Source organism: Geodermatophilus poikilotrophus (assembly GCF_900111455.1).
GTDB classification, from domain to species: Bacteria; Actinomycetota; Actinomycetes; order Mycobacteriales; family Geodermatophilaceae; genus Geodermatophilus; species Geodermatophilus poikilotrophus.
Map to the genome: position 1 here is coordinate 1 of NZ_FOIE01000009.1, position 57,176 is coordinate 57,176.

A 57,176-nucleotide genomic window follows, 5' to 3' on the forward strand; every position below is an offset into this window, starting at 1 on the left:
GACTTGACCGCCCCGCCGCGGCCGAAGACCTCGATCAGCGGCAGGGTGATGGTCATGTCCGGGGTCGGGACGCCGACCAGGACGACGCGGCCGGCCAGGTCGCGGGCGTAGAAGGCCTGCTCGAACACCGCCGGGTGGCCGACCGCGTCGATCGCGACGTCCACCCCGAAGCCGCCGGTGGCGGCCTTGATCGCCTCGACCGCGTCGGTGCCCTTGCTGTTGACGGTGTGGGTGGCGCCGAACGTCCGCGCCCACTCCAGCTTCCGGTCGTCGATGTCCACGGCGATGATCGTGGTCGCGCCGGCCAGCTTCGCGCCGGCGATCGCGGCGTCCCCGACACCGCCGCAGCCGAACACCGCCACCGACTCGCCCCGCTTCACCGCGCCGGTGTTGATCGCCGCACCCACGCCGGCCATCACGCCGCAGCCGAGCAGGCCGGCGGCGGTGGCCGGGGCGGCGGGGTCGACCTTGGTGCACTGCCCGGAGTGCACCAGCGTCTTCTCCACGAACGCGCCGATGCCCAGCGCCGGGGACAGCGGAGTGCCGTCGGCCAGGGTCATCTGCTGCGCGGCGTTGTGCGTGGCGAAGCAGTACTGCAGCTCGCCCTTCAGGCACGCCCGGCACTGCCCGCACACCGCCCGCCAGTTCAGGACCACGAAGTCCCCGACCTCGACGTTGGTGACGCCCGCACCGACCGCGGCGACCGTGCCAGCGGCCTCGTGGCCGAGCAGGAACGGGTAGTCGTCGTTGATCCCGCCCTCGCGGTAGTGCAGGTCGGTGTGGCACACCCCGCACGCCTGGATGTCCACCACCGCCTCCCCGGGACCGGGGTCGGGGACGACCACCGTCTCCACCGTGACCGGGGCACCCTTGCTGCGGGCGACGACGCCCTTCACCTCGTAGGCCATGGCGGGAGCCTATTCCGGTGGGTGCAGCCGCGGTCCGGCGTCCCCCACGCGCGCGGTCCGGTCGTTCCGTTGACAACGATCAGGTTGCGAACCGCGATGACTCGGTTCCTCGGTTTCGCGGTACGTACAGGGGCGACGTAGCGTTCCCGCGGGTCCGTGACGTCTGGCACAGACCCGTTCCGGCGGGGGATCCCCCGACCGATGTCCTCCGGAGGTCCGTCCCGTGGCAGTACCGAGTTTCCTGGCCCGAGAACGCATCGTGGCCCGTCCCGGCTTCAACCGCTGGTTGATCCCGCCGGCAGCGCTCGCCGTGCACCTGTGCATCGGTCAGGCGTACGCGACCAGTGTCTACAAGACCGCACTGGTCGAGCACTTCGACACGAGCCTGACCGCGATCGGGATCATCTTCTCGATCGCGATCGTCATGCTCGGCGTCTCCGCCGCACTGTTCGGCACCTGGGTGGACCGCAACGGTCCCCGGGCGGCGATGTTCACCTCCGCCGTCTTCTGGGTGACCGGCTTCCTCGTCGGCGGCCTGGGCATCGAGACCGGCCAGCTGTGGCTGCTGTACCTCGGGTACGGCGTCCTCGGCGGCATCGGCCTGGGCATCGGCTACATCTCCCCGGTCTCCACGCTGATCAAGTGGTTCCCGGACCGCCCCGGCCTGGCCACCGGCATGGCGATCATGGGCTTCGGTGGCGGCGCGCTGATCGCCTCGCCGCTGTCGCGCCAGCTGATGAACTACTACGACCCGGCCTACGACGGCACCGCGGGCACGGTGCCCAACGGCGAGGCCGTCGCGGCGCTGTTCTTCACGCTGGCCGCGGTCTACCTGGTCTTCATGATGTTCGGCGCCTTCATCGTGCGGGTGCCGGCCAACGACTGGCGCCCCGCCGGCTTCGACCCGGCGTCGGTCAAGAAGAAGGCCCTGGTCACCACGGAGAGCGTCTCGGCCAACAACGCCATCAAGACGCCGCAGTTCTGGCTGCTGTGGACGGTGCTCTTCTGCAACGTCACCGCGGGCATCGGCATCCTCGAGCAGGCCGCGCCGATGATCCAGGACTTCTTCCGCAACGGGGAGACCTCCACGGTCGCCGCCGCGACGGCCGCCGGCTTCGTCGGCCTGCTGTCGCTGTTCAACATGGGCGGCCGGTTCGTGTGGTCCTCGACCTCGGACTACATCGGCCGCAAGCCGATCTACATGGTCTACCTGGGCGTCGGCATCGTCCTGTACGTCGTCCTGGCCACCCTCGGCAGCACCGCGACCTGGATCTTCGTGTTGACCGCCGCGATCATCATCAGCTTCTACGGCGGCGGCTTCGCCACGATCCCGGCCTACCTGCGCGACCTGTTCGGCACCTACCAGGTGGGCGCCATCCACGGCCGGTTGCTGACCGCCTGGTCGGCCGCCGGTGTCGCCGGGCCGCTGATCATCAACGGCGTCCTGGACACCCAGGGCACCCCCGGCCAGCTGGTCGCGGCGAACTACCGCCCGGCGCTGTTCATCATGGTCGGCCTGCTCGCCATCGGCTTCATCGCCAACCTGCTGGTCCGTCCCGTCGCCAGCAAGTGGTACGAGCCGCAGGCCACCACCCCCGCCACCGCCCGCGCCAACCCGGAGAGGAGCGCCGCCCGATGAGCCACCCCGTTCGCGACGACCGGCAGTCCACCCACACCCCGGGGGCCCTGATCGCCTTCGCCTGGACCCTGGTCGGCGTCCCGCTGGCCTACGGGCTCTACAACACGGTCAAGGCGGCCAGCCAGCTGTTCGGCGGCTGAGCCCCCGCACCACCCCTGCAGCGCCCCCGTCCGGGTCCCCGGGCGGGGGCGCTGCGCTTTCCCGCCGTGATCACCGGCAGCTGGCTGTTCCCACCGGCGGGTGGGGCAGCCACCCGCCGGTGGTCACGGTGCGATCACCGCAGCGGGGACAGCGGGAGGTGGGCGGAGAGGTCCGCGCGGTTGCCGCTGGCGGTGACCCGGCCCTCCGCCACCGCGTCGCCCCAGGCCAGCTCGCCGGTCGCCAGCCGCAGCCAGGTGGCGGCGTCGGTCTCCACGACGTTGGGCGGCGTCCCGCGGGTGTGCCGCGGCCCGGGCACCAGCTGGACGGCGACGTGCGGGGGCACCCGCAGCTCGACCGAGCGGCCGGGCACCTGCTGGGCCAGCCAGCGCGCCGTCGTCTTCACCGCGGCCCCGAGCACCGCCCGCGGGGGCTGCTCGGCCTCCCCCGCCAGCCAGGCCCGCACCGGGCCGACGGCGGCGCGCAGCTCCTCGGCGGGGATCGGCTGGGCCGGCATCAGCTGGTCGGGACGGTCCCCGCCGGAACGCTGCCCACGGTCGCCTCCGGGGTGCCGAACAGGGCCGGCAGCGTCGCGCTCCAGGCGGCCCGCAACTCGGCCAGCGGCAGCTCGGTCACGCCCTCGACGGCCAGCACGTCACCGCCCGTCGTCCCCAGCTCGGTGACCAGGACGCCGGCCCACTCGGCGGTGGCGCGCACCGCCTCCGGGTCGGTCGTGGTGACGACGGCGCGTGCGGTCGACTCGCTGAACAGCGCGGTGAAGGGGTCCTCGCCGAGAGCCAGCCGGGCGCCGGTGCCGTAGCGCAGCGCCGACTCGGCCAGCGCCTGCGCCAGCCCGCCGTCGGCCAGGTCGTGCGCGGAGCTGACCAGGCCCTCGCGCCCCATCGCCGCCAGCACCTCACCCAGCGACCGCTCGGCCTCGAGGTCGACCGCCGGCGGACGGCCGCCGAGGTGACCGTGCGCGACCGACGCCCACGCGGAGCCGCCGAACTCGGCCCGGGTGACGCCGAGCAGCAGCACCGTCTCCCCCGCCGTCCGCCAACCGGTCGGCACGCGGGTGCGGACGTCCTCGTGCACGCCCAGGACGCCGATGACCGGCGTCGGGTTGATCGCCACGTCACCGGTCTGGTTGTAGAGGCTGACGTTGCCGCCGGTGACCGGCAGGCCGAGGTCGCGGCAGGCGTCCGCCAGGCCGCGCACCGCCTCGGCGAACTGCCACATGACCTCGGGCTCCTCGGGAGAGCCGAAGTTCAGGCAGTTGGTCACGGCGAGCGGCCGCGCGCCGCTCACTGCCACGTTGCGGTAGGCCTCGGCGAGGTTGAGCTGCGCGCCGGTGTAGGGGTCCAGCCGCGCGTAGCGCCCGTTGCCGTCGAGGGAGAGCGCGATGCCGCGGGAGGTTTCCTCGTCGATGCGCACGACACCGGCGTCGTCGGGCTGGGCGAGCACCGTGTTGCCGCGGACGTAGCGGTCGTACTGCTCGGTGACCCAGGTCTTGTCCGCGCCGTCCGGGCTGCTGAGGACCGCCAGCCAGTGCGCGGCCAGCTCCTCCGGCGTCGCCGGGCGGGGCAGGGCGGCCGGGTCGTCGGCCTGCAGGTCGTCGAGGTCGGCGGGGCGCCGCATCGGCCGGTCGTAGACCGGGCCCTCGTGGGCGACCGTGCGCGGCGGGACGTCGACGATGCGCTCGCCGTGCCAGTCGACGGTCAGCCGGTCGCCGCCGGTCACCTCACCGATGACGGTGGCCAGCACGTCCCACTTCCGGCAGACCGCGAGGAAGGCGTCGACCTTGGCCGGCTCGACGATCGCGCACATGCGCTCCTGCGACTCGCTCATCAGGATCTCGGCGGGCGTCAAGGTGCTGTCGCGCAGCGGGACGGTGTCCAGGTCGATGTGCATGCCGCCGGTGCCTGCGCTCGCCAGCTCGGACGTCGCGCAAGACAGCCCCGCGCCGCCGAGGTCCTGGATGCCGGTGACGAGGTCCTCGCGGAAGATCTCCAGGCAGGCCTCGATGAGCAGCTTCTCGGTGAACGGGTCGCCGACCTGCACGCTGGGCCGCTTGGCCGGGCCCTCCGCGTCGAAGGTCTCGCTGGCCAGCACGCTCACGCCGCCGATGCCGTCACCGCCGGTGCGGGCGCCGAACAGGACCACCTTGTTGCCGGCGCCCTCGGCCTTGGCCAGCCGCACGTCCTCGTGCTTCATGACCCCGACGCACAGCGCGTTGACCAGCGGGTTGCCCGCGTAGCAGTCGTCGAAGAGCAGCTCGCCGCCGATGTTGGGCAGACCCAGGCAGTTGCCGTAGCCGCCGACCCCGGCGACCACGCCGGGCAGCACGCGGGCGGTGTCGGGGGCGTCGGCCCGGCCGAAGCGCAGGGAGTCCATGACGGCGACCGGGCGGGCGCCCATGGTGAGGATGTCGCGCACGATGCCGCCGACGCCGGTGGCCGCGCCCTGGTAGGGCTCGACGTAGCTGGGGTGGTTGTGCGACTCGACCTTGAAGGTGACCGCGTAACCGTCGCCCACGTCGACCACGCCGGCGTTCTCGCCGATGCCGACCAGGAGCGCCTCGCTGCGCGGCAGGTCGCCGAAGCGGCGCAGGTGCACCTTCGAGCTCTTGTAGGAGCAGTGCTCGCTCCACATGACCGAGTACATCGCCAGCTCGGCGGTGGTGGGGCGGCGGCCGAGGATGTCGGTGATGCGGGCGTACTCGTCGGACTTCAGGCCCAGCTCGCCGTAGGGCTGCTCGACGTCGGGCGTGCGGGCCGCGAGCTCGACGGTGTCGAGTCGGTGCTGGAGCGGGCCGGGCCCGGTGTCGAGGTCGCTGAGGCCGGCGGTGGCGGACTCGCTCATGCGCTGACGACCGCCTTCAGCACCGAGGTGAAGAAGCCGAGCCCATCGGTCGACGGCCCGGTGAGGTCCTCGACGGCGTGCTCCGGGTGCGGCATGAGGCCGACGACCCGGCCGTCCTCACTGGTCACCCCGGCGATGTCGCGCATCGACCCGTTGGGGTTGCCCTCGACGTAGCGGACGACGACCCGCCCCCCGCCCTCGATGCGGTCGAGGTCTACCGGCGCGGCCACGTAGCGGCCCTCGCCGTTCTTCACCGGGACGACGATCCGCTGGCCGGCCTCGTAGTCCTGCGTCCAGGCGGTGTCGGCGCGCTCGATGCGCAGCGCCTGGTCGCGGTTGCGGAAGTGCAGGTGGCCGTTGCGGGTGAGCGCGCCGGGCAGCAGGCCGGCCTCGCAGAGCACCTGGAAGCCGTTGCAGATGCCGAGCACCGGCATGCCCTGGCGGGCGCGGTCGACGACGTCCCGCACCAGTGGCGCGCGGGCGGCGATGGCGCCGGCCCGCAGGTAGTCGCCGTAGGAGAAGCCGCCGGGCAGGACGACGGCGTCGACGTCCTTGAGGTCGTGCTCGGCGTGCCAGAGGGCGACGGGCTCGGCGCCGGCCAGCCGCACCGCACGCGCGGCGTCGACGTCGTCCAGGGAGCCCGGGAAGGTGATGACACCGATGCGCACGGGGGTCTCTCTCAGTCGGTCGGGAGGTGGAGCTCGACGTCCTCGATGACCGGGTTGGCCAGCAGCGTCTCGGCGATCTCGCGCAGCTCCGCCTCGTCGGGCGTGCCCTCGACGTCGAGGACGAAGTGCTTGCCCTGGCGCACGCTGCGGACGCCGTCGTGGCCCAGCCGGCCCAGCGCTCCCAGCACCGCCTGACCCTGCGGGTCGGAGATCTCCGGCTTCAGCACGACGTCGACGACCACCCGAGGCACGCGGACGAGGGTACCGGGGTGGCGCGGGCCACCACCCGGAGCGCGGGTGACCCTGCTCTCGCCTCGCCCGTTCCCTGCTCCGTGCCCCACCCGCGAGTGCGACGAACTCGTGGCCATCCGGCTGCGATGACCACGCCGCCGTCGCACTCGGGTGTCAGGTGGGGACGAGGGCGCCGCGGGTGACCCGCGCGACCGCCTCAGGGCGGCCGAGCACGTCAGCCGAGGTGAAGCGCAGCACCGTCCAGCCGGCGAGGACCAGACCGTTCTGACGTCGCAGGTCGTCCACGAAGACCCGGCGGTCGCGGTGCACCTCGCCGTCGAAGTCGACGGCGACCCGCTGCTCCGGCCACGCCAGGTCGACGCGCCCGAGGAAGCGACCTCCGGCATCGCGCACCACGTGCTGCAGCACCGGCCGCGGCAGACCGGCCTGGAGCAGCAGCCAGCGCAGCACCGACTCCATGGGGGAACCGGCCAGCGGGTCGGCCCACGGCAGGACGCGCCGTGCCGTGACGACGCCGCGACGGCCCACCGCGCGACCGAGGACGACCGGGAACTCGTCCTCGGGGAACCGCCGGGCGAGCATCTGGTCGGTCACCGCGAGCAGCGCGGGAGGTGGCACGACGGCCGCCAGGTCCAGCCACGTCCGGCTGGGTGAGGTCACCGTCACGCCTCCCAGCTGCCGCACCTCCGGAGTGGGCACCCGCGAGCAGTGGACGACCCGGTCTGCGCGGCTCCGCACCCGCCCGCGGCGAGGGACGGTGAGGTGCACGCGCCCGTCGTCCGGTACGAGCGGCACCTCGAAGCCCCAGAGCGCGGCTGCGGACAGGTGACTGACGACCGCGGAGGACGGCGCGCCCAGCAGGACGGCGTCGAGCCGGCCACGGAGCTCTCCGGCGTGCGCGCGGAGCAGGTACGTGTCCCGCGACGTCCGCACCACCTCGCGGTGCCGCAGCTGCCAGTCGCTGATCCCCTCCGCGTGGGCACGGGTGCGGTCCGTGGGCCGGTGTACGCGAGGTGGGACGGGCGGTGTCGGCACCGGCGGAGCCTGCCGCGGATCGGCGTCCACCCGCTGGCGCCGTCCACAGGCGGCCGCGAGTGCGACGAACTCGTGGTGATCGCGGCGGGATGACCACGAGTTCGTCACACTCGAACAGCGGCGGGTCAGGCGGGACCGCGCAGCAGGGACCACACCGCCTCGGGGGCCTCCCAGTGGGCGTTGTGGCCGGCGCCCTCGATGAGCACCGCCTGCGGGTCCACGCGCCGCATCGCGTCGAGGCCCACCATCGGGTCCCTCGCGCCGGCCGCCAGCCGCAGTGGCGCCGCCGCACGCGACAGCACCTCCTCGACCGGCGGGCCGACGGCACCGAACGCCCGCGGGTCGAGCGCGGCGACGAAGCCGCCGTCCACCTCGCGGACGCCCGCGGCGGCCACCGCGGAGGACGGGTCCACGAGCCCGGTCAGCCCGGCCAGCCGCAGGTGCCGGTCCGCGGCCTCCGCGGCGGTCGCGAACACCTGCGGCGGGCGGGCCGCCAGCGACCGGGCCCGGGCCACCTCGTCGTCGGTCCAGTCGATCTTGACCCCGACGGCGACGACCCGCTCCACCTGCACCCCGTACCAGCCGCCGGCGAGCACGGCACCGACCACGCCGCCGAACGAGTGGCCGAGCACGGTGACCCGCGCCGCTCCAGCACCGGTCACCAGCGAGGCCGCGTCGGCCGCGTGCACCGCGTACCCGTACGGCGGCTCGGCGACCGACCGGCCGTGGCCCCGCAGGTCCGGTACCGCCCACGGACCGGGCCACGAGCGCTCGACCAGCGGCAGCAGCCGGTCCCACACCGCGCCGGTGGCCCCCAGGCCGTGCAGCAGGAGCAGCAGGTGGTCTCCCGAGCCGCCGGAGCGGTGGACGATGCCGGCCACGTCAGCGGAACGCAGTACCGGTCAGGCGCTCGTAGGCGGTCACGTAGCGCTCGCGGGTCGCTGCCACCACGTCGGCGGGCAGCTCCGGCGGCGGGGAGACGCGGTCCCACCCGGACGACGTCAGCCAGTCGCGGACGTACTGCTTGTCGTACGAGGGCTGCGCGGCACCGGGCGACCAGAGCGTGGCCGGCCAGAAGCGCGAGGAGTCCGGCGTGAGCACCTCGTCGCCCAGCACCAGCCCGCCGTCCGGATCGAGGCCGAACTCGAACTTGGTGTCGGCCAGCACGATCCCGGCGTCCGACGCGATCTCGGCACCGCGCCGGTACAGCGCCAGGGTCAGCTCGCGCAGCTCCTCGGCCCGCTCGGACCCGACCGCGGCGACCACCGCCGCGAAGTCGATCGCCTCGTCGTGCTCGCCCTGCTCGGCCTTGGTGGACGGCGTGAACACCGGCTCGGGCAGCCGCGAGCCCTCGACCAGCCCGGCGGGCAGCGGGACGTCGCGGATGGACCCGGTCCGCTGGTACTCGACCGTGCCCGAGCCGGACAGGTAGCCCCGGGCCACACACTCGACGGGCAGCATCTCCAGCCGGCGCACCAGCATCGCCCGCCCGCCGACCTCCGCCGGGACGTCCGTGGCCGAGAGCAGGTGGTGGGTCGCGCCGGAGGACGCCAGCACCGGCGCGAGCTGGTCGAACCACCACACCGACAGCTGGGTGAGCACCCGCCCCTTGTCGGGGATCGGCGTGGGCAGCACGTGGTCGTAGGCCGAGATCCGGTCGGAGGCGACGAGCAGCAGGCGGTCCTCGCCGGCGTCGTAGACCTCGCGGACCTTGCCCCGGGCGACGAGCGGGAGGGCGAGGCTCACGACAGCGCGGCCAGCCGGTCGAACAGCGGGCCCAGGTTGGCCACGTACCGCTCGGGCCGGCAGATCTCGTCCAGCCGCGCCTCGTCGAGCGGCACGCCCGCGTCGGCAGCGCGCTTGCGCAGCGTCTCGCGGAACGGCGTCCCGCTGTTCCAGGTCTCCATCGCCGCGGACTGGACGAGCGCGTAGGCGTCCTCCCGCGAGGCGCCGCCCTCGACCAGCTCCAGCAGCACCGACGAGGTGTAGATGAGGCCGCCGGTGGACTCCAGGTTGGCCCGCATCCGGTCGGCGTCCACGACCAGGTTCTCCACGAGACCGGCGGTCAGGTGCAGCAGGTAGTCGGTGGTGACCGCGGCGTCGGGCAGGAACACCCGCTCGGTGGAGGAGTGCGAGATGTCGCGCTCGTGCCAGAGCGGGATGCCCTCCATCACTGGGACGACGGCGGCCCGGACGACGCGGGCCAGCCCGGCGATGCGCTCGGAGCGGATCGGGTTCTTCTTGTGCGGCATCGCGCTGGAGCCCTTCTGGCCCGAGCCGAACGCCTCCGACAGCTCGCGCACCTCGGTGCGCTGGCCGTGCCGCACCTCCAGCGCCACCGTCTCGCAGACGGTCGCGATGATCGCCAGGGCGGCGACCCACTCGCTGATCGAGTCCCGCAGCACCACCTGGGTGGAGGCGTCGGCAGGCCGCAGGTCAAGCGCCTCGGCGACGGTGACCTCGACCGACGGGTCGATCAGCGAGTACGTGCCGACCGCGCCGGAGATGGCGACGACGCCGACCCGCTCGCGCGCGGCCCGCAGCCGGTCCCGCGACCGGGCGGCGGCGAAGGCGAGGTCGGCGACCCGGTGGCCCCACACGTCGGGCTCGGCGTGCACGCCGTGCGTGCGGCCGACCCTGATCGTGTCGCGATGGGCCAGCCCGTGGTCGCGCAGCGCCGCCACCAGCCGGTCGAGACGGGCCAGCAGCAGGTCGGTGGCCTCGGTCAGCTGCAGGGCCAGCGCGGTGTCGAGCAGGTCCGACGACGTCATGCCGTGGTGCACGTACGCGGCGGCCGACCGGGGTTCGGTGTTGTCGGCCCACGCGGTGAGGAAGGCGATGACGTCGTGCTGCGTCGTCTCCTCGATCTCGGCGACCCGCTCGGGAGTGGGCGGCGGCGCGTCGCGCACGGGTTGCACCACCTCGGCGGGCACCCGCCCGGCCGCGGCGTGCGTCTCGAGGACGAGCGTCTCCACCCGGCACCATAGCTCGTACTTGTGCTGGTCGCTCCAGACCCGGCCCATCTCGGCCAGGGTGTACCGCTCGATCATCCGGGTACCGCCCGCCACTCGTCCGCTCGTCGCACCACGTCGCCAGTCTCCCGCAGGCGAGATGCTGTCGGTCACGGCCCCTACTGCTCGCCGGAGGACACCATGCTGCGACGAGCCACCCACCTCGCGCACCGGGCCCGCGAGCGGATCCGCGCCGCCCGCGAGCACGACCCGCACGCCTGGCAGCACCAGCACCCCGACGACGAGCACGACGACTGGGACGACCCGGCCGACGGCGCCGACGTGGAGGACCGGCCTCCCCTCGGCAGCCCCGAGCCGGGCGCGCCCGACCTCGACGGCCCGCTCGGGCCCGGCGGCGTCAGCGGACCGCCGGCCGGTGGACAGCGGCGCCGGGCGCCGGCCGACCGCCGTCGTCCCGCACGCGGACCGGGCGCCCCCGACGACGAGGTGCCCCGGGGGCTGCGGGTGGCCGCGGCTTGGTCGTGGCGGCTCATCGTCGTCCTCGCCGGGCTGTACCTGCTGCTCTGGGCGTCCGCCTACGTGGCCGTCGTCGTCGTCCCGGTCATCGTCGCGCTGCTGCTGGCCGCGCTGCTGCAACCCGGTGCCGCGGCGCTGGTCCGGCACGGCTGGCCCCCGGTCCTCGCCGCGCTCACGATGCTCGTGGTCGGGCTCGGCACCGTCTCGGGGATCATCACGCTGGTCGTCCAGCAGGTCGTCACCGGCTTCGGCGACCTCGCCGAGCAGGCCGGTCAGGGCATCGAGCAGGTGCGCGACCTGGTCGTGCGCACCTTCCCCGTCACCCGGACGCAGCTGGAGAACGCGGTCGCCCAGCTGCAGCAGACGCTGGTCGACAACGAGGACGTGCTGGCCTCCGGCGCGCTCACCACCGCCGTGACGGTCGGCGAGGTCGCCACCGGCATCCTGCTCGCGCTGTTCACCTTGTTCTTCTTCCTCAAGGACGGCCGCTCGATCTGGCTGTGGCTGGTCGGCCTCTTCCCGCGCGACTCGCGGGCGTTCGTCGACGAGGCCGCCCGCCGCTCGTGGCGCACGCTGATCTCCTACGTGCGCGCCACGGCCGCCGTGGCCATGGTCGACGCGATCGGCATCGGCATCGGGCTGGCGGTGCTCGGCGTCCCGCTGGTCATCCCGCTGGCCGCACTGGTGTTCCTGGGCGCGTTCATCCCGATCATCGGGTCGTTCCTGGCCGGCACCGTGGCCGTGCTCGTCGCGCTGGTCTCCCAGGGCCCGGTCACCGCGCTGGTCGCGCTGGCCATCGTGGTCGCGGTCATGCAGCTGGAGGGGCACGTCCTGCAGCCGCTGCTGCTCGGCCGGGCGGTGCGCGTGCACCCGCTCGCCGTCGTCCTGGCGATCGCCGCGGGCCTGCTGGTCGCCGGCATCTTCGGCGCGCTCATCGCCGTCCCCACGGTGGCCTGCGCGAACGTGGCGGGCACCTACCTGTCGCGGCGGTACGACGGGCCGCGCCCGCCCGAGCCGCGCCGGGACCGCGCCCGGCCGGCGGTCACCGCGCAGTAGGGACGGCGCTCAGCCGCCAAGGGGCGCGTAGGCCTCCGGGGAACGGCGGAGGTGGTCGCGGAACGCCCGGTCGACCGTCTCGTCCCACTCCGGCAGCGCGGCGTCGTAGCGCCGGTTCGCCTGCTCCTCCAGCCGCTCGGCGGCCGGGGGGTCGTCCGGGTCCAGCGCGGCGGCCTGCCGGGCGACGTCCTCGACGGCATCGGCGGCCGCGTCGAGCCCGAGGAGGCGGTAGCCGGCCACCGCGCGCTCCCGCTGCGCGGGGTCGAGCGTCTCGCAGGCGTGCAGCAGGCCGCCGTTCATCGCCGTCCCGTGGCAGAGCAGCACCGCGGCGAGGGCGGCGTCGCCGGGGTGGGTGACCGGGGCGTCCGGGTCGCACGCGCGGTTCCAGATGTCGTCGGCGTCCGTGCTCACGGGGTGATCCTCCCCTCCACCGCGGCCAGCGCGATGTCGGTGCGCCAGTGGGCGTCGGCCAGCCGGACCCCGGCGACCCGTTCGTAGGCCAGCTGCCGGGCCGCGGCGAGGTCCTCCCCCACCGCGGTCACGGCCAGCACCCGCCCGCCGGAGGAGCGGACCGTCCCGTCCGCGTCGACGGTGGTGCCGGCGTGCAGCACGCCCTCGCCGTCGGCGCCGGTCACCGGGTCCCCGGTCCGCGGCCGCTCCGGGTAGCCGGGAGCGGCGACGACGACGGTCACCGCGGCGCCCTCCCGCCAGCGCAGCGGCGGGTGCTCGGCCAGCGTGCCGGTCGCGGCGGCGTGCAGCAGGCCGGCCAGCGGGGTCGCCAGCAGCGGCAGCACCACCTCCGTCTCCGGGTCGCCGAAGCGGGCGTTGAACTCCACCACCCGCACGCCGCGGGAGGTCAGCGCCAGCCCGGCGTAGAGCAGCCCGGCGAACGGCTCGCCGCGGCGGCGCATCTCGTCGACCGTGGGTTGCAGCACGGTGGCCAGCACCTCGTCGACCAGGCCGGGTGGCGCCCAGGGCAGCGGCGCGTAGGCGCCCATCCCCCCGGTGTTGGGCCCGCCGTCGCCGTCGTCGCGCCGCTTGAAGTCCTGCGCCGGCACCAGCGGGAACACGGTCGTCCCGTCGGTGACGGCGAACAGCGACACCTCCGGGCCGTCGAGGTACTCCTCGACGAGGACGGCGCCACCGGCGTCGAGCACGCTGCGGCCGTGTGCCACGGCGGCGTCCCGGTCGGTCGTGACGACGACGCCCTTGCCGGCGGCCAGCCCGTCGTCCTTGACCACGTACGGTCCCCCGCCCAGCCCGCCCGCCTCATCCAGCGCGGTCTCCAGCTCGGCGGGCCCGCCCACCGGCCAGGACCGGGCGGTCGGGACGCCGGCGGCGGCCATGACGTGCTTGGCGAAGGACTTGCTGCCCTCGATCTGCGCGGCCTGCTCCGACGGCCCGAAGCAGGCGATGCCGGCGTCGCGGACGGCGTCGGCGGCCCCGGCGACCAGCGGCACCTCCGGGCCGATGACGACCAGGTCGGCACGCCAGGACGTCGCCAGCGCGGCGACCGCGACCGGGTCGGTGGCGGCCACCGCGGCCGGCTCGGCGATCGCGCGGGTGCCGGCGTTGCCCGGCGCGCAGGCCAGCGCGGTGACGGCGGGGTCGGAGGACAGAGCGACGCACAGGGCGTGCTCCCGGGCACCGGAGCCGATCACGAGCACGCGCACGGACGGCGACGCTACCGAGCGCGCGACCCACGGGGACGGCCGCCCTCCAGGGCCCGCGCCGAGCCCCGACCGGCCTCCCTGCAGGGGCCCGCCGCGGGGGCCCTCACGGGGAGAGGGTGGTCCTCCCACGGTTCGGCTGCGACCGGTAGGCCCGGTGCAGCGCCCGGACGCGGGCGTGCTCGGCGGCCCGGGCGCGGGCGTCGGAGCGCAGCGCCTGCCGGTGGGCCTCGGCCTGCAGCTTGCGCCAGGCGGTGTACCGGGCCGGGTCCAGGCGCCCCTCGTCGATCGCCGCGGCCACGGCGCAGCCGGGCTCGGTGCGGTGCGCGCAGTCCCGGAACCGGCACGCGGCGGCGAGCTCGGTGACGTCGGCGTAGGCGGTGTCGATGCCCGCGTCGTCGACCAGCCCCAGCTCCCGCATGCCCGGGGTGTCGACGAGCAGGCCGCCGCCGGGCAGCAGGTGCAGCTCCCGCGCCGTGGTGGTGTGCCGGCCGCGGCCGTCGGCGTCGCGGATCCCGCGGGTGGCCGCCACCTCCGTCCCCGCCAGCGCGTTGGCCAGGCTGGACTTGCCGACGCCCGACGGGCCGACCATCGCGGCCGTGCGCCCGGGACCGAGCAGCGCCCGGACCGCGTCGAGCCCCTCCCCCGTCACCGAGCTGACCGGGAGGACGTCGACGCCCACGGCGTCCTCCTGCACGGCGAGCACGGCGGCGGGGACGTCGTCGCACAGGTCGGCCTTGGTGAGGACGACGACCGGCGTCGCCCCGCTGCCCCAGGCGACGGCCAGGTACCGCTCCACCCGGCGCAGGCGCGGCGCCGTGGTGAGGGCGTCGACGACGAGCACCAGGTCGGCGTTGGCCGCGACCACCTGCTCGGCCGACGTCCGCCCGGCGACGACACGGGTGAACGCCGTCCGGCGGGGCAGCACCGCCACCGCCAGCTCGCCGCGCAGCGCCACCCAGTCGCCCACCGCGGGCCCGGTGTCCTCGAGCAGCGCCGCCGCCGGGTGCGCGCGCACCTCGCCGTCGGCGGTGAGCACGGTCAGCCGGCCGCGGTCCACCCGGGCGACGCGGCCGGGTGCGCAGCCGGCGGGGATCCCGGCGTCCCGGTCCGGCGACCACCCCAGGAGTGAGAGATCGGTCACGTCGGCATGGTCGCGCGCAGGTCAGCGCGGTGTCCTCCGAATTGTGGGCGACCGGTCGGCGCGCGTTCGCCGTCCCGACACCTGGCTGGGGTGTTGTGGGTGGCATGCGCGCGATCGCGTCGCCGGCACCGGTCCCGGCGACCCGCCCTGCCCGTCCCGTCATCGTCGGTCACCGCGGTGCACCGTCGTACCGCCCCGAGCACACCGCTGCCAGCTTCGAGCTGGCCATCGACCTCGGTGCCGACCTCATCGAGCCCGACGTCGTGGTCAGCCGCGACGGCGCGCTCGTCGTCCGGCACGAGAACGAGCTCTCCCACTCCACCGACGTCGCCGACCGGCCGGAGTTCGCCGGCCGGCGCACCACCCGCCTCGTCGACGGCCGCGAGCGCACCGGCTGGTTCAGCGAGGACTTCACCCTCGCCGAGCTGCGCACGCTGCGCGCCGTCGAGCGGATGCCGGCGCTGCGCCCGCTGAACACCACCTACGACGGGCAGGCCGGGATCCTCACCCTCGCCGAGGTCGTGGCCATCGCCCGCCGCCGCTCGACCGCCGACCGCCAGGTCCGCGTGCTGGCCGAGCTGAAGAAGCCCAGCTGGTTCGACGCGGAGGCCGGCGTGCCGATGAGCGAGCTCGTCGCCGCCGAGCTGCGCCGCCTCGGCGCGACGGACCCCGACGGCACCGTCGTCGTGCAGTCCTTCGACGCCGCCGCGCTGCGCAGGCTGCGGGCCGACCTCGGTCACCGCGGCCCGACGATGCTGCAGCTGGTGGACGACGCCGGCGAGGACGACCACCTGGTCACCCCCGCGGGCCTGCGCGAGGTCAGCACCTACGCCCAGGGCATCGCCCCGAGCCGGCACCGCATCCTGCAGCGCGACGCCGACCAGGCGATGACCGGCGTCTCGGACCTCATCGCCCAGGCCCACCGCGCCGGGCTCGCCGTCGTCCCGTGGACGCTGCGGCCGGAGAACGCGTTCCTGCCGCAGCACCTGCGCCGCGGCGAGGCCGTGAGCGGGACCGGGGACATGCAGACCGAGGCCCGGCTGCTGCTGGCCCTCGGTGTCGACGGGCTGATCACCGACGCCCCCGACGTGGCCGCCCGCGCCCGCGCGGAGCTCTACACCTCGCGCCCCTCCCGCACCGCACCGCGGCCGGCAGCCGTCCTCGGCCTGCTCTGACGGCGTCCCGGTGACCAGCTGACCTGGTCACCACCGGTCCCGGCTCTGCACCGGTGGTGAGCCAGGACCGGGTTCGACCAGCTCAGCCGGTCGTCGCGGCTCAGCCGATCAGGTCGTGGAGGACGACGTTCTCGTCGCGGCCGGGGCCGACGCCGATGACGCTGATCCGCGCACCGGAGAGCTCCTCCAGGCGCCGGACGTAGGCCTGCGCGGTGGCCGGCAGCTCGTCGAAGATGCGGCAGGTCCGGATGTCCTCGGACCAGCCCGGCATCTCCTCGTACACCGGTGTGGCGTGGTGGAAGTCGGTCTGCGTCATCGGCATCTCGTCGTGCCGGACGCCGTCGACGTCGTAGGCGACGCAGATCGGCACCGTCTCCAGGCCCGAGAGCACGTCGAGCTTGGTGAGGAAGTAGTCGGTGATGCCGTTGACCCGGCTGGCGTAGCGGGCGACGACGGCGTCGAACCAGCCGCAGCGGCGGTCGCGGCCGGTGGTCACGCCGACCTCGCCGCCCTGCGTGCGCAGGTACTCGCCGTCGGCGTCGAACAGCTCGGTCGGGAACGGGCCGGAGCCGACGCGGGTCGTGTACGCCTTCAGGATCCCGACCACCCGGTCGATGCGGGTGGGTCCGATGCCCGACCCGGCGGCCGCTCCACCCGCTGTCGGGTTGGACGACGTCACGAACGGATACGTGCCGTGGTCGACGTCCAGGAGGGTGCCCTGGGAGCCCTCCAGCAGCACCCACTCGCCGGCGTCGAGCGCGTTGCCCAGCAGGAGGCGGGTGTCGGCGATCCGGTGCTTGAGCACCTCGGCGTAGCCGGCGTACTCCTCCACGACCTCGTCGACGTCGATCGCCTTGCGGTTGTAGACCTTGACCAGGATCTGGTTCTTCTCCTGCAGCGTGCCCTCGAGCTTCTGCCGGAGGATCGACAGGTCCAGCAGGTCCTGCACCCGGATGCCGGTGCGGGCCACCTTGTCGCCGTAGGCGGGGCCGATCCCGCGGCCCGTGGTGCCGATCTTGCGCTTGCCCAGGAAGCGCTCGGTGACCCGGTCCAGCGCCCGGTGGTGCGGCATGATCAGGTGCGCGTCGGCCGAGATGACCAGCCGTGAGGTGTCCACGCCGCGCTCCTCGAGGCCCGCGAGCTCGCCGATGAGCACCTGGGGGTCGATGACCACACCGTTGCCGATCACCGGCGTGCACCCGGGCGTGAGGATGCCCGACGGGATCAGGTGCAGCGCGTACTTCTCGCCGTCCGGCGTGATCACCGTGTGCCCGGCGTTGTTGCCACCCTGGTAGCGGACGACGTACGGCACGCGTCCCCCGAGCAGGTCGGTGGCCTTCCCCTTGCCCTCGTCGCCCCACTGGGCGCCGATCAGCACGACTGCCGGCATCTCGCTGTGGTCCCCCTCGGACTCGTCACCGGCGGTCGACCGGCTGGCAGGTGGCAGGGTATCGGCATGCCCCTCGTCGAGTTCGACCTGCGCGGTCTCGGGCCGGGTCAGGCGCCGGACCGAGGGGTGGTCGCACCCGCCGCCGAGGCCGACGCGCTGCTGGTCAGGGGGCCGGTGCCCGCGCTCGCCGGGGTGCTGACGGCGCTGTGGAAGGCCGGGCGGACGGCCGGGGTCCCCGTCTCCTGGGAGCCCGCCGGCGACGGCGACTCGGCCGCCCTGGCCCGCGCGCTCGGCATCGGCACCGGGCCGGTGCGGGAGCTCGGCCTGGTCCGCGACGACCACGGCGGCGTGCTGCTGCACCACGGCCGCGTCGAGGCGGCCGGGGACGAACGGCGCCGTCCGCTGGCACGGCGGCTGGGTGCGCAGGCGCACCACGACGCGGTCAAGGTCGCCGACGGGCAGATCACCCGCATCGACGTCCGGCCCGACTGGCGGGCCGTGGACACCCTCGACGTGACCGTCATGACGCTGCCGTTGCGCCCTGGCCGACGCACCAGCGGACGAGCCGTGCAGATCGCCTGCGACCCGGCCCGGATCACCCGGGACGGCGTCCCTCACCCGCGGCCGGTCACCCGCTGGACGTGGTACGCCGACGACCGGGTGCGCTGGCGACTGCAGCCCTGAGGGAGGACCCCGTCCTCCCCGCCCTCCGCACGCTCGGGACGGGGCCGCGGCGAGCTCCTGGACGGGGCCCACCCCAGGGCAGGGAGGCCCTTCCTCAGGTGAAGATGCTGACCCCGCCGGGGCCCACCAGCAGGCCCACGATGATCAGCACGATCCCCCACAGCAGCTGCCTGCGGACGATCGCGACGATGCCGGCGACGACGAGGACGACGGCGAGGATCCAGAGAAGCGTGGCCATGGAGGCACCTCCGGGAACGGGCGTCCGGTCCGGACGCTGGGGACGGAGAGTAACCGACCACGGGTCGCTCCCGCTGGTTCTCCGTCACCGCATCACCCAGAGTGACCTCAGGCAGCGGGATGACCCAGCCGCTCGCGCAGGTCGACGTGCCAGTCGACCTGCACCCGCCGGCCCACGTGCCCGCACGGCCGGACCAGGTCGAAGCGGGTGAGGACGCCGCCTGAGTCGGCCCACAGCAGCGCCAGGTGCCCGGCCGCGGCGCGCGGCCCAGCGGGGTCCAGGGCGAGCTGCAGCTGGCGGCTCGGGTCCTGGCGGTAGAAGGCGCGCAGGCCGTCGGTGGCGGCGGCGGGCAGCTCGCCGTCGTCGGAGCGCCAGACCCGCAGCACGTCGGTGGGGGTGCGCAGGATCAGCCCGCTCATCGGCAGGCCCAGGTTGTCGGTGCCGGCGTCGAGGTCCAGCTGGCGGGCCTGCAGCGGATCGGAGAGCTCCTCGGGGCCGGCACCCCACGGCCGGAGCCGCTCCATCGCTTCCCGGCGGACCAGCTGGTGGTCCAGGTGCCGGTCAGCGGTCGGGTTCCACCCGTGCCGGGCGTGGATGGCCGCGCTGACCGCGACGCCGGCCGACAGCGCCTCGTGGACGGCGATCAGCAGGGGACGCAGCCGGCGGGTGACGGTGCCCGGGGAGTGGTCCACGGCCCGAGTGTGCCGGTCGGCCCCGACGGATCCCGCTGTGCGGGCGTTCCTCGCGGGTCGGCGGTGCTGCAGCGCCGGCAGTGCGCGAGGAACGCCCGCACCGGCCGCCTAGGGCGCCAGGGACGGGTCGCAGTCGCGCAGCAGCTGGGTGCAGCGCTCCTGCTCGTCGGTCTCGCCGATCGCCTCCGCCGCGCGGGCCAGCACCGTCACGCAGCGCAGGAAACCGCGGTTGGGCTCGTGCGACCACGGGACCGGGCCGTAGCCCTTCCAGCCGTTGCGGCGCAGCGCGTCCAGCCCGCGGTGGTAGCCGGTGCGGGCGTAGGCGTAGGCCTCGATGACGTCGCCCAGCGTCCGCTCGGTGCGGCCCAGGGCCTCCTCGGCCAGCGCCGCCCACGCCGCGCTCACCGTCGGGTGGTGCGCCGCGACCTCGGCCGGCGGGTCGCCCGCGGCGAGCTCCGCGTCGGCCTCGGGGTTGCCGGGCAGCAGCGTCGCGGGCGGCTCGCCGAGGAGGTTGTGCTGCGGGTGCCCCATCAGACCTCCTCGCCGGCGCTCGTCGGCCTGCTGGGCAGCCCCGCTGTGTCCACTCGTGACCTCGCGAGCTCGGTCACGTCAGGCGCTCTGCGACTGGCCGGCCGACAGCAGGTCCTCGCACGCCTCGACGATGCGGGCGGCCATGCCGGTCTCGGCGAGCTTCATGTAGGTGCGCGGGTCGTAGGTCTTCTTGTTGCCGACCTCGCCGTCGACCTTCAGCACGCCGTCGTAGTTGGTGAACATGTGCCCGACGATCGGCCGGGTGAAGGCGTACTGGGTGTCGGTGTCGACGTTCATCTTCACGACGCCGTAGGAGAGCGCCTCGCGGATCTCCTCCTGCGCCGAGCCCGACCCGCCATGGAAGACCAGGTTGAAGGGCTTGCTGCCGTCCCCGAGGCCGAACTCCTGGGAGACGACGTCCTGGCCCTCCTTGAGGATCTCCGGGCGCAGCTTGACGTTGCCGGGCTTGTAGACGCCGTGCACGTTGCCGAAGGTCGCGGCGAGCAGGTAGATGCCCTTCTCGCCGAGGCCGAGGCTCTTGGCGGTGGCCACGAAGTCGCCGGGCGCGGTGTAGAGCTTGTCGTTGATGTCGTGCGAGACGCCGTCCTCCTCGCCGCCGACGACGCCGATCTCCACCTCGAGCACGATCTTGGCGGCGGCGCACTTCTCGATGAGCTCCGCGGCGATCTGCAGGTTCTCGTCGAGGTCGATGGCCGAGCCGTCCCACATGTGCGACTGGAACAGCGGCTCCTGGCCGGCGTCCACCCGGTCCTTGGACACCGCGATCAGCGGGCGCACGTAGGCGTCCAGCTTGTCCTTGGGGCAGTGGTCGGTGTGCAGCGCGATGTTGACCGGGTACTTCTCGGCGACGACGTGCGCGAACTCGGCCAACGCGACGGCGCCGGTGACCATCTCCTTGACCCGGGTGCCCGAGCCGAACTCGGCACCACCGGTGGAGAACTGGATGATGCCGTCGCTGCCGGCGTCGGCGAAGCCGCGCAGCGCGGCGTTGATCGTCTCCGACGAGGTGCAGTTGATCGCCGGGTAGGCGAAGCCGCCCTCCTTGGCCCGGTTGATCATGTCGGCGTAGACCTCGGGGGTCGCGATGGGCATGCGGGGCACTCCTTGCGTCGGTGGCGGCGCTGGTCCGGCGGCCAGTATCGCGCCCGGCTCCACCGCGGCGACACCCGCTACTCGGCGGCCTCCGGTCCGACCCGCAGGCCCAGGGCGGTCACCAGCACCACGGCCTGCGCCACGTCGACCTGCGCGCCGGCCAGCTCGACCTCGCGCGGGTCGAGGGCGGACAGGTCGCTGCCGCGCAGGTCGGCGCCGGAGAGGTCGGCGCCGGCGAACTGCGCGCCGGAGAGGTCCAGGTGCCGCAGCGCGGCCCCGGCCGCCCGCACCTGCGTGAGGTCGGCCTCGCGCATCCGCGCGCCGGTGAACGCCGCCCGGGACAGGTCCGCGCGGCGGAGGGCGACGAAGGACCAGTCGCCGCCCTCGACGGTGGCCAGGTCGAAGGTGCAGCGGTCGAAGGTGCTGCCGACCAGCTTGCAGTCGGTGAACACCGACTGGGCGAACGAGCAGCCGGTGAAGGTGCAGTTCAGGAACGCGGCGTCGGTGTGCCGGCTGAGGGTGAACCGGCAGTCCCGGAAGACGCAGTCGGTGAAGACGGCGCCGTCGTCCGTGGTCTCGGACAGGTCGACCCGGCTGAAGGTGACCCCGGTGTGCTCCTCGCCGGAGAGGTCGTCGCCGTACCGGTCCTCGTCCCGGACCTCGCGCCCGCTCAGCCCTGGTCCACCCGGCTGGCCACCCGCGCCGCGACCACGACGGGGTCGTACACCGGCGAGAACGGCGGCGCGTAGGAGAGGTCCGAGCCGGCGAACTCCTCGGCGGTCAGCCCGGCCCAGACCGCGGTGGCCAGGACGTCGATCCGCTTGCCGGCCCCCGGCCCGCCGACGACCTGCGCACCGAGCAGCTGTCCGGAGCCGCTGTCGCTGACCAGCTTCACCGTGACCGGCTCCGCACCCGGGTAGTAGCCGGCCCGCGTCGTCCCCTCGATGGTCTCGGTCCGGAAGTCGTGGCCGGCGGCCTCGGCCTGCCCGCTGCACAGCCCGGTGCGCCCGATCTCCAGGTCGCCCACCTTGGTCACCGCGGTGCCGAGGACGCCGGCGAAGCGGGCCGCCCGGCCGCCGATCACCGAGCCGGCCACGCGGCCCTGCTTGTTGGCGTGCGTGCCGAGGGCCACGTGCACCGCCTCGCCGGTCAGCCGGTGGAAGGTCTGGCTGCAGTCCCCGGCGGCGTAGACGGAGTCGTGCGACCGGCTGCGCTGGGTGCGGTCGACGTCGATCGCGCCGGTCTCGCCGATGCGCAGACCGGCGGCGCGCGCCAGCTCCACCTCCGGGCCCATGCCCAGCCCGAGGACGACGAGGTCGCAGTCGTAGCTGCCGACGTCGGTGGTGACCGCCCGCGCCGCGCCGTCGGCACCGGTCTCGACCGCGCGCACCGGCTGGTCGGGCTGCACGCCGATGCCCATGTCACCGAGCGCCTTGCAGATCCGCTCGCCCATGTCCGCGTCGAGCAGGGACATCGGCAGCGAGTCGGCGAGCACGATGGTCACCTCGAGCCCGCGGGCCTGCAGCACCTCGGCCATCTCCAGGCCGATGTAGCCGCCGCCGAGGACCACCGCCCGGCGGGCGCCGGCGGCGACCGCGGCGCGGATGCCGGCGCCGTCGGCCAGCCGGTGCACCCCGTGGACTCCCGGCGCGTCCAGGCCGGGGACGTCCGGGCGCAGCGGTCGTCCGCCGGTGGCCACGACCAGCCGGTCGAAGCCGAGCGTCTCGCCACCGTCGGTGCGCACGGTGCCGGCGTCCAGGTCGAGTTCCTCGGCGCGGGTGCCGGTGCGGACCTCGATGTCCTGGGCGGCGAACTCCCGCGGCGTGCGGGCGATGAGCCGGTCGCGGTCCTCGACCAGGTCGCCCACCCAGTAGGGGATGCCGCAGGCGGAGTAGGAGACGTCCGGGCCCTGCTCGAGGACGGTGATCGCGAGGTCCTCCGCCGGGCGCAGCCGCCGGGCCGCGGTGGCCGCGGACATCCCGGCGGCATCGCCCCCGACGACGACCAGGCGGTCCGCGCTCATGCGGTCGCGGACGGCCGCCGGCGCAGCACCTTGCCGGGGTTGAGCAGGCCGGACGGGTCGAGCGCGTCCTTGATCGACCGGTGCACGTCGGCCGAGACCGGGCCGATCTCGCGCTCGAGCCAGTCGGCCTTGAGCGTGCCGACGCCGTGCTCGCCGGTGATGGTGCCGCCGAGCGAGAGCCCCAGCTCCAGGATCGCGTCGAACGCGGCCACGGCCCGCGCCCGCTGGTCGGCGTCGGAGCCGTCGAACACGATCGTGGGGTGCATGTTGCCGTCACCGGCGTGCCCCATGACGCCGATGACCAGGTCGTACTGCGCGGAGATCGCGTCGCAGCCGTCGATGAAGGTGGCCACCCGCGATCGGGGCACGGCGACGTCGTCGAGCAGCACGTCGCCCAGTCGCTCCAGCGCCGGCAGCGCCGCCCGGCGGGCGGCGAGCAGCAGATCGCCCTCGGCCGGGTCGGCCGTGGAGTGCACGAGGTCGGCGCCGGCGGCCTCGCACAGCCGGGTGAGCTCGGCGATCTCGTCGAGGGCGGCCGCTCCCCCGGCGTCGGACCGGGCCACCAGCAGCGCCTGGGCGTCACGGTCGAGGTCGGCCCGCAGCATGTCGTCGACGGCGCGGATGCAGGTGCGGTCCATCACCTCGAGCATGCTGGGCACCACGCCGCTGGTGACCACCGACTCGACGACCTGCCCGGTCTGCGCGCTGGTGGCGAAGGTGGCCACCAGGGTCACCGGGTCGGCGGCCGGTGCGGGACGCAGCGCCAGGGTGGCCTCGGTGATGACCCCGAGGGTGCCCTCCGAGCCGACGAACAGCCGGGTGAGGTCGTAGCCGGCCACGCCCTTGACCGTGCGCCGCCCGGTGCGCAGCACCCGGCCGTCGGCGAGCACGACCTCCAGGCCCAGCACGTAGTCGGTGGTGACGCCGTACTTCACGCAGCACAGCCCGCCGGAGTTCATCGCCAGGTTGCCGCCGAGGGTGCACCAGTCGTAGCTGGCCGGGTCCGGCGGGTAGAACAGCCCGGCGGCGCCCACCGCGTCGCGCAGCGCCTTGTTGACCACGCCGGGCTGGACGACGGCCAGCCGGTCGGCCGGGGAGACCTCGAGGACGGCGTCCATCCGGGTCATCACCATCGTGATCCCGCCGTCGACGGCGTTGCTGGCACCGACCAGCCCGGAGCCGGCGCCGCGCGGCACCACCGGGACGCCGTGGCGCGCGGCGATCTGCAGGACGGCGACCACCTCGGCGGTGCTGCGCGGGAACACCACCGCGGCAGGCGTGCCGGCCTCGGCGAGCACCGCCTGGTCGCGGGCGTAGGACGCCGCGACGTCGGGGTCGGTCAGCACGCTGTCGGGACCCAGGGCATCGGCCAGCTCGGCCACCCACGTCGTCGTCACGGTGGTCACCGCCACACCGTACGACGGTTCCCTCCGGGGCGAGACCGGCGATCCGCCCCCGCCCTCGGCCCCCCTGCCCGGTCCCGCCGCGAGCCTGCGAGCGGCGGGACCTGGAGGGTCCGCCTACAGGCCGAGGTCGGCGAGGGTGAACGCGGCGCGGTACTCCAGGCCCGCCGCCTCCACCGCGGCCCGCCCGCCCCGGTCCACGACCACCGCCACGGCGACCGGCTCGGCGCCGGCCTCGCGCAGTGCCTCGACGGCGGTCAGCGGGCTGGAGCCGGTGGTGGACACGTCCTCGACCACGAGGACGGTGCGACCGGCGACGTCGGGCCCCTCGATCCGGCGCTGCAGGCCGTGCGCCTTGCCGGTCTTGCGGACGACGCACGCGTCGAGGAAGCCCTCTCCCGCGGCCGCCGCGTGCAGCATCGCCGTCGCGACCGGGTCGGCGCCCAGGGTGAGCCCGCCGACGACGTCGTAGCGCAGGTCCCCGGTGAGCTGGCGCATCACCCGGCCCACCAGCGGCGCTCCCTCGTGGTGCAGCGTCAGCCGGCGCATGTCGATGTACCAGTCGGCCTCCTGCCCCGAGGACAGCGTCACCCGCCCGTGGACGACGGCGAGGTCGACGACGAGCTCGAGCAGCCGGTCACGGTCGGGCCGGGCGACCCCTCCCCCGGGTCCCGCTCCGGGGGACGAGGGGCGGGCAGGGAGGGGGTCCGTTTCCATGCCGCCGACCCTATGGGGACCCTTCTGCACCCCGCCGTGAGAGGACCCCGTCCTCCCCACCCTGCGCACGCTCGGGGTGGGGAGGACGGGGGCCACGGCGAGCCTCTGGACGCGGCCGAGCGGGCCCCTGGGGAGGGCCGCTCCGGCACGCTCAGGCGGCCGGGGTGAGCACCTGGTCGACGAGGTAGACCGTCGCGTTGAGCGTCAGGAGGTTGCCGCAGGTGACCGTCGCGTCGGCCGCACCCAGCAGCGTCTGGTCGGCGCTGACCGTGAAGGCCTCGCCCTCGCCGTCGATGGTGACCTGGCCGCCGTCGAGGGTGGTGTGCGTGCCGGCCAGCTCGCCGGGGGCCAGCCGGCCGGCGATGACGTGGTGGGTGACCAGCGCGGTCAGCCGTGGCGTGTCGGCCAGCAGCGGGGCCAGCGTGGCGGGCGGAACGGCGGTGAAGGCCCCGTCGACCGGGGCCAGCACGGTGAGGTCCTGGGTGGCGTCGAGGGACGCGGCGAGCGTGGCCGCCTGCACGGTGGCCGTCGTGTGGGTCAGCCCCGGGACGGTCGACATCGCGGTCGCGGCCGGAGCGGCGGCGAGGGCAGCCGGGCTGCCCGGCCCCTCGGGCGGCAGTGCGGCACAGCCGGGACCGAAGGGGCCGGTCGGCGCGGGCGGGGCGGCCTCCGCCGCGGACGGCGCCGCCGGGGCGGTGCTCGCCGCGGCGGCGTCGTCCGCCGGCTCGCCGGAGCCGCAGCCGGCCAGCGGCAGCGCCAGGGCGGTGGCGGCGGCGAGCAGGGCGCGGCGGGTCGGGGTGCGCGTCACGGGGCGGGGCTCCTCGGTCGGGGACGCCCGCCATCATCACCGGCGCGGGGCGGAACAGCCGGTAACGGCACGACGACAGTGCGAACTGGCCGAGGGCCGCCGTCCGGTCGGACGACGGCCCGCGGCCGGCTCCCCTCCGGGGTCCCGACGGCCCGTCCGGGGCACCGCCCCGAGCCCGCGGAGGGCGGGGGGACGGGCCTTCGACGAGACGTGGGCGGAAGGGGCCCCTCTCAGACGCCGGCCGGCGCGAGCACTTGGTCGACGATGTAGACGGTGGCGTTCGCCGTCTGGACGTTGCCGCAGATGACCGAGGCCGGGGTGCCGGTCACGGTCTGGGTGACGGTGAAGTCCTCGCCGGAGCCCTCGATGGTGACCTCGTCGCCGTTGAGCGTGGTGTGCGTGCCGGCCAGCTCGTCGGGGGCCAGGCGACCCTCGATGACGTGGTGGGTCAGGATCGCGGTGAGCTGGGTGTTGTCGGCCAGCACCGCCTGCAGCGCGTCCGGCGGGATGGCCTCGAACGCCGGGTTGGCCGGAGCGATCACGGTGACGTCCTCGGCGGTGTTCAGGGCGTCGACCAGGTTGGCCTGCATGACGGCCTGCACCAGCGTGGACAGCACCGGGTTGTTGCTGGCCGCGGTGGCCACCGGGTCGTCGGTCATGCCGGTGAAGCTGCCCTCCCCGTCGGCCGGGACGGCGGTGCAGCCCTCGCCGAACGGCTCGGCGGCGGCCGCGTCGGTGCCCATCTCCGTGCTGGTCTCCGGCGCGGCCGGGGACGAGCTGCTGGAGCCGGCGCCGGTAGCGGCCTCCGAGGCGGTGTCCTCGGAGCCACAGGCGCTCAGCGTGATGGCGGTGCCGGCGGCGGTGACCAGCACGGCGGTGCGGGTGAGGGTGCGCTTCACGGGGATCTCCTTGGTCGTCGTGCGGGGTTCCTGGCCCACGACCCGGGGGGTCGCGGGCCACGCCTGCGGCCGGCGGCCGAGACGAGCTGTGGGGTGGCTCAGGTCGCGTTGACCCGGATGGAGTGCAGTCCGCTGGACCCGGCGGGGAACGGCTCGGCGCGCTCCTCGGTCTGCACCTCGCCCTCGGCGCTGGTCGCGCGGACGGTGAGCTGGTACGAGCCGGGGGCGAAGTCGTGGGGCAGCACCCACTGCCGCCACAGGTCGGCGTCCACCTGCGGGGAGAGCTGCGCCGGCAGCCACGGCCCGTCGTCGACCCGGACCTCGACGGCGCCGATGCCGCGGGTCTGCGCCCAGGCCACCCCGGCGATCGCACGGCGGCCGGCCGGGAAGCGACGCAGCGGCGCCGGGGTGTCGATGCGGGACGCGATCTTGATCGGCGCCCGGGCGGCCCAGTCGCGCTCGGTCCAGTAGACGTCGAACGCGTCGTAGGTGGACGCCTCGATCCCGGTCAGCCACTTGCAGGCCGACACGTAGCCGTAGAGGCCCGGGATGATCATCCGCACCGGGAAGCCGTGCTCCACCGGGAGCGGCTCACCGTTCATGCCGAACGCGAGCATCGCGTCCTTGACCTCGAGCGCCGAGCGCGTGGGCGCGCCGATGGTCATCCCGTCGACCGAGCGGCAGACCAGCTGGTCGGAGCCGGGCCGGATGCCGTTCTCGCGCAGCAGGGCCCCCAGCGGGATCCCGAGCCAGCGGGCGGTGCCGGCCAGCCGGCCCCCGACCGTGTTGGACACGCAGGTCAGGGTGGTGTCGCGCTCGATGACGTCGGAGCGGCCGAGCAGGTCGTCGAGCGTGTAGCTGCGCGGGGCGTCGAACATCCCGGTCAGCGACAGCTCGTAGCCCGCTGGATCGATCTGCGGCACCGTGAGCGCGGTGTCGACCCGGTAGAAGTCGCGGTTGGGCGTGAACAGCGGGGTCAGGCCGCCGATCGCCGCGGCGAGGTCGGCGCCGGCCGGCAGGGCCGCGGCCGGGGAGGCCGGGGCCGGGAGGACGAGGCCGGCCCGCGCCCCACCGACGTCGAAGCGGCGCAGCAGCAGCCGGCCGGCGCCCCCGGTGGCGACGGCGGCGCCGGCGGCGGCAGCGCCGGTCAGGAAGAAGCGGCGGCGGTCGAGCCCGGGGCCCTTGCGGTCACCGGCGCCGAGGGACGTCCGCAGGCGCTCGGCCGGCGGGACCCCGTCGTCGGGCCGGGTGGTCGCGGCGCCTGCCGTCGGCCCGGTGAGCGGCGCCAGGAGCGCGAGCAGCGCGACGACCCCCGCCACTGCGCCGGCCAGCGAGGGCAGTGCGTCGAGCGGGCCGCCGGCGGGGCCGGTTGCGGCCGCAACTGCCCCCACCACGCCGAACAGCGCGATGCCGGCCACCCCGGGCGTCCGGCGGCGCAGCGCCAGGACGCCCAGGACCGCGGCGTAGACGGCGATGACGAGCAGCGTGCCGACGACGAGGGCGATCTTGTCGCTCTCGCCGAAGGTCGCGATCGCGAAGGCCTTGACCGGCTCCGGGACCAGGGTGATGACCGTGTCGCCGACGGCGACGACCGGTGAGGCCTGCGGACCGACCAGGCCGGCGACGAGCTCGGCTCCGCCCAGCGCGACGCCGGCGGAGAGCAGCCCGGCTCCGGCGGCGAGCGGACGGCGCCCGGCGCGCGGCCGTCCGCTGCCCTGCCCGTCCGGCCCGGTCGCCGGTGCCGAGGCCTGCTCGATGGTGGTCACGACTGGGCTTCGCGACCAGCCGCCCTAGGGGTTCACCGTTCCGGTAACAAGTCCGTAACGAGTGGTCAGCGCAGTCCGGCCTGCCGGCGGGCGGTCATCGCCCGGTACCACTCGCTGGACGGCCGCAGCGCCAACGCGACGACCCCGACGATCGTCAGCAGCAACGAGATGACCGACAGCGAGTCGAGGAAGCCGTTGCTGGCCGTGGCCGTGCCCAGGCCGGCCAGGCCGAACACGGCGCTGAGCCCGCCCAGCACGACGAGCACGATCCGCGCCCAGTTGCGGCCCTTCCAGGCGAACCAGATGAAGAGGGCCTCGAGGGCGGCCACCAGCAGACCGAGCACCACGGCGACGACCAGGCCGGCCCGGACGACGTCCTCGGTGATCACCGGGTCGTTCGCCGCGGCCACCCCCTGGGCGACGAGCTCATCGAGGCCGGAGAACTGCACGAGCGAGGCGATGAGGCTCAGGATGAGCGTGGCCATGAAGGCCCCGACGCCGACCCGTACCGTCGTCGGCCGCTCCGGCGCCTCCGGGGCGAAGTCGTGCCCGGGCGCCGGCGGCGCGGCGGAGTAGCCGTACTGCGGCTGCCCCTGCCAGCCCTGCGGCGGGTCCTGCCAGCCCTGCGGCGGGCCCTGCCAGCCCTGCGGCGGCGGCTGCTGCCAGCCCTGCTGGGGCGGCGCCTGCCAGCCCGGCTGCTCCTGCGGCGGCTGCCACCCCTGCTGGGGGTCCTGGCCACCCTGCCCTGACGTCATCGCCTACTCCCTGCTCGCGGTCGAGTCCCTGCCGTGATGATCACCCACCCTGCCGACACCGGCCAGGGCCGGAAGGCGATCGAGACCCGATTGGAGTGGTCCGCGGCCAGCCGGCAGTCGTGGTCGAGGCTCCGCGCGTGTCGGCGACGACTGCTCACCCGACCGGAACGCACGAGGGCCTGCCGCCCCGGGGGTGGGACGGCAGGCCCCCGCCGCCTCGCGTCAGCCGCGGCGGACGGTCAGGCCCTCCTCGGCGAGGTCCTCGGGAGCGTCGACGACGACCTCGTCGCCGTCCCGGACCCCACCGGACAGCAGGGCCCTGGCCAGCTGGTCGCCGATCGCCGACTGCACCAGCCGGCGCAGCGGGCGGGCGCCGTAGACCGGGTCGAACCCGTTGAGCGCCAGCCACTCGCGCGCGGCGTCGGTGACCCGCAGCGTGAGCCGGCGGGCGGCCAGCCGGCGGGCGAGCACGCCGACCTGGATGTCGACGATGCCGGCCAGCTCCTCGCTGCCGAGGGCGTGGAAGACCACGACGTCGTCCAGCCGGTTGAGGAACTCCGGCTTGAAGTGCTGCCGGACCACCTCCATGACCGCCGTCCGGCGCCGCCCCTCGTCGACCGACTGGTCGGCGATCAGGTGCGAGCCGAGGTTCGACGTCAGGATCAGGATGGTGTTCCGGAAGTCGACCGTGCGGCCCTGGCCGTCGGTCAGGCGGCCGTCGTCGAGCACCTGCAGCAGCACGTCGAAGACGTCCTGGTGGGCCTTCTCGACCTCGTCGAACAGCACGACGGTGTAGGGCCGCCGCCGCACCGCCTCGGTGAGCTGGCCGCCGGACTCGTAACCGACGTAGCCGGGCGGGGCGCCGACCAGCCGGGCCACCGAGTGCTTCTCGGAGTACTCGCTCATGTCGATGCGGACCATCGCCCGCTCGTCGTCGAACAGGAACTCCGCCAGCGCCTTGGCCAGCTCGGTCTTGCCGACGCCGGTCGGGCCGAGGAAGAGGAAGGACCCGGTGGGCCGGTTCGGGTCGGCCACGCCGGAGCGCGCCCGGCGCACGGCGTCGGAGACGGCACGGACGGCGTCGGGCTGGCCCACGACGCGCCGGCCGAGCTCCTCCTCCATCCGCAGCAGCTTCTGGGTCTCCCCCTCGAGCAGCCGCCCGGCGGGGATGCCGGTCCAGGCCTGGACGACCTCGGCGATGTCGTCGGGGCCGACCTCCTCCTTGAGCATCGAGTCGGTGCCCGCGACCGAGGCCTCCGCGTCGGCCAGCGCCTTCTCCAGCTGGGGCAGCCGGCCGTAGCGCAGCTCGGCGACCTTGGCCAGCTCGCCGTCGCGCTCGGCCCGCTCGGCCTCCAGTCGGGCCCGCTCCAGCTCCTCCTTGATCTGCTGGATGCGGACGATCGCGCTCTTGTCCTGCTGCCAGCGGGCGGTCAGCTCGTCCAGCTGCTGGCGCTTGTCGGCCAGGTCCGCGCGCAGCGCGGCCAGCCGCTCCACCGAGGAGGGGTCGTCCTCCTTGGACAGCGCCATCTCCTCGATCTCCAGCCGGCGGACGGCGCGCTCGACCTCGTCGACCTCGACCGGCCGGCTGTCGATCTCCATCCGCAGCCGGCTGGCGGCCTCGTCGACCAGGTCGATCGCCTTGTCCGGCAGGAACCGGGCGGTGACGTAGCGGTCCGACAGCGTCGCGGCGGCGACGATCGCGGCGTCGGTGATCCGGACGCCGTGGTGGACCTCGTAGCGCTCCTTGAGGCCGCGCAGGATGCCGATCGTGTCCTCGACCGAGGGCTCGCCGACGAAGACCTGCTGGAAGCGGCGCTCCAGGGCCGGGTCCTTCTCGATGTGCTCGCGGTACTCGTCGAGGGTGGTGGCCCCGACCATCCGCAGCTCACCGCGGGCCAGCATCGGCTTGATCATGTTGCCGGCGTCCATGGCCGAGTCGCCGGTGGCACCGGCGCCGACGATGGTGTGCAGCTCGTCGATGAAGGTGACGACCTCACCCTCGGACTCCGAGATCTCCTGCAGGACGGCCTTGAGCCGCTCCTCGAACTCACCGCGGTACTTGGCGCCGGCGACCATGCTGGCCAGGTCCAGCGCCATCAGCCGCTTGCCCTTGAGGCTCTCCGGGACGTCGCCGGCGACGATGCGCTGGGCCAGGCCCTCGACAATCGCCGTCTTGCCGACGCCGGGCTCGCCGATCAGCACCGGGTTGTTCTTGGTGCGCCGGGACAGCACCTGCACCACGCGGCGGATCTCGGTGTCGCGGCCGACGACCGGGTCGATCTTGCCCTCGCGGGCCCGCGCGGTGAGGTCGACGGCGTACTTCTCCAGCGCCTGGAACGTGCTCTCCGGGTCGGCGGTGGTCACCTTGCGGGTGCCCCGGACCGTGCGGAAGGCGGCCAGCAGGGCGTCGCGGGTGGCGCCGGCGCTGGTGAGCACCGCGCCCGCCTCGCCGTCGGAGCCGGCCAGGCCCACCAGCAGGTGCTCGGTGGACACGAACTCGTCGCCCAGCGCGCTCGCCTGCTCCCCGGCGGCGTTCAGCACGCGGAGCAGCTCGCGGGACGGCGCGGGGGCGGGCACGGTCGCCCCGCTCACGCTCGGCATCCGCCGCAGCGCGGCGTCGGTCTTCGCCCGGACGTCGGCGACGTCGGCTCCCACGGCCTTGAGCAGCGGGCCGGCGATGCCGTCGGTCTGCTCGAGCAGCGCGGCGAGCAGGTGCAGGGGCTCCAGCGCGGCCTGGCCGCGGTCGACCGCGAGCCGCTGGGCGGCGGTGACGGCCTCCTGCGAACGGGTGGTCAGCTTGCTCTGCATGGTCTGTGGGGACGGTCCTCTCGGGTGGGGCCGGGCACGCCGGCCGACTGGTGTCGAGTGGTCCAACGACCGCAGGGTTGAGTCTGTTCCGCTCAACCTCTCCGCGTCCGCGCCGTGCAGGACGCGACCTGGCCACCAGTGTGGGGTATGTCGAGGGCCAACCCCCGGTACCGCGGGGGCCGGGGGCCTAGGATCGGGGGATGACGCGTCTCCCGGCTCCGAGCGCGGTCCTCGAGGACCAGCTGTGCTTCGCGCTCTACGCCGCCTCCCGGGCGATGACCGCGCGCTACCGCCCGCTGCTCGACGCCATCGGACTCACCTATCCGCAGTACCTCGTGATGATGCTGCTGTGGGAGGAGGACAACCAGACCGTCGGTCAACTGGGCGCCCGCCTCTCGCTGGACAGCGGCACGCTGTCCCCGCTGCTCAAGCGGCTCACCACCGCGGGCCTGGTCACCCGCCACCGCCGGGTGGAGGACGAGCGCTCGGTCGCCATCGCGCTGACCGACGCCGGCCGGGAGCTGCGGGACAAGGCCGACGCCATCTCCGGCGAGATCATCTGCGCGCTCGACCTCGACCGCGCCGAGTTCGCCGACCTCAAGGCCAAGCTCAACCTGATCACCGAGCGGGTCACCAGCAACTGACCCGGGTCCGGTTGTCCACGACGGACCGGGGTAGCGCACCGGCGACACACCCGTCCCGAGGAGGAGGACCCATGCCCACCCGTACCGCTCGCACCGCCTGGAACGGCACCCTGCAGGAGGGCTCCGGCCAGGTCGAGCTGTCCAGCTCGAAGGTCGGCACCTACGAGGTGTCGTTCCCCAAGCGCGCGGCCGAGGAGGCCGACGGCACGACCAGCCCCGAGGAGCTCATCGCGGCGGCCCACTCGTCCTGCTTCGCGATGGCCCTGTCCAACGAGATCGGCAAGGCCGGCGGCACCCCGCAGTCCCTCGAGGTCTCCGCGGACGTCACGCTCGGCCAGAAGGACGGCGGGCCGCACATCACGAAGATCGCGATCACCGTCCGCGGTGAGGTCGAGGGCCTCGACGCCGCCGGGTTCGAGCAGGCCGCGCAGGCGGCCAAGGCCGGCTGCCCGGTGAGCAAGGCGCTGGCCGGCGTCGACGAGATCAGCCTGGACGCGTCCCTGGAGAGCTGAGAGAGGACCCCCTGCCGCCCACCGCTCGCAGGCTCGCGGCGGGCCCCTGCAGGGGGCCGTTCCAGTCGGTCACCGAGGCGGCGGCACGAGCACCGACCAGCCGTGCCGCCGGACCCGCCAGGTCCGCGCCGGGACGCCCTCCTCGACCTCGCCGTCCGCGTCGAGGTCGACCGGGCCCCCGGTGACGGACACCCGGCGCCCGCGCAGCACCAGGACGTCGGGCCGGTCGACGTGGTCGCCGCCGGTCAGCGCCGTCGCGAAGGCGGCGCGGGCCACGGGCCCGGTCGCGACCGAGACCACCACGTCGGCCAGCCCGTCGTCCGGCTCGGCCTGCGGGGCCAGTGGCGTCCCGCCCCCGATGGAGCGGCCCGTGCAGACGCCGAGCATCAGCACGTCGCACGTGCCGTCGGCCGCCCAGCCCTGGGTGGGGTGCGTCGCCACCCGGCCGTCGACCTCGACCCGCAGCGGCCAGCCGGGGTTGCTGACCCCCGCCAGTGCCGCGCCCACCGGGTAGGCGGCCGCGCCGAGCCGCTCCTTGAGCCGGTCGGCCTGGGCCCCGGCCCGCGCCCCGACCCCCGCGTGCACCGCGTTGACCACCAGCCCGCCGGCGTCGTCGTCCAGCAGGTCCAGCGGCCGGGGCCGGCCGGCGAGGACGGCGGCCGCCCCCTCCTCCGGGTCCAGGGGCAGGCCCAGGGTCCGCGCGAGGTCGTTCCCGGTGCCGCGGGCCACGATGCCGACCGCCTCGGCGGGGTCCAGCGCGCCGGCCCGGTCCAGCGCCCGCACCACGGCGTGCACCGAGCCGTCACCCCCCAGCACGACGAGCCGGCGTCCGTCGCGGCCGGCGACCGCGGCGTCCAGCTCGGCCGCCGACCCGGTCGCGACCACCTCGACGTCGGCGCCCGCGCGCAGCACGCGGACCGCGGCCTCGACCGCGTCGTCCCCGGCCGAGCCGGCCGCGCGGTTGACCACCAGCAGCAGCCGGGACGCGTCGCTCACCGGCGCACCGTAGCCCCCGGCTCCCCGCAGGGCCTCCCGCGCGGGCCCGCGCGGACCGGCCCCGCCCTGAGCCTGCGAGGAGCGGGGAGGACGGGGTCCTCCCTCAGGCGGACTCGGTCTGCAGCCGCTCGTCGCCGCTCTCGGTCCGCAGGGCCACCTCGCGGACGAAGGCGATGGCCACGACCGCCACCACCGCGACCACGGCCGAGACGGCGAAGACCCGCCCGGTCGCGTCCCCGTAGGCAGCCGCGATGAGCGCCCGGACCGCGGGCGGCGCGTCCGCGAGGTCGGCGAGACCGGCCCCGCCGGACCCCTGCGACGCACCCGGCACCCCGGCCAGGCCCTGCGCGGTGAGCTGGCCGACACGGGAGTCGAGCACCGCCCCGAGGACGGCGACGCCGATGGTGCCGCCCAAGCTGCGGAAGAAGGCGACCGCCGAGCTGGCCGCGCCGAGGTCGCGGGCGGCGACGGTGTTCTGCACGGCGAGGACCAGGTTCTGCATGGTCATGCCGATGCCGACGCCGAGGACGAACAGGAAGGCGCCGAGCAGCACCATGTCCGTCTCGTGGTCGACCGTGCCGAGCAGCGCGAAGCCGACGACGACGAGCAGTGAGCCCGCGACCAGGTACCCCTTCCAGCGCCCGGAGCGGGTGATGAGGATGCCGGACACGGTCGAGGAGAGCAGCAGCCCGCCCACCATCGGGAGGGTCAGCAGACCCGCGGCGGTCGGCGAGTAGCCGCGGGAGATCTGCAGGTACTGGCCGAGGAAGACCGACGACCCGAACATCGCCACACCGATCGCCGTGCTGGCCAGGATCGACAGCGTCGTCGTCCGGTCGCGGAACAGTCGCAGCGGGACGATCGGCTCGGGCGCGCGCAGCTCGGTGACCACGAACGCGACGACGGACAGCACCCCGCCCCCGACGAACAGCGCCGTCTCGGTCGACGCCCACGCGAAGGTGTCGCCGGCCAGGGTGACCCAGATGAGCAGCGCGGAGACGCCGGCCGAGAGGAAGGCGGCGCCCAGGTGGTCGATGCGGACGGCGCGCCGGGTCACCGGCAGGTGCAGCGTGCGCTGCAGCAGCACCAGCGCGACCGCGGCGAACGGGACGCCGACGTAGAAGCACCAGCGCCAGCCCAGCCAGCTGGTGTCGACGAGCAGGCCGCCGATCAGCGGACCACCGACCGTGGCCACCGCCATGACGGCGCCGATGAGACCGGAGTACCGACCCCGCTCGCGCGGGCTGATCATCGCGGCCATCGCGATCTGCACGAGCGCCTGGACGCCACCGAGCCCGAGCCCCTGCAGCACCCGCCAGGCGATCAGCGTCTCGACCGACTGGGCGAGGCCCGCCAGCATCGAGCCGACGATGAACACCACGATCGAGATCTGGATCAGCAGCTTCCTGCTGTACAGGTCCGCCAGCTTGCCCCAGATCGGGGTCGAGGCCGTCGAGGCCAGCAGCGTCGCGGTGACCACCCAGGTGTACTGGCCCTGCGTGCCGCGCAGCTCGGTGATGATCGTCGGCAGGGCGTTCGACACGACCGTCGAGGACAGGAACGCGACGAACATCGCCAGCAACATCCCGGACAGCGCCGAGAGGATCTGGCGGTGGGTCATCCGGCCCTGCTGCTCGGCAGGGACGACGTCGGCGGGCGCCGAGGTGGGGACGGCCGCGGTGCGGTCGTCGCGCGTGGTGGTGGTGGCGGCCACGGTTCTCCTGGACTGGCTGGTGCGGTGGGTGGGGGGCGCGAGGCGACCGCAGGTCACGAGGCGGCGGGGCGGACGACGGCGGGAGCCCGGTCGAGATCGGTCGCGAGCCGCTCCAGCAGCCCGGACAGCAGCCGCGCGTCGTCCTCGTCCCAGTCGGCCAGTGCGGCGGCGGCCCACTGGGCGCGCAGGACGCGGGTGGCGGCCAGGGCACGGGCGCCCTCGTCGGTGAGGTGCACCAGGCTGGCCCGGCCGTCGCGCGGGTCGGGACGGCGCTCGACGTAGCCGGCCCGCTCGAGCGCCGCCAGCTGCCGGCTGGCGACGGAGAAGTCGACACCGGCCCGCACCGCCAGGGCGCTGCAGCGCTGCTCGCCGTCCTGCTCCAGGGGCACCAGCAGCGCCCAGCCGAACGAGGGCAGGTCGCCGTGGAGGACGTCCGCGGCGCGGACGCCCAGGTGGCGCCCGCTGCGGATGACGCGGACCACGCCGGAGGTGAGGCGGTCACGGGTCTCGGGGGTGGTGGGCACGGGTTCCTCGCCGCAGGAAGTACTTGCAGTACGCAACCATACGTCCAGTTGGTTGCTGTCTGCAACTCAGGCCGCGGCGGGACGGCTCTCCCGGGTCAGCCGGCCGGGCGCCCGCCGTCCCGTCCGAGCTCGGTGGCCAGCGCGGCCGCCGCCGACTGCAGCAGCGGCACCGCACGGGACACCGCGTCCAGTCCCAGCCGCCCCGCCGGGCCGGACACCGAGATCGCCCCCGCGGCGGAGCCGCCTGGCACGGGGACCGCCACGCACCGGACGCCGGTCTCCTGCTCGCCGTCGTCGACCGCGTAGCCCTGGTCGGCGATCGCGGGCAGCTGGCGCAGCAGCTCGTCGGGATCGGTGACGGTGAGCTCCGTGCGGGCGGGCATGCCGCCCTGGACCAGCAGCTCGCGGGCGGTCTCGGGGGGCAGCTGGGCCAGCAGCACCTTGCCGACGCCGGTGCAGTGCAGGTGCACCCGCCGACCGACCTCGGTGAACATCCGCATGGAGTGCCGCGACGGCACCTGCGCGACGTAGACGACCCGGTCGCCGTCGAGCATGGCCAGGTTCGCCGTCTCCCCGATGACGTCGACCAGCCGGGCGAGGTGGGGCTGGGCCCACGTGGCGAGCATCCGCGATGCGAACTCCCCCAGGTGGATCAGCCGCGGCCCGAGGACGTAGCGCCGCGAGGGCAGCTGGCGCACGTAGCCGCGGCCCACGAGGGTGCGCACCAGCCGGTGGATCGTGGAGACGGCCAGGCCGCTGTCGGCCGCCAGCCGGCTGATGGCCACCTCGCCGCCGGCGTCGGCCATGAGCTCGAGGAGCAGGAAGGCGCGGTCCAGCGACTGCACGCCCTCCGCGGACCCACCAGCGGCCATCTCCCGCTCCCCTCGTTTGCGCCCGGTCGGGTTCCGGACCGCGGCTCCTCGGGTTGACCGCTGGTGACCGGCCCCACTACTTTTCCAGTGATCAGACATCGGCTTCCACGATGCGGAATGCACAGTACCCCCGCCTGCCGCTCTGCAGAACCGGGCGGCGCTCCAGCACAGCGACTCCAGGGAGAACCATGAGCACCATCGCCGGCGTGGACGGTCTCGAGATCACCGGCCCCGTGGGGGACCGGTACGACGAGGTCCTCACCCCCCGGGCGCTCGAGCTCGTCGCCCTCCTCCACCGCGAGCTGAACGGACGGCGGCTCGAGCGGCTCGCCGCGCGGCAGGAGCGGGTCCGCGCGCTGGCCGACGGCGCCAGCCTCGGCTTCCTCGAGGAGACCCGGTCGATCCGCGAGGACGACTCCTGGCAGGTCGCCCCGCCGGCGCCCGGTCTGGTCGACCGCCGGGTCGAGATGACCGGCCCCACCGATCGGAAGATGACCATCAACGCGCTGAACTCCGGCGCGAAGTGCTGGCTGGCCGACCAGGAGGACGCGAACTCCCCGCTGTGGGAGAACGTGGTCAACGGCCCGCTGAACCTGATGGACTCGATCGACGGGACGCTGGAGTTCACCAGCCCCGAGGGCAAGGAGTACCGCCTCCACGACGACGTGGAACTGCCCACCATCATCGTGCGCCCGCGCGGCTGGCACCTCCCCGAGAAGCACATCACCGTCGACGGCGAGCAGACCTCCGGCAGCCTGGTCGACTTCGCGCTGTACCTGGCCAGCTGCGGCCAGAAGCAGATCGACCGCGGCCAGGGCCCCTACTTCTACCTGCCGAAGATGGAGAGCCACCTCGAGGCGCGGCTCTGGAACGACGCCTTCAACCTGGCGCAGGACCACCTGGGCATCCCCCGCGGCACCATCCGCGCGACCGTGCTCATCGAGACCTACCCCGCGGCGTTCGAGATGGAGGAGATCCTCTACGAGCTCCGCGACCACTCCGCCGGCCTCAACGCCGGTCGCTGGGACTACATGTTCAGCGTCGTCAAGACGTTCCGGACCCGCGGCGACGAGTTCCTCCTCCCCGACCGCAACTCCGTGACGATGACCGTGCCGTTCATGCGCGCCTACACCGAGCTGCTGGTGCGCACCTGCCACAAGCGCGGCGCGCACGCCATCGGCGGCATGGCGGCCTTCATCCCGTCGAAGGACCCGGCCGTCAACGAGCAGGCCTTCGCCAAGGTCCGCGCCGACAAGGAGCGGGAGGCCAACGACGGCTTCGACGGCTCGTGGGTCGCGCACCCCGGCATGGTGGAGCTCTGCAAGGAGGTGTTCACCGCCGTCCTCGGCGACCGGCCGAACCAGATCGACAAGAAGCGCGAGGACGTGCAGGTCGCCGCCGAGCAGCTGCTCGACGTCCGCTCCACCCCGGGTGACGTCACCGAGGCCGGGTTGCGCAGCAACATCAGCGTCGGCATCCAGTACATCGAGGCGTGGCTGCGCGGCTCCGGCGCGGTCGGCATCAACAACCTCATGGAGGACGCCGCCACCGCCGAGATCTCGCGCAGCCAGGTGTGGCAGTGGCTGCACAACGGGGTGCAGCTGGCAGGCGGTGAGACGGTCACCCGCGAGCTGGTCGAACGGATCACCGACGAGGAGATGCAGGCCATCTCCCAGGCCCGCGGCGACGCCTTCGCCTCCGGCCGCTGGGACGACGCCCGCTCGCTGTTCCTGGAGATGGCCGTGGCCGACGAGTACTCGGACTTCCTGACCCTGCCCGCATACGAGCGGATGCCGTGAGGACGCCATGACCGCCGTCGCCGAACCAGTCCTCTCCGACCGCACCGCCGCCCTGGCCGACCGGCTGCGGGCCGCGGTCGGGGTCGAGCGGGTGCTGACCGACCGCACCCAGGTGCGCACCTACGAGTGCGACGGGTTGGCCAACTTCAAGGTCACCCCGGCGATCGTGGTGCTGGCCGAGAGCCGGCAGCACGTCGTCGACACCGTCAGGCTCTGCTCCGAGGCCGGGGTCCCCTTCGTGGCACGCGGCTCGGGCACGGGCCTGTCCGGCGGCGCGCTGCCCAGCTCGGACGGCGTCCTGCTGGTGCTGTCGCGGTTGCGCACGCTGTCCCCGGTGGACGCGGACAACCGCCAGGTCACCGTCGAGCCCGGGGTCATCAACCTGTGGGTCACCCGCGACGCGGCGCCCCACGACCTGGCCTACGCACCCGACCCGTCGTCGCAGCTGGTCTGCTCCATCGGCGGGAACGTGGCCGAGAACGCCGGGGGCGCGCACTGCCTGAAGTACGGCTTCACGGTCAACCACGTGCTCGGCGCCGAGGTGGTGCTGCCCGACGGGGAGGTCGTCCACCTCGGCGGGCGCGCTCCCGAGCACCCCGGCTACGACCTGCTCGGTGCGTTCATCGGCAGCGAGGGGACCCTGGGGGTGGCCACCGAGCTGACCCTGCGGCTGATCCGGGTGCCGGAGGCCGTGCAGACCATGCTGGTGGGCTACTCCTCGGTCGAGGACGCCGCCGGCACCGTCAGCGACATCATCGCGGCCGGGATCCTGCCGGCGGCCGTGGAGATGATGGACGCGCTCGCCATCGAGGCCGCCGAGGCCGCGGTGAGCTGCGGTTACCCCGCGGGCGCGGTGGCGGTGCTGGTCATCGAGCTCGACGGCCCGCAAGTCGAGGTCGAGGCCCAGTTCAAGCAGGTCGAGGAGATCGCCCGGGCCCGCAACGCCTTCGAGACCCGCATCGCGGCCGACGACGCCGAACGGGCGCTGATGTGGAAGGGCCGCAAGTCGGCGTTCGCGGCGGTCGGGCGGATCAGCCCGTCCTACTTCGTCCAGGACGGCGTCATCCCCCGCACGAAGCTCCCCGAGGTGCTGGCCGAGATGAAGCGCATGGCCGACGAGAAGGGGCTCCGCGTCGCCAACGTCTTCCACGCGGGCGACGGCAACCTGCACCCGCTGGTGCTCTTCGACGACGCGGTCGAGGGCCAGGCGCACGAGGCCGAGGAGCTGGCCGGCGACATCCTCGAGCTCTGCGTCACCTCCGGCGGCTCGATCACCGGCGAGCACGGGGTGGGCAGCGAGAAGCGCATGAAGATGGCCAAGCAGTTCACGCCCGAGGACCTCGACACGATGCAGCTGCTGCGGTGCGCCTTCGACCCCGACGGCATCGCCAACCCGGGCAAGGTCTTCCCGACCCCGCGGTTGTGCGGCGAGCGGCCCGGCGTCCGCAAGGGCGAGCACCCGGTGCAGGCAGCCGGCCTGGGCGAGGTCTTCTGATGACCGCGGTGACCGCCCCTCCCCGGCCGGGGGACGCCGGCGACGCGGTCGGTGGCGTGGTCCCGCGCGAGGTCGTCCGGCCGGGCTCGGTCGAGGAGGTCGCCGAGGTCATGCGGGCCTCGGCCGCCGACGGTCGCAGCGTCGTGCCGGTCGGCGGGCGCAGCAAGCTGACGTGGGCCGCGCCGCCGGAGTCGTGCGACCTGCTGGTGGACCTCACCGGCCTGGACCGGGTCGTCGAGCACGTGGCGGGCGACCTCACCGTCGTCGCCGAGGCCGGGGTCCGTCTCGCGGACCTGCAGGCCCAGGTCGGCCGGGCCGGCCAGCTGCTCGGTCTCGACCCGCCCGAGGACGGCGCCACGCTGGGCGGCGTCGTGAGCGCGAACGCGTCGGGACCACGCCGCCTGCGCTACGGGACCACCCGCGACCTGCTCATCGGCATCACCGTCGTGCTCGCCGACGGCACCGTGGCCCACGCCGGTGGCAAGGTCGTCAAGAACGTCGCCGGGTACGACCTCGGCAAGCTGTTCACCGGGGCGCACGGGACCCTCGGCGTGGTCGCCTCCACCACCTGGCGGCTGCACCCGGTGCCGCCCGCGCGCCGGGTGGTCACGCTCGAGCTGCCGGACGCGGCGGCCGCCGGGCCGCTGGCGACCGCACTGGCCCGCTCGACGCTCACCCCGTCGGCCGTGGAACTGGTCGGCAGCGCCGGCGGAGCCGCCCGGCTGGTCGTGCTGTTCGAGTCGATCGCGGAGTCGGTGGCCGGGCAGGCCCGGGCCGCCGTCGACCTGCTGGGTGGCGGCGAGGAGTCCGAGGACCTGCCGGGGGACCTCGGCCGGCGACCCGGCGGTGCGGACGACGTGCTGCTGCGGCTGGCCTACGCGCCGGCGTCGCTCTCCGCGGTGCTGGCCGCGCTGCCCGCCGGTACCGCGGTGACCGCGCACGCCGCCACGGGGGTGTCCTACGCGGCCGTGCCGGCCGCCGAGGCGGCCGATGCGCTGCCCCGGCTGCGCGCCGCCATCGCGCCGCACGACGGGACCGCGGTGGTCCTGCGTGCGCCCGACGCCGTCCGCGACCGCCTGGACCACTGGGGTCCGGTCGGCGACTCGCTGGACCTGATGCGGCGGGTCAAGGAGAGGTTCGACCCCGAGCGGCGGATGTCGCCGGGCCGGTTCGTCGGAGGGGTGTAGATGACGGAGATCACGCCGGGCAGTCGCGACCGGGGCGACTCGCCCCCGCCCGGGTCCCCCGGCGCCTCCCCGAACGTCGGCCCCGTGCGCGACTCGGCCGCCGACCTGCCGGCCGGAACGCCCACCGGGGCCGTCCGGACGGCCGACGAGGCCCCCTCCTCGGTCGTCGGGGCGCGCCGCCCGCTCGACATCGGCCAGGACATCGACCTGCCCGCCGGCACCGGGGCCGCCACCGTGGGCACCCCGACCCTGCTGGGCACACCCACGACCCGGCAGGCGGTGCAGCCGGCGTTCGACGAGCACCACCCGCCGGACCCCGCGCTCATCGGCGACTGCGTGCACTGCGGGTTCTGCCTGCCGACCTGCCCCACGTACGTGCTGTGGGGCGAGGAGATGGACAGCCCCCGCGGGCGCATCTACCTGATGAAGGAGGCGCTGGAGGGCGAGCCGCTCGACGACTCGATGGTGCGGCACTTCGACCAGTGCCTGGGCTGCATGGCCTGCGTGACCGCCTGCCCGTCCGGCGTCCAGTACGACAAGCTCATCGAGGCCACCCGCCCGCAGATCGAGCGGCGGTACCAGCGGTCGCGGGCGGAGAAGTTCTACCGCGACCTCATCTACAACCTGTTCCCCTACCCGCGGCGGCTGCGTGCGCTGCGCGGGCCGCTGCGCGCCTACCAGGCCAGTCGGCTCGGCAGCCTGCTGACCCGCACCGGCCTGATGAGCAAGCTGCCGGGGCCGCTGATGGCCATGGAGTCGCTGGCACCCAAGCTGGGCCCGGTGGAGCGCGTCCCCGAGCGGACGCCGGCCGTGGGGCAGCGGCGGGCGGTCGTCGGGCTGCTCGCCGGCTGCGTGCAGGGGACGTTCTTCCCCGACGTGAACGCGGCCACCGTGCGCGTGCTGGCCGCCGAGGGGTGCGACGTCATCACACCGAAGCGGCAGGGCTGCTGCGGCGCCCTGCCCGGCCACGGCGGCCGCGAGGAGCAGGCCCTCGACTTCGCCAAGCGGACGATCGAGACCTTCGAGCAGGCCGGGGTCGACTACGTCATCCTCAACGCCGCCGGCTGCGGCTCGAACGTCAAGGAGTACGGGCACCAGCTGCGCGACGAGCCGGAGTGGGCCGCGCGCGCCGAGGCGCTCGCGGAGAAGGCCCGCGACATCAGCGAGTTCATCGTCGAGATCGGCCCGGTCGCCGAGCGGCACCCGCTGCCCATGACCGTGGCCTACCAGGACGCCTGCCACCTGGCCCACGCGCAGGGCATCCGCGAGGAGCCGCGGAAGGTCCTGCGCGGGATCCCGGGCATCGAGCTGAAGCAGCTCACCGAGGCCGAACTGTGCTGCGGCAGCGCCGGCACCTACAACATGCTGCAGCCGGAGCCGGCACGGGAGCTCGGGGAGCGCAAGGCGGCCGCCGTCCTCGCCACCGGGGCGGACCTGATGGTGACCGCCAACCCCGGCTGCTGGATGCAGGTGGCGACCACGCTGGCCCGGATGGGCAAGCGGATGCCGGTCGCGCACACCGTCCAGGTGCTCGACGCCTCGATCCGGGGCGTGCCCGTCGAGGACCTGCTCGAGCGCGCGCTCACCGGCCCCGGCACCGCCCTGGCCCGGCCCTCCGCCACGAACGGGTGAAAGAGGACCCTCCTGCCCCCCGCTGCTCGCAAGCTCGCGGCGGGACCCCGCAGGGGGTCCGGCTCTGCCCCACACTGAACCGCCCCACGTCCCCCCACCCCGCCTCGCGCCCTCACCGCCGAGGGAAGGAGCTCCGTTGTTCGAGCAGGTCGTCGACCCCGTCGGTGGGTCACTCGCACTGAGCGCCCTGGTAGCCGCGATCCCGCTGCTCACCCTCTTCGTGCTCCTCGGGGCGCTGAAGGTCAAGGCGTGGATGGCCGGGCTGATCTCGCTGGCCGTCGCGGTCGTCCTGGCCATCGTGGCGTTCCGCATGCCGGTCGGGCAGTCGCTGCTGTCGGCGTCCGAGGGCGCCGCGTTCGGCTTCTTCCCGATCCTGTGGATCGTCATCAACGCGATCTGGGTCTACAACCTGACGGTCGCCACCGGGCACTTCGACGTCCTGCGGCGCTCGTTCGAGAAGGTCAGCCCCGACCAGCGGATCCAGGCGATCATCATCGCCTTCTGCTTCGGCGCCCTCCTCGAGGCGCTGGCGGGCTTCGGGACGCCGGTCGCCATCAGCGTCGTCATGCTCATGGCGCTGGGCTTCCAGCCGATGAAGGCCGCCGCGGTGGCGCTGATCGCCAACACCGCCCCGGTCGCCTTCGGGGCGCTGGCGACGCCGATCGTCACCCTGGCCACCGTGACCTCCGGCGTCAGCGACGACGCCCGGCTCACCGTCGACACGCTGGGTGCCATGGCCGGCCGGCAGACGCCGATCCTGGCCGCGTTCGTGCCCCTGGTGCTGGTCTTCGTCGTCGACGGCAAGCGCGGGCTGCGCGACACCTGGCGCGAGGCGCTGGCCGGTGGTGTGGCGTTCGGCGTCGCGCAGTTCATCGCCGCGAACTACATCTCGGTGCCGCTGACCGACATCATCGCCGCGCTCGTCGCCGCGGCCGCCGTCGTCGCGGTCGTCCGCATGCGCACGGCCGCCTACGAGCCGGTCACCGCGGCCTCCCTGGCCGGCGGCGGCGACGGCACCGTGGCCGCCGGGTCCGGCGGCTCCCGCGGCCGCGGCGGGGTCGGCGCGACCGCCGGCGAGCAGCTCGGCGACGCCCCGGGCGAGCAGGCCCCGCGCGACCCGCACGCCCCCGCCGCCGGTGCTGGCGACGACCGACCCGTGGTCGACGACAACCGGTCCGAGGTCGTCAAGGCCTACGCCCCGTACGGGATCATCATCGTCATCTTCGCGCTGGCCAACCTCGGCCCGGTGAAGGCGGCGCTGGCCCAGGCGCCGTGGACGACGTCCTTCGCGTGGCCGGGGCTGAACGTCTTCGCTGCCGGCTCGGACACCGAGCTGTCCTCGACGACGTTCACCTTCAACTGGTTCCCCGCTGCCGGCACCCTGATGATCTTCGCCGGCCTGCTCACCATGCTGGTCCTGCGCATCTCGCCCGCACGGGGGCTCAAGGCCTACGTCGACACCTACCGCGAGCTGAAGTGGGCCATCGTGACCGTCATGGCGGTGCTCGCGCTGGCCTACGTGCTCAACCAGTCGGGCATGACCAGCCACCTCGGCCGGCTGCTGGCCGAGACCGGCGGCTTCTTCGCCTTCCTCTCCCCCATCCTGGGCTGGATCGGCGTCGCGGTGACCGGCTCGGACACCTCCGCCAACGCCCTGTTCGGCGCGCTGCAGGTGCAGGCGGCGACCAACGCCGGCCTCGACCCGGTGCTGCTGGCCGCGGCCAACTCCTCCGGCGGCGTCATGGGCAAGATGGTCAGCCCGCAGAACCTGGCCATCGCGGCCGCGGCGGTCGGCATGGCCGGCCGGGAGGGCGAGCTGTTCCGGAAGGTGTTCGGCTGGAGCATGCTGCTCCTGCTGCTGATGTGCCTGATCGTGGTCCTGCAGGCCACACCGGTGCTCGGCTGGATGGTCCCGGGTTCGTGACGGCCTGACCCGCTCACGACAGCGCCCCCGTACCCGGCTGGGTACGGGGGCGCTGTCGTGAGCGGTCCGCGGCTCCTGGCGGGCGGCCCCGTCCCGGCCCCCGCTGAGCTCCGGCGGGGTCCTGCCCTGGCCTGCGAAGGGCGGGGAGGACGGGGTCCTTCGTTCAGCGGCTGCTCTCGGCCTCGCGGGCCTCGCCCAGCCGGTTCAGCCGGGCCAGCAGCTCGCCGAGCGTGGCGACGTCCTCGGCCGGCCAGTCCGAGAGATCGGCCTCCCAGCGGGCCCGGCGGGCGTCCCGGATGCGGGACAGCCGGGCCGCGCCCTCGGGGGACGTGCTGAGCACCTGGGCGCGCCCGTCGGCGGGGTCGGCCTCGCGGGAGACCAGGCCCAGGTCGACCAGCGAGGACACCTGGCGGCTCACGGTGCTCTTGTCCAGACCCAGCCGGGCCACCAGGTCGCTGGCGCGCAGTGGACCGGCGTCCTGCAGCAGCGCCAGCAGCCCGTAGGCGGCACCGTCCAGGTCGGGGTGCAGCTCGCGGGCCAGGCGGCTGGAGATGGCGCGGGAGCGGCGCAGCAGCAGGCCGATCTCCCGCTCCACCCGCGCGTAGGCCTCGTGCGCGTCGACCGCGGTCACGACACCTCCTCGCCGGCGCTCATCGGGGCCGTGCCCGAGGCTGCTGCGCTCCCGGGGTGACCTCGCACGCTCGGTCACCTCTCGTCCCGGGGCCGCCACACGACCAGCGCCGAGGTGGCGGGCCGCAGCGGGACCAGGTCGCGCCCGTAGCCGGCCCGGATGGCCGACTCGGCCGCGATCGCCCGGCTCTCCGCGACCTCCACCTCGGTGATCAGCTCCTGCACCCGCTGCTGCAGCGCCTCGACCTGCGACTCCAGGTCGATGATCCGCTTGATGCCGGCCAGGTTGACGCCGTCCTCCTGGGAGAGCCGCTGCACCTCGCGCAGCAGTGCGACGTCGCGCGGGCTGTACCGCCGGCCACCGCCCCGGGTCCGGCCGGGGCTGACCAGCCCCAGGCGGTCGTACTGGCGCAGCGTCTGGGCGTGCATGCCGGCCAGCTCGGCGGCGACCGAGATGACGAAGACCGGGGCGTCCTCGGCGACGGCGCGCCCGACGTCCGCCTGCTCGCGGCCGCCGTCGACCGGGAGGCTCACCGCGCACCGCCCTGCTGCTGCACCGCGGCGGTGATCCGCGGCCGGGGATCGCCGAGCTCGGCCTCGAGCACCTTGACGGCGTCCTCCGCGGCGGGCGTGAGCCGCTTGGGCACCGCGACCTCGACGGTCACCAGCAGGTCGCCGGCCCGGCCCTTGCCGGGGACGCCGCGCCCGCGCACCCGGAGCGTCTGCCCGCTCGCCGTCCCCGCGGGGACCTTGAGCGTGACGTTGCCGTCGAGCGTGGGCACGGTCAGCGTCGCGCCCAGGGTGGCCTCGGCGAAGGTGATCGGCACGGTCAGCGTCAGGTCGTTGCCCTTGCGGCCGAACAGCTCGTGCTCGGAGACGTGGACGACGACGAACAGGTCGCCGGCCGGGCCGCCGCGCCGTCCGGGCGCGCCCTTGCCGACCAGCCGGATGCGCTGGCCGTCCTTGACGCCGGCCGGGATCCGCACGGTGATCGTGCGGGTCTGGTTCGTCACGCCGTTGCCGGCGCAGGTCGGGCAGGGGTCGTCGACGACCTGGCCGGTGCCGCGGCAGTTGCGGCACGGCTCGGAGAAGGCGAAGGCCCCCTGGCTGCGGCTGGTCACGCCGGCGCCCTGGCACACCGGGCAGGTGTGCGGGCTGGTGCCCGGCCGGGCGCCCGAACCCGAGCAGGTCGGGCAGGTGCCGGGGCTCTGCATCCGCAGGGGCACCGTCACGCCGAGGACGGCCTCCTCGAAGGAGAGGGTCGCCTCGGTCTCGACGTCCTGGCCGCGGGCCGGGCCGGACGCCGCCTGGCTGCGCGCCCGCGCCGAGCCGGCCCCGCCGCCACCGCCGAACAGACCCCCGAACAGGTCGCCGAGCCCGCCGGCACCGCCCGCGCCGCCGGCCCGGCCGCCGCCCGCGGCACCGAAGAGGTCGCCGAGGTCGAACGGCTGGCCGCCGCCCGCCCCACCGGGGAACCCGCCCGGGAAGCCGGCCCGCGCGCCCGCCCCGCCGGACCCGAACAGGCGGCGGGCCTCGTCGTACTCGGCCCGCCGCTTGGGGTCGGAGAGGACGTCGTAGGCCTCGGAGACGTCCTTGAACCGGGCCTCCGCGTCCGCGTTGCCCGGGTTCTTGTCCGGGTGCAGGTCACGGGCCAGCTGCCGGTAGGCCTTCTTGATGGCCGCCGCGTCGGCGTCCTGGGCGACGCCCAGAGCGGCGTAGTAGTCCTTCTCGATGAAGTCCCGGGTGCTCATCGGGCGCCCCCTCTCCGGCTCAGTCGGACGCCGGGCCCTCGCCCGGCTGTGCGGGGACGGTCCCGTCGGGCGCGCCGTCGGCGGAGGCGGCCACCACCTGCTCCGGGTCGGTGACCGCGACCATCGCCGTCCGCAGCACCCGGTCGCCGCGGCGGAAGCCCTGCCGCAGCACCGTCGTCGCGGTCGGGACCTGGACGTCGGCCGAGGTGTCGTGCATGACCGCCTCGTGCAACGCCGGGTCGAACGGGTCACCGGCCCTGCCGAACGCCTCGACGCCCAGGCCGTCGAGCAGCCCCAGGACGCGGTCGGCCACGACCTTGAAGGCGCCGGTCAGGTCGCCGTGGTCGCGCGCCCGCTCGATGTCGTCGACGATCGGGAACAGCTGGGTGGCGAACCGCTCGGCGGCCTGGTCCACCACCAGCTGGCGGTCCCGGTCGACCCGGCGGCGGTAGTTGGCGTACTCCGCGGTGACCCGCTGGAGGTCCTCGGTGCGTTCCGCCAGCTGGCGGACCACGTCACCACCGGCGGTGTCGCCGTCCACCACCGTCGGCTGTCCGCCGTCGGCGGTGGCCTCGTGCTCGCTCATCTGCTCCCCTGCTGGGTCCGCGGCGGGGCGGGTGCCGGCCGGCTGCTCACCGGCCGGCACCCGCACGGTGCCGCTGGTCGGGTCGATGCGCCGCTTGTCGCGGATGACGACCCGCGGCTCCTCTTCCCTGTCCGTCATCGGCGGTCGTTGTCCTCGTCGACGATCTCGGCGTCGACCACGTCGTCGTCCGACGCGGTGGCACCGGTGGCCCCACCGGTCGCGCCGCCGGGCGTGCCGGCGTCACCGGCGGCACCGGCACCCGCGGCACCTGCGTCGGCCTGCTGGGCGTACAGCGCCCCGCCGACCTCCTGGGAGACCCGGGCGACCTTCTCCTGGGCCGCCTTGATCGCCGCGATGTCCGAGCCGCCCAGCGCCGAGCGCAGCTCGGTGAGGGCCTCGCCGAGCTCCTCCTTCTTGTCGGCCGGGATCTTCTCACCGTTCTCGGCCAGGAACTTCTCGGTCTGGTACTGCAGCGACTCGGCGAGGTTGCGGGTCTCGGCCTCCTCGCGGCGGCGCTTGTCCTCCTCGGCGTGCGCCTCGGCGTCCTTCATCATCCGCTCGATGTCCTCCTTGGGGAGGGCCGAGCCGCCGGTGATGGTCATCGACTGCTCCTTGCCCGTGCCGAGGTCCTTGGCGGACACGTGCACGATGCCGTTGGCGTCGATGTCGAAGGCCACCTCGATCTGCGGGACGCCACGCGGCGCCGGCGGCAGACCGGTCAGCTCGAACATGCCGAGCTTCTTGTTGTACATGGCCATCTCGCGCTCGCCCTGGAAGACCTGGATCTGCACCGAGGGCTGGTTGTCGTCGGCCGTCGTGAAGATCTCCGAGCGCTTGGTCGGGATCGTGGTGTTGCGCTCGATGAGCTTGGTCATGATCCCGCCCTTGGTCTCGATGCCCAGGGACAGCGGGGTGACGTCGAGCAGCAGGACGTCCTTGACCTCACCGCGCAGGACGCCGGCCTGCAGGGCGGCGCCGATGGCGACGACCTCGTCGGGGTTGACGCCCTTGTTGGGCTCCTTGCCGCCGGTCAGCTCGCGCACCAGGTCGGTGACGGCCGGCATGCGGGTCGAGCCACCGACGAGGACGACGTGGTCGATCTGCCCGACCGAGATGCCGGCGTCGCGGATCGCCTGGTTGAACGGCGCCTTGGCACGGTCGAGCAGGTCCTGGGTCAGCCGCTGGAACTCGGCACGGGTGATCGTGACGTCCAGGTGCAGCGGGCCCTCGGCGCCGGCGGTGATGTAGGGCAGGTTGACGTTGGTCGACTGCGCGCCGGACAGCTCGATCTTGGCCTTCTCGGCGGCCTCGCGGAGCCGCTGCATGGCCAGCTTGTCCTTGGACAGGTCGATGCCGCTCCGCGCGTTGAACGTCTGCACCAGGTGCTTGACGACCCGCTCGTCCCAGTCGTCACCACCGAGGTGGTTGTCACCGGCGGTGGCCTTCACCTCGATGACGCCCTCGCCGATCTCCAGCAGGGAGACGTCGAAGGTGCCACCACCGAGGTCGAAGACGAGGATCGTCTGCTCGGTCTCGCCCTTGTCCAGGCCGTACGCCAGCGCGGCCGCGGTCGGCTCGTTGACGATGCGCAGGACGTTGAGGCCCGCGATCTCTCCGGCCTCCTTGGTGGCCTGGCGCTGGGCGTCCTCGAAGTAGGCGGGGACGGTGATGACCGCGTCGGTCACGGGCTCACCGAGGTAGGTCTCGGCGTCGCGCTTGAGCTTCTGCAGCACGCGGGCGCTGATCTCCTGCGGGGTGTAGCGCTTGCCGTCGATCTCCGGCGACTTCCAGTCGGTGCCCATCTCGCGCTTCACGCTGCGGATGGTGCGGTCGACGTTGGTGACCGCCTGGTTCTTCGCCGACTGGCCGACGAGGACCTCGCCGTTCTTGGCGAACGCGACGACCGACGGGGTGGTGCGCGAGCCCTCGGAGTTCGCGATGACCGTCGGCTCGCCGCCCTCGAGGACGGTGACGACGGAGTTCGTGGTGCCGAGGTCGATACCGACCGCTCGAGCCATGGAGCTGGCCTCTCTTCCGTGTGTTCCGGGGTGGTGGTGGTCCGTGTGGGAGCCGGGTGTCCGCCTTGCGCGGGGTCCACTCAACTTTCCTGCCCACCCTAACGGCAGCCCGCGGGCGAGTGTTCCCGGGTGCCGCGGTCGCTTCGCCTGCCGCAATGTGGTTACCGGCAAGTAGCCTGTGCGCCGGACGGCTATCGTCCGACACGCGCGGGCGCAGGTGCCCACGCGTGGTCCGCTCGGCGGCGGCGAGTCCACCCGCCGCCGTGGCGGGCGGGGGATCAACCGACGCCTCCGGGCGTCCGGGAGGGATTTCGATGGGCCCCTTGCAGGTCGTCCTGGGGACGATCAGCGTCGTCTTCCTGGTCGTGTCGGTGGTGTTCGCCTACCGGGCGGTCCGGGCGATGGTCCGCATCATCAGGACCGGGCAGCCGGACAGCACCCGCAACGGCCCGGTGGGCCCGCGGCTCAAGACGCTGCTCGTGGAGTCGCTCGGCCACACCCGGATGCTCAAGTGGTCGTCGATCGGCGTCGCCCACTGGTTCGTGTTCCTGGGCTTCTACGGCCTCTTCCTCACCCTCGTCGAGGCCTTCGGCGAGGTCTGGAACCCGGCCTTCCACCTGCCACTCGTGGGCGAGCTGGGCGTGTGGAACCTGTTCGCCGACGTCATCGGCACCGGCACGGTCGTCGGGATCCTCTACCTGATCTACCGGCGCCAGAAGGACCACCCGCGCCGCCAGGGCCGGGCCAGCCGCTTCGCCGGATCCAACGAGGGCCGCGGCTACTTCGTCGAGGCCGTCGTCCTGGTCGTCGGGATCTGCATCCTGCTCATCCGGGCGCTCAAGATCTCCTCCGACCTGACCGACGCCCCGGCCTGGTCGCACCCGGTCTCGGGGCTGCTGGCCACCGTGCTGCCGAACAGCCCGGACCTGCTGAGCGTCGTCGCGTTCGTCAAGATCGTGGTCTCGCTGACCTGGCTCGTGGTCCTCAGCCGCACCCTCAACATGGGCGTCGCCTGGCACCGGTTCAGCGCCTTCCCGAACATCTACTTCAAGCGCCACGACGACGGCAGCGTCGCCCTCGGGCCGCTGCAGCCGATGACCTCCGGCGGCAAGCCGATCGACTTCGAGGACCCCGACGAGGACGCCGTCTTCGGCCGGGGCAAGATCGAGGACTTCACCTGGAAGGGGATGCTCGACTTCACCACCTGCACCGAGTGCGGGCGGTGCCAGAGCCAGTGCCCGGCGTGGAACACGGGCAAGCCGCTCAGCCCCAAGATGGTGGTCATGGACCTGCGGGACCACCTGTACGCCAAGGCCCCGTACCTGCTCGGTGAGAAGACCGCGAGCGAGACCGCGCCGGACTACGACGTCCTCAAGCCCAGCGACGAGCAGGTCTGGGCCTCGGGCTACGCCCGCATCGAGGGCACCAACGACGCGCAGGCCCACCGCCCGCTCGTCGGCACCCTCGAGGAGGGCGGGGTCATCGACCCCGACGTGCTGTGGAGCTGCACCAACTGCGGCGCCTGCGTCGAGCAGTGCCCGGTCGACATCGAGCACGTCGACCACATCGAGGACATGCGCCGCTACCAGGTGCTCATCGAGTCGAACTTCCCCTCCGAGGCCGGCGTGATGCTGCGCAACCTGGAGAACCGCGGCAACCCCTGGGGCGTCCAGGCCAGCACCCGCGAGGACTGGATGAAGGACCTGGACTTCGAGGTCCGGCAGGCCGACGGCCCACTGCCCCTCGACGTCGAGTACCTGTTCTGGGTCGGCTGCGCCGGCGCCATCGACGACCGGGCCAAGAAGGTCACCAAGGCCGTCGCGGAGCTGCTGCACACCGCCGGCGTCGAGTTCGCCGTCCTCGGCTCGGGTGAGACCTGCTCCGGCGACCCGGCCCGCCGCATGGGCAACGAGTTCGTCTTCCAGATGCTCGCCCAGGAGAACGTCGAGACGCTCAACGGCGTCTTCGAGGGCCGCGTGCCGGGCATGCGCAAGATCGTCACCACCTGCCCGCACTGCTTCAACTCGCTGGGCCGGGAGTACCCGCAGGTCGGCGGCGACTACGAGGTGGTGCACCACACCCAGCTGCTCAACCAGCTGGTGGCCGACGGCCGGCTGACCCCGGTCACGCCGGTCGACCGCAAGGTCACGTACCACGACCCGTGCTTCCTCGGCCGGCACAACAAGGTCTACACGCCGCCGCGGGAGATCCTCGAGTCCGTCCAGGGCCTCTCCACCCAGGAGATGCACCGCTGCAAGGACCGCGGCTTCTGCTGCGGCGCCGGCGGCGCCCGGATGTGGATGGAGGAGAAGATCGGCAAGCGGATCAACATGGAGCGCACCGAGGAGGCGCTCGGCCTCGATCCGGACGTCATCTCCACCGCGTGCCCGTTCTGCATCACCATGCTCAGCGACGCGCTGACGACCAAGAAGCAGAACGGCGAGGCCGGCGAGCACGTCGAGGTGCTCGACGTCAGCCAGATCCTGCTGCGCTCGCTGGCCCCGGTCGGCACGCCCGGCACCGAGCAGGGCGCGGAGGTCGGGACCCAGACCGACGACGTGGCCGGCACCGGCTCTGCGGCGACGGAGCACGGCGCGCAGTAGCAGGAGGACCCGTCGACGGCGCGTGTCCCCGCCGGGGCACGCGCCGTCGTCGTCAGGGGGACGGCCCCCGCCGCCGGACGGCCCGGACCGGGGCGGGACCATCGTCGGGTGACCCGGACCGCCACCCCCTCCTCCCGCCGGGGGCTGCTCCTCGTCGGGACGGCGATCGTGCTGACCGGGCTGAACCTGCGGACGGCGGTCAACAGCGTCGGCCCGGTGCTGCAGGAGATCCAGGCCGGACTGGGCATCTCCAGCGGTCTCACCGGGCTGGTGACCAGCCTGCCGGTGATCTGCTTCGCCGCCATCGGCTTCGCCGGTCCCCCGCTGACCGCCCGGTTCCGCGACGGGCACGTGCTGGCCGGGGCGCTGCTGGCGATGGCCGCGGGCCTGGTCCTGCGGGCGGTGGCCGGGGCGTTCTGGCTCTTCGTCGCCGGCACCGTGCTGGCGATGGTCGGCGGCGCCCTGGGCAACGTGCTGCTCCCCAGCCTGGTCAAGCGGTACTTCCCGACGCGCACCGGGCTGCTCGTGGGCGCCTACGGCACCGCGATGTCCGCGGGTGGGGCGGTGGCCTCGGTGTCGGCCGCACCGATCGCCCGGGCCGCCGGGGACGCCGGCTGGCGCTGGACGCTCGCGATCTGGGCGGTGCCCGCCCTGCTGGCGGCGCTGCCGTGGCTGGCCGTACGGCCGCGGGCGGGCACCTCGCGCGCCACGCACTCGGCGCTGCCGATGCGCGCGCTGGTGCGCAGCCCCACGGCGGTCGCCCTGTCGGCCTTCTTCGGCCTCCAGGCGATGCAGGCCTACATCATCATCGGCTGGACGGCCCAGTACCTGCGCGACTCCGGGCTGGACGCCGCCACGGCCGGGCTGCTGCTCGGGGTCAACACCGTGGTCGTCGTGCCGCTCAACGCGATCGTCCCTCCGCTGGCGGTGCGTGCGCGCCTGCAGCGGCCGCTGCTGGTGGTCTTCAGCGCCTGCTACGTCGGCGGCTGGATCGGACTGATGCTCGCCCCGCGGACCGTCCCGTGGTTGTGGATGAGCCTGCTCGCGGTCGGCATGAGCACCTTCGCCATGGTGCTCGCGCTCATCGGCCTGCGCGCCCGCACGCCGGAGACCACCGCGGCCCTGTCCACCGTCGTCCAGGGGTGGGGGTACGTGCTCGCCGGCGGCGGGCCGCTGCTGGTCGGCGTCCTGCTCGGGGCCACCGGCAGCTACGCCGGCATGTTCGTCCTCGCGCTCGCCGGCGTCGCAGCGCTGACCGCCACCGGCTGGCTGGCCACCCGAGAGCGGTTCGTCGACGACGAGGTGGCCGCCCGCGAGGTGGCCGGGGCGGTCAGCGAGCCGGACGCCGCGTCTCGGCCCGGGTGAAGTTCCGGAAGGACCGCGACGGCGTCGGGCCGCGCTGGTCCTGGTAGCGGGAGCCGTAGACCGCCGAGCCGTACGGGTGCTCGGCCGGGGTGGTCAGCTGGAACAGGCAGAGCTGGCCGATCTTCATGCCGGGCCAGAGCGTGATCGGCAGGTTGGCCACGTTGGACAGCTCCAGGGTGATGTGCCCGGAGAAGCCCGGGTCGACGAAGCCGGCCGTGGAGTGGGTGAGCAGGCCCAGCCGCCCCAGCGAGCTCTTGCCCTCCAGGCGCGCGGCCACGTCGTCGGGGATGGTGACGACCTCGAGCGTGGAGCCGAGCACGAACTCGCCCGGGTGCAGCACGAACGGCTCGTCGCCGTCGGGCTCGACCAGGGTGGTCAGGTCGTCCTGCTGCTGGGCGGGGTCGATGTGGGTGTACCGCGCGTTGTTGAACACCCGGAAGAAGCGGTCCAGCCGGACGTCGATGCTCGAGGGCTGCACCAGCGCCTTGTCATAGGGCTCGATGCCCAGGCGGCCCTCGGAGATCGCGGCCGTGATGTCGCGGTCGGACAGCAGCATGCGGCGGAGTCTAGGGACCGCCCCGCTCACCACTCCGGGCGAATCCGGCCGGCGGACCCTCAACCGCGCGGCCGGGCGCGCCGATCCCCTCCCGCCGGCTCCCGCCTGGGCCGGCTCTGACCCGGGCCGTGGTCCCGGTGGAGTGGAGGGTCCGTGTCCCAGTCCCGAGGAGCGCCGCTGCGTCGCGGCGCCCTGGCGGTCGTGCTCGTCTCCGCCTGGGTGGCCGGCTACGCCGGCGCCGCGGCCTACAGCGCACTCGCGCTCGCCGCCGTGCCGGTGGTCTCCGACTTCGGCCCTGGCGACGGGCTGACCCGCTACGTGCTCAGCGCCGACGAGGGTGTCGCGCCGGCCGACCTGGTCCGAGCGGTCGCCCTCGCCGACGGCGTCGTCAACGCCCAGCCGGTCGGGTCCGACCGCGCCCTGGTGGCGACCGAGGGCCTGGCGCCGCACCACCTGGAGGCGCTGCCCGGTGTCGCCGACGCCGAGTACTCGCCGGTGGTGCCCGTGGCCGCCGGCACGGTCACCGACCCCTACTGGCCGCAGTACGGCTGGAACCTGGAGAACACCGGCGTCAACGCCTACAACCAGCCGGCACGGGTCGACGCGGACGACGACGTCACCACCGGCTGGGAGGCCGGCACGGGCGAGGGAGTGGTCGTCGCCGTCGTCGACACCGGCTACGACTCCGACCACCCCGACCTGGCCGGCGCCCTGTGGACCAACCCCGCCGAGCCGTGCGGCCCCATCGACCACGACGGCAACGGCAGGGCCGGTGACTGCCACGGCTGGAACTTCACCACCAACAGCGCCGACGTCGACAACGGGGCGGGCGGCACCCACGGGGCGAGCGTCGCCGGTGCCGTCGGCGCCCGCGCCGGCAACGGTCTGGGCACCGCGGGCGTGGCCCCCGACGTGACGATCATGCCGCTGGTCATCGGCAGCGGCGGCGGGGTGGACGTCGTCCTGGGCGCCGAGGCGATCCGGTACGCGGCCGACCACGGCGCCGACGTGGTCAACGCGTCCTGGGGCGGGGCCTTCGGCGGGTGGGCGCTCGACAACCTGCGCTCGGCCGTCGCCTACGCCGAGTCCAAGGGCGTGGTCGTCGTCGTCGCGGCCGGCAACGACGCCGCGGACCGGGACGCCGCCCCGCTGTACCCGGCCAGTCTCACCGAGGCCAACGTCGTCACCGCCGGCTCCTCGACCGCGGCGGACACCCGGAGCGACTTCTCCGCGTGGGGCGCCGGCTCGGTCGACCTCTTCGCGCCGGGCACGATCGTGTTCACCACGTGGAACGACGGCGGCTACCGGCTGATCAACGGGACGTCGATCGCCTCCCCGCAGGTGGCCGGCGCGGTGGCGCTGTACCGGCAGGCGATGCCGGGCGCGACGCCGCGGCAGCTGCGCCAGGCCCTGCTCGAGGACGTCGACCCGGTGGCCGCGTTCGCCGGGCGGTCGGTCACCGGTGGCCGGCTGTCGCTGAGCCGTCTGCCGGCCCGCGCCGCGGACACCGTCTCCTACACCTTCACCTCGATGACCGCGCCGGCCGGCGTCGTCACCCCGCGCGTGGCCGCCACCGGCCCGGCCGCAGCGGGCGACTACGGCGTCACGCTGGGCCTGGGCATGGAGCACGAGGGCGAGGTCTGGGCCGTCTCCGGCGCCGAGCTCACCGTCGGCGGCACCACGCTGGCGACCGACGACACCGGGACGGCGCGTTTCCCGCTCGGCCACGCGGCCGGTCCGGCCGATCTGCCCCTGTCCCCCTCCGTGGAGCTCGGCGACGGCCGCTACGTGCTCACCGTCCGGCTCGACCGCGACGGCACGGCCGTCGGGCGCACCTACGCCGCTCCGCTGGTCGTCGGGACGACGGCGGCTCCCGCGCCGGGCGGGACCGGGAACACCCCGGGCAGCGGCCCGTCGGGCTCGTCCGGCTCCGGCTCGTCGGGGTCGTCCGGGTCCGGCGCGGGCGACCCGGGCTCGGGGAGCTCCGGGACCGGCGGGACGGACCGGTCCGCCTCCGGTGGCAGCGGCCCGAACGGCACCGGGACGGGCGGCACCGGGACCGGCAGCTCCGGCTCCGGTGGCAGCGGCTCCGGTGGCAGCGGCTCCGAGGGCAGCGGCTCCGAGGGCAGCGGCTCGAAGGGCAGTCCGACCGGTGGCTCCGGCGGCAGCGGGTCCGGGGGGTCGGGTCCGACCGGCTCGGGGTCGGGTGGCGCCGGCAGCGGTGGCTCCGGCGACCCGGGTGCACCGTCCGGCCGCACGACGCCCGTCGTGCCGGACGTGCCCTCGGGCACCCGGACGCCGACGTCCCCGGACGCCCCCAGCGGGTCCGGCGACCCGGGCGGCTCCAGCAGCCCGACCCCGGGCGGGCAGAACGTCTACCCGTCGGTCGGCCCGTTCGGGATCACCTCGCTGAGCCCTGCCCGGGTCGGCACGGCCGGCGGCACCCTGGTGACCATCACCGGCGCGGCCCTGCCATCGGGCCCGCGCGTCCGCATCGGGGACAGCG

51 protein-coding genes (1 of these 51 running past the window's edge) are annotated in these 57,176 nt (G+C 74.3%); 15 read left to right on the top strand and 36 right to left on the bottom strand.

What is annotated here, in order from left to right:
- The coding region (locus tag BMW27_RS19310; RefSeq protein WP_091447152.1) for an S-(hydroxymethyl)mycothiol dehydrogenase at positions 1–908 on the bottom strand (908 nt) is incomplete at its 3' end.
- Between the two features lie 223 nt (positions 909–1,131).
- On the opposite strand from BMW27_RS19310, the gene BMW27_RS19315 reads away from it, so the two are divergent.
- Positions 1,132–2,547, top strand: coding sequence for an OFA family MFS transporter (locus tag BMW27_RS19315; protein WP_091447155.1), 1,416 nt, complete (start codon positions 1,132–1,134; stop codon positions 2,545–2,547).
- Entirely contained in the window at positions 2,544–2,687 is a 144-nt protein-coding gene (locus tag BMW27_RS23535) for an MFS transporter small subunit (protein ID WP_175486577.1), read from the top strand. The genes BMW27_RS19315 and BMW27_RS23535 overlap by 4 nt, the downstream gene beginning before the upstream one ends.
- A 134-nt stretch (positions 2,688–2,821) precedes the next feature.
- On the opposite strand, the gene BMW27_RS19320 is transcribed toward BMW27_RS23535, so the two are convergent.
- The 8 genes from BMW27_RS19320 to purB form a co-directional block, all read right to left on the bottom strand.
- Positions 2,822–3,202: a sterol carrier family protein gene (locus BMW27_RS19320; RefSeq protein ID WP_091447157.1), complete on the bottom strand. Its 381-nt coding sequence runs from the start codon at positions 3,200–3,202 to the stop codon at positions 2,822–2,824.
- Positions 3,202–5,547, bottom strand: coding sequence for a phosphoribosylformylglycinamidine synthase subunit PurL (gene purL, locus BMW27_RS19325; RefSeq protein ID WP_091447161.1), 2,346 nt, complete (start codon positions 5,545–5,547; stop codon positions 3,202–3,204). Before purL ends, BMW27_RS19320 begins: the two co-directional genes overlap by 1 nt.
- Positions 5,544–6,215 carry a phosphoribosylformylglycinamidine synthase subunit PurQ gene (gene purQ / locus BMW27_RS19330; RefSeq protein WP_091447164.1) on the bottom strand — a complete coding sequence of 224 codons (672 nt, stop codon included), beginning with the start codon at positions 6,213–6,215 and terminating at the stop codon, positions 5,544–5,546. The genes purL and purQ overlap by 4 nt, the downstream gene beginning before the upstream one ends.
- Before the next feature lie 11 nt (positions 6,216–6,226).
- On the bottom strand, positions 6,227–6,466 hold the full coding sequence (gene purS, locus BMW27_RS19335; protein ID WP_091447167.1) for a phosphoribosylformylglycinamidine synthase subunit PurS: 240 nt from the start codon (positions 6,464–6,466) through the stop codon (positions 6,227–6,229).
- Positions 6,467–6,620: 154 nt separating this feature from the next.
- Complete coding sequence (locus tag BMW27_RS19340; RefSeq protein WP_139206941.1) at positions 6,621–7,502, bottom strand: DUF559 domain-containing protein; 882 nt, start codon at positions 7,500–7,502, stop codon at positions 6,621–6,623.
- 125 nt (positions 7,503–7,627) lie between these two features.
- On the bottom strand, positions 7,628–8,383 hold the full coding sequence (locus BMW27_RS19345) for an alpha/beta fold hydrolase (protein WP_175486578.1): 756 nt from the start codon (positions 8,381–8,383) through the stop codon (positions 7,628–7,630).
- 1 nt (position 8,384) lies between these two features.
- Complete coding sequence (locus BMW27_RS19350) at positions 8,385–9,248, bottom strand: phosphoribosylaminoimidazolesuccinocarboxamide synthase (RefSeq protein ID WP_091447181.1); 864 nt, start codon at positions 9,246–9,248, stop codon at positions 8,385–8,387.
- The gene (purB, locus tag BMW27_RS19355) at positions 9,245–10,570 is read right to left on the bottom strand and encodes an adenylosuccinate lyase (RefSeq protein WP_245743725.1); all 1,326 of its coding nucleotides are present in this window, start codon (positions 10,568–10,570) and stop codon (positions 9,245–9,247) included. Before purB ends, BMW27_RS19350 begins: the two co-directional genes overlap by 4 nt.
- An 84-nt stretch (positions 10,571–10,654) precedes the next feature.
- Between purB and BMW27_RS19360 the strand changes: the two genes are divergently transcribed.
- On the top strand, positions 10,655–12,046 hold the full coding sequence (locus BMW27_RS19360) for an AI-2E family transporter (RefSeq protein WP_091447187.1): 1,392 nt from the start codon (positions 10,655–10,657) through the stop codon (positions 12,044–12,046).
- A gap of 9 nt (positions 12,047–12,055) precedes the next feature.
- Here the strand turns inward: BMW27_RS19360 and BMW27_RS19365 are convergent, their stop codons facing one another.
- From BMW27_RS19365 to rsgA, 3 genes are all read right to left on the bottom strand, one after another.
- Positions 12,056–12,457 (bottom strand): DMP19 family protein, encoded by a 402-nt coding sequence (locus tag BMW27_RS19365; RefSeq protein ID WP_091447191.1) that lies wholly within the window; start codon positions 12,455–12,457, stop codon positions 12,056–12,058.
- A complete protein-coding gene (purD, locus tag BMW27_RS19370) occupies positions 12,454–13,719 on the bottom strand; it encodes a phosphoribosylamine--glycine ligase (RefSeq protein WP_091447195.1) in 1,266 nt (421 codons plus the stop codon). Before purD ends, BMW27_RS19365 begins: the two co-directional genes overlap by 4 nt.
- A gap of 103 nt (positions 13,720–13,822) precedes the next feature.
- Complete coding sequence (rsgA, locus tag BMW27_RS19375) at positions 13,823–14,860, bottom strand: ribosome small subunit-dependent GTPase A (protein WP_091447198.1); 1,038 nt, start codon at positions 14,858–14,860, stop codon at positions 13,823–13,825.
- Between the two features lie 104 nt (positions 14,861–14,964).
- On the opposite strand from rsgA, the gene BMW27_RS19380 reads away from it, so the two are divergent.
- Positions 14,965–16,035 carry a glycerophosphodiester phosphodiesterase family protein gene (locus tag BMW27_RS19380; RefSeq protein WP_091447201.1) on the top strand — a complete coding sequence of 357 codons (1,071 nt, stop codon included), beginning with the start codon at positions 14,965–14,967 and terminating at the stop codon, positions 16,033–16,035.
- Between the two features lie 100 nt (positions 16,036–16,135).
- On the opposite strand, the gene BMW27_RS19385 is transcribed toward BMW27_RS19380, so the two are convergent.
- The gene (locus tag BMW27_RS19385) at positions 16,136–17,425 is read right to left on the bottom strand and encodes an adenylosuccinate synthase (RefSeq protein WP_091447203.1); all 1,290 of its coding nucleotides are present in this window, start codon (positions 17,423–17,425) and stop codon (positions 16,136–16,138) included.
- A 66-nt stretch (positions 17,426–17,491) separates the two neighbouring features.
- On the opposite strand from BMW27_RS19385, the gene BMW27_RS19390 reads away from it, so the two are divergent.
- Entirely contained in the window at positions 17,492–18,109 is a 618-nt protein-coding gene (locus tag BMW27_RS19390; protein ID WP_091447206.1) for a hypothetical protein, read from the top strand.
- A gap of 94 nt (positions 18,110–18,203) precedes the next feature.
- Here BMW27_RS19390 and BMW27_RS23540 read toward each other — a convergent pair whose 3' ends face one another.
- The 13 genes from BMW27_RS23540 to clpB all read right to left on the bottom strand — a co-directional run bounded on the left by BMW27_RS23540 (position 18,204) and on the right by clpB (position 31,862).
- Positions 18,204–18,347 carry a GPGG-motif small membrane protein gene (locus BMW27_RS23540; RefSeq protein WP_165965732.1) on the bottom strand — a complete coding sequence of 48 codons (144 nt, stop codon included), beginning with the start codon at positions 18,345–18,347 and terminating at the stop codon, positions 18,204–18,206.
- Between the two features lie 107 nt (positions 18,348–18,454).
- A complete protein-coding gene (locus tag BMW27_RS19395) occupies positions 18,455–19,039 on the bottom strand; it encodes a hypothetical protein (RefSeq protein ID WP_091447208.1) in 585 nt (194 codons plus the stop codon).
- 108 nt (positions 19,040–19,147) lie between these two features.
- Positions 19,148–19,570, bottom strand: coding sequence for a DUF3151 domain-containing protein (locus BMW27_RS19400; RefSeq protein WP_091447211.1), 423 nt, complete (start codon positions 19,568–19,570; stop codon positions 19,148–19,150).
- Between the two features lie 78 nt (positions 19,571–19,648).
- The gene (gene fbaA / locus BMW27_RS19405) at positions 19,649–20,683 is read right to left on the bottom strand and encodes a class II fructose-bisphosphate aldolase (protein ID WP_091447214.1); all 1,035 of its coding nucleotides are present in this window, start codon (positions 20,681–20,683) and stop codon (positions 19,649–19,651) included.
- A 77-nt stretch (positions 20,684–20,760) separates the two neighbouring features.
- Complete coding sequence (locus tag BMW27_RS24420; protein WP_091447635.1) at positions 20,761–21,357, bottom strand: pentapeptide repeat-containing protein; 597 nt, start codon at positions 21,355–21,357, stop codon at positions 20,761–20,763.
- Positions 21,354–22,706 (bottom strand): FAD-dependent oxidoreductase, encoded by a 1,353-nt coding sequence (locus BMW27_RS19415; RefSeq protein ID WP_091447217.1) that lies wholly within the window; start codon positions 22,704–22,706, stop codon positions 21,354–21,356. Before BMW27_RS19415 ends, BMW27_RS24420 begins: the two co-directional genes overlap by 4 nt.
- Positions 22,703–24,112, bottom strand: coding sequence for an FAD-binding oxidoreductase (locus BMW27_RS19420; protein ID WP_091447638.1), 1,410 nt, complete (start codon positions 24,110–24,112; stop codon positions 22,703–22,705). The genes BMW27_RS19415 and BMW27_RS19420 overlap by 4 nt, the downstream gene beginning before the upstream one ends.
- Before the next feature lie 114 nt (positions 24,113–24,226).
- On the bottom strand, positions 24,227–24,826 hold the full coding sequence (pyrE, locus tag BMW27_RS19425; protein ID WP_091447220.1) for an orotate phosphoribosyltransferase: 600 nt from the start codon (positions 24,824–24,826) through the stop codon (positions 24,227–24,229).
- Between the two features lie 151 nt (positions 24,827–24,977).
- Positions 24,978–25,634 (bottom strand): fasciclin domain-containing protein, encoded by a 657-nt coding sequence (locus BMW27_RS19430; protein WP_091447222.1) that lies wholly within the window; start codon positions 25,632–25,634, stop codon positions 24,978–24,980.
- Between the two features lie 230 nt (positions 25,635–25,864).
- Entirely contained in the window at positions 25,865–26,533 is a 669-nt protein-coding gene (locus BMW27_RS19435; protein WP_091447224.1) for a fasciclin domain-containing protein, read from the bottom strand.
- Between the two features lie 98 nt (positions 26,534–26,631).
- Positions 26,632–28,299 (bottom strand): molybdopterin-dependent oxidoreductase, encoded by a 1,668-nt coding sequence (locus BMW27_RS19440; RefSeq protein ID WP_217638212.1) that lies wholly within the window; start codon positions 28,297–28,299, stop codon positions 26,632–26,634.
- A 65-nt stretch (positions 28,300–28,364) separates the two neighbouring features.
- Positions 28,365–29,054, bottom strand: coding sequence for a hypothetical protein (locus tag BMW27_RS23050; protein ID WP_139206942.1), 690 nt, complete (start codon positions 29,052–29,054; stop codon positions 28,365–28,367).
- 222 nt (positions 29,055–29,276) lie between these two features.
- On the bottom strand, positions 29,277–31,862 hold the full coding sequence (gene clpB / locus BMW27_RS19455; protein WP_091447234.1) for an ATP-dependent chaperone ClpB: 2,586 nt from the start codon (positions 31,860–31,862) through the stop codon (positions 29,277–29,279).
- 200 nt (positions 31,863–32,062) lie between these two features.
- Here clpB and BMW27_RS19460 point away from each other — a divergent pair, with 200 nt between their 5' ends.
- Positions 32,063–32,506 (top strand): MarR family winged helix-turn-helix transcriptional regulator, encoded by a 444-nt coding sequence (locus BMW27_RS19460; protein ID WP_091447236.1) that lies wholly within the window; start codon positions 32,063–32,065, stop codon positions 32,504–32,506.
- Positions 32,507–32,577: 71 nt separating this feature from the next.
- Complete coding sequence (locus tag BMW27_RS19465) at positions 32,578–33,018, top strand: OsmC family peroxiredoxin (protein WP_091447239.1); 441 nt, start codon at positions 32,578–32,580, stop codon at positions 33,016–33,018.
- A gap of 69 nt (positions 33,019–33,087) precedes the next feature.
- Here the strand turns inward: BMW27_RS19465 and BMW27_RS19470 are convergent, their stop codons facing one another.
- The 4 genes from BMW27_RS19470 to BMW27_RS19485 form a co-directional block, all read right to left on the bottom strand.
- A complete protein-coding gene (locus BMW27_RS19470; RefSeq protein ID WP_091447241.1) occupies positions 33,088–34,014 on the bottom strand; it encodes a diacylglycerol/lipid kinase family protein in 927 nt (308 codons plus the stop codon).
- A 103-nt stretch (positions 34,015–34,117) separates the two neighbouring features.
- A complete protein-coding gene (locus BMW27_RS19475; RefSeq protein WP_217638213.1) occupies positions 34,118–35,728 on the bottom strand; it encodes an MDR family MFS transporter in 1,611 nt (536 codons plus the stop codon).
- A gap of 53 nt (positions 35,729–35,781) precedes the next feature.
- Positions 35,782–36,252: a MarR family winged helix-turn-helix transcriptional regulator gene (locus tag BMW27_RS19480; protein ID WP_091447244.1), complete on the bottom strand. Its 471-nt coding sequence runs from the start codon at positions 36,250–36,252 to the stop codon at positions 35,782–35,784.
- A gap of 95 nt (positions 36,253–36,347) precedes the next feature.
- Positions 36,348–37,124: an IclR family transcriptional regulator gene (locus BMW27_RS19485; RefSeq protein WP_091447247.1), complete on the bottom strand. Its 777-nt coding sequence runs from the start codon at positions 37,122–37,124 to the stop codon at positions 36,348–36,350.
- A 188-nt stretch (positions 37,125–37,312) separates the two neighbouring features.
- On the opposite strand from BMW27_RS19485, the gene aceB reads away from it, so the two are divergent.
- From aceB to BMW27_RS19510, 5 genes are all read left to right on the top strand, one after another.
- Positions 37,313–38,923, top strand: a complete 1,611-nt coding sequence (gene aceB, locus BMW27_RS19490; RefSeq protein WP_091447251.1) for a malate synthase A — start codon at positions 37,313–37,315, stop codon at positions 38,921–38,923.
- Positions 38,924–38,930: 7 nt separating this feature from the next.
- Positions 38,931–40,418, top strand: a complete 1,488-nt coding sequence (locus tag BMW27_RS19495; RefSeq protein WP_091447254.1) for an FAD-linked oxidase C-terminal domain-containing protein — start codon at positions 38,931–38,933, stop codon at positions 40,416–40,418.
- Positions 40,418–41,605 (top strand): FAD-binding oxidoreductase, encoded by a 1,188-nt coding sequence (locus tag BMW27_RS19500; protein ID WP_091447257.1) that lies wholly within the window; start codon positions 40,418–40,420, stop codon positions 41,603–41,605. The genes BMW27_RS19495 and BMW27_RS19500 overlap by 1 nt, the downstream gene beginning before the upstream one ends.
- The gene (gene glcF / locus BMW27_RS19505) at positions 41,606–43,237 is read left to right on the top strand and encodes a glycolate oxidase subunit GlcF (protein WP_175486579.1); all 1,632 of its coding nucleotides are present in this window, start codon (positions 41,606–41,608) and stop codon (positions 43,235–43,237) included.
- A 136-nt stretch (positions 43,238–43,373) separates the two neighbouring features.
- Positions 43,374–45,161: an L-lactate permease gene (locus tag BMW27_RS19510; RefSeq protein WP_091447260.1), complete on the top strand. Its 1,788-nt coding sequence runs from the start codon at positions 43,374–43,376 to the stop codon at positions 45,159–45,161.
- Positions 45,162–45,324: 163 nt separating this feature from the next.
- Here the strand turns inward: BMW27_RS19510 and BMW27_RS19515 are convergent, their stop codons facing one another.
- The 5 genes from BMW27_RS19515 to dnaK form a co-directional block, all read right to left on the bottom strand.
- The gene (locus tag BMW27_RS19515) at positions 45,325–45,792 is read right to left on the bottom strand and encodes a MarR family winged helix-turn-helix transcriptional regulator (RefSeq protein ID WP_091447264.1); all 468 of its coding nucleotides are present in this window, start codon (positions 45,790–45,792) and stop codon (positions 45,325–45,327) included.
- Between the two features lie 74 nt (positions 45,793–45,866).
- On the bottom strand, positions 45,867–46,325 hold the full coding sequence (locus BMW27_RS19520; protein WP_091447266.1) for a heat shock protein transcriptional repressor HspR: 459 nt from the start codon (positions 46,323–46,325) through the stop codon (positions 45,867–45,869).
- Positions 46,322–47,542, bottom strand: coding sequence for a molecular chaperone DnaJ (gene dnaJ, locus BMW27_RS19525; RefSeq protein ID WP_091447269.1), 1,221 nt, complete (start codon positions 47,540–47,542; stop codon positions 46,322–46,324). Before dnaJ ends, BMW27_RS19520 begins: the two co-directional genes overlap by 4 nt.
- A 19-nt stretch (positions 47,543–47,561) precedes the next feature.
- Positions 47,562–48,266 carry a nucleotide exchange factor GrpE gene (grpE, locus tag BMW27_RS19530; protein ID WP_091447274.1) on the bottom strand — a complete coding sequence of 235 codons (705 nt, stop codon included), beginning with the start codon at positions 48,264–48,266 and terminating at the stop codon, positions 47,562–47,564.
- A complete protein-coding gene (dnaK, locus tag BMW27_RS19535; protein ID WP_091447278.1) occupies positions 48,263–50,146 on the bottom strand; it encodes a molecular chaperone DnaK in 1,884 nt (627 codons plus the stop codon). The genes grpE and dnaK overlap by 4 nt, the downstream gene beginning before the upstream one ends.
- 314 nt (positions 50,147–50,460) lie before the next feature.
- On the opposite strand from dnaK, the gene BMW27_RS19540 reads away from it, so the two are divergent.
- Together BMW27_RS19540 and BMW27_RS19545 are read left to right on the top strand one after the other, a co-directional pair.
- Entirely contained in the window at positions 50,461–52,749 is a 2,289-nt protein-coding gene (locus tag BMW27_RS19540; RefSeq protein WP_091447281.1) for a (Fe-S)-binding protein, read from the top strand.
- Between the two features lie 108 nt (positions 52,750–52,857).
- Positions 52,858–54,114: an MFS transporter gene (locus BMW27_RS19545; protein ID WP_091447284.1), complete on the top strand. Its 1,257-nt coding sequence runs from the start codon at positions 52,858–52,860 to the stop codon at positions 54,112–54,114.
- Here the strand turns inward: BMW27_RS19545 and dcd are convergent.
- Complete coding sequence (gene dcd, locus BMW27_RS19550; RefSeq protein WP_091447285.1) at positions 54,080–54,670, bottom strand: dCTP deaminase; 591 nt, start codon at positions 54,668–54,670, stop codon at positions 54,080–54,082. The two genes, BMW27_RS19545 and dcd, sit on opposite strands and share 35 nt — an antisense overlap.
- A gap of 153 nt (positions 54,671–54,823) precedes the next feature.
- On the opposite strand from dcd, the gene BMW27_RS19555 reads away from it, so the two are divergent.
- Positions 54,824–57,176, top strand: the 5' portion of a protein-coding gene (locus tag BMW27_RS19555; RefSeq protein ID WP_091447291.1) for a S8 family serine peptidase. The gene runs 398 nt beyond the window's last position; the window shows 2,353 of its 2,751 coding nt (coding positions 1–2,353); the start codon lies at positions 54,824–54,826; its stop codon lies beyond the right edge, outside the window.

What these genes read in the sequence shown, in the direction of transcription:
- BMW27_RS23535 (WP_175486577.1), top strand. Translation starts at nt 2,544, where the DNA reads ATGAGCCACCCCGTTCGCGACGACCGGCAGTCCACCCACACCCCGGGG.
- BMW27_RS19320 (WP_091447157.1), bottom strand. Translation starts at nt 3,202, where the DNA reads ATGCCGGCCCAGCCGATCCCCGCCGAGGAGCTGCGCGCCGCCGTCGGC.
- purL (WP_091447161.1), bottom strand. Translation starts at nt 5,547, where the DNA reads ATGAGCGAGTCCGCCACCGCCGGCCTCAGCGACCTCGACACCGGGCCC.
- BMW27_RS19360 (WP_091447187.1), top strand. Translation starts at nt 10,655, where the DNA reads ATGCTGCGACGAGCCACCCACCTCGCGCACCGGGCCCGCGAGCGGATC.
- BMW27_RS19380 (WP_091447201.1), top strand. Translation starts at nt 14,965, where the DNA reads ATGCGCGCGATCGCGTCGCCGGCACCGGTCCCGGCGACCCGCCCTGCC.
- BMW27_RS19385 (WP_091447203.1), bottom strand. Translation starts at nt 17,425, where the DNA reads ATGCCGGCAGTCGTGCTGATCGGCGCCCAGTGGGGCGACGAGGGCAAG.
- BMW27_RS19390 (WP_091447206.1), top strand. Translation starts at nt 17,492, where the DNA reads ATGCCCCTCGTCGAGTTCGACCTGCGCGGTCTCGGGCCGGGTCAGGCG.
- BMW27_RS23540 (WP_165965732.1), bottom strand. Translation starts at nt 18,347, where the DNA reads ATGGCCACGCTTCTCTGGATCCTCGCCGTCGTCCTCGTCGTCGCCGGC.
- BMW27_RS19400 (WP_091447211.1), bottom strand. Translation starts at nt 19,570, where the DNA reads ATGGGGCACCCGCAGCACAACCTCCTCGGCGAGCCGCCCGCGACGCTG.
- fbaA (WP_091447214.1), bottom strand. Translation starts at nt 20,683, where the DNA reads ATGCCCATCGCGACCCCCGAGGTCTACGCCGACATGATCAACCGGGCC.
- BMW27_RS19415 (WP_091447217.1), bottom strand. Translation starts at nt 22,706, where the DNA reads ATGAGCGCGGACCGCCTGGTCGTCGTCGGGGGCGATGCCGCCGGGATG.
- pyrE (WP_091447220.1), bottom strand. Translation starts at nt 24,826, where the DNA reads ATGGAAACGGACCCCCTCCCTGCCCGCCCCTCGTCCCCCGGAGCGGGA.
- BMW27_RS23050 (WP_139206942.1), bottom strand. Translation starts at nt 29,054, where the DNA reads ATGACGTCAGGGCAGGGTGGCCAGGACCCCCAGCAGGGGTGGCAGCCG.
- clpB (WP_091447234.1), bottom strand. Translation starts at nt 31,862, where the DNA reads ATGCAGAGCAAGCTGACCACCCGTTCGCAGGAGGCCGTCACCGCCGCC.
- BMW27_RS19460 (WP_091447236.1), top strand. Translation starts at nt 32,063, where the DNA reads ATGACGCGTCTCCCGGCTCCGAGCGCGGTCCTCGAGGACCAGCTGTGC.
- BMW27_RS19465 (WP_091447239.1), top strand. Translation starts at nt 32,578, where the DNA reads ATGCCCACCCGTACCGCTCGCACCGCCTGGAACGGCACCCTGCAGGAG.
- BMW27_RS19485 (WP_091447247.1), bottom strand. Translation starts at nt 37,124, where the DNA reads ATGGCCGCTGGTGGGTCCGCGGAGGGCGTGCAGTCGCTGGACCGCGCC.
- aceB (WP_091447251.1), top strand. Translation starts at nt 37,313, where the DNA reads ATGAGCACCATCGCCGGCGTGGACGGTCTCGAGATCACCGGCCCCGTG.
- BMW27_RS19495 (WP_091447254.1), top strand. Translation starts at nt 38,931, where the DNA reads ATGACCGCCGTCGCCGAACCAGTCCTCTCCGACCGCACCGCCGCCCTG.
- BMW27_RS19500 (WP_091447257.1), top strand. Translation starts at nt 40,418, where the DNA reads ATGACCGCGGTGACCGCCCCTCCCCGGCCGGGGGACGCCGGCGACGCG.
- glcF (WP_175486579.1), top strand. Translation starts at nt 41,606, where the DNA reads ATGACGGAGATCACGCCGGGCAGTCGCGACCGGGGCGACTCGCCCCCG.
- dnaJ (WP_091447269.1), bottom strand. Translation starts at nt 47,542, where the DNA reads ATGAGCACCCGGGACTTCATCGAGAAGGACTACTACGCCGCTCTGGGC.
- grpE (WP_091447274.1), bottom strand. Translation starts at nt 48,266, where the DNA reads ATGACGGACAGGGAAGAGGAGCCGCGGGTCGTCATCCGCGACAAGCGG.
- dnaK (WP_091447278.1), bottom strand. Translation starts at nt 50,146, where the DNA reads ATGGCTCGAGCGGTCGGTATCGACCTCGGCACCACGAACTCCGTCGTC.
- BMW27_RS19540 (WP_091447281.1), top strand. Translation starts at nt 50,461, where the DNA reads ATGGGCCCCTTGCAGGTCGTCCTGGGGACGATCAGCGTCGTCTTCCTG.
- dcd (WP_091447285.1), bottom strand. Translation starts at nt 54,670, where the DNA reads ATGCTGCTGTCCGACCGCGACATCACGGCCGCGATCTCCGAGGGCCGC.